The sequence below is a fragment of the Rhizocola hellebori genome (genome assembly GCF_016862955.1).
Lineage (GTDB): Bacteria > Actinomycetota > Actinomycetes > Mycobacteriales > Micromonosporaceae > Rhizocola > Rhizocola hellebori.
Map to the genome: position 1 here is coordinate 1 of NZ_BONY01000035.1, position 55,428 is coordinate 55,428.

A 55,428-nucleotide genomic window follows, 5' to 3' on the forward strand; every position below is an offset into this window, starting at 1 on the left:
GACACCGGCGCGGCGCTGCGATATTGGCGCGTGCGAAGCAAACGCGCGGCAGCGCGCGGGCGATTGCTACCACGGGGTAAGTAGGACGGCTTCGATGATGACGGCCGTCAATGCGCCGATTCCGGCTAGTAACAGGGGTGCGGGCGGTGTTGGGCCGCCGCGCTCTTCGGGTGCCACCGCGGCGACCACGAGCCATGGGAAAAATGGCAGCCACGCGTGCTCTATGCCGCCCCGGGCGAGGCCCGCGCCGATGGAGAAAAGCACCGCGGCCGCGGCCCCGAGCATGAATGGCCAGCCAGGTGTGTTGCGCAGCTTGCGAATGCTGGCATAGAGGACCGGGCCCGTGGCCAGCAGCAACGCACAGACGCTGATCAATCCCCACCAGAGTGCCGACCGTTCCGGTTCTATACGCTGCCCGAAATCCGCGTAAGCGGCGGCGAGCCCGTCGGTCCACGCGAATCCGCACAGCGAGGCGAGCAGCACCGGTATTAACACGCTCAATCCGCTGAAGAGGTTCAGTGCCGGGCGACGGCGCGCGAAGTAGATGCCCACTATGGACAGACCAAGCCAGCCCGCGGAATAGGAGAACAGCGCGGCGACACCGAGCAACAGTCCGGCCAGGACGGCCCAGGCCGCCGCTGTCCAGCCACTGTGCCTGGTGGCTCGCAAGCCGGCCACCGTCATCGCGGCGGCGATGGTGAGCACGACGGCGTCCATCGAGACGGCAAGCCATACGGCGTAAGGGGCGAGCACCATCACCGGAAAGAAATGACGAGCGGCGATTTCACCACTTACATCTCGTACCGCCGACAGGACAAGGGGTGCGGCAAGTGCCCCGATAGCGGTCACCAAAATGGCCAGACCGAAGTGACCGGTTATGCCAATACGCTGCAACGCCCACAGGACAAGCACCGGTCCCGGCGGGTGGCCGCGCGTGGCAATGGTGTGCTCGGCGTTGCGGCTGGTGAAGGTGCGCAGGTAACCGAGTGGGTCGTCGCCCACGTCCTGCACATCGCCGAGATAGCTGTCCGGCGTGAGCGAACGGGTCAGCCCGTCCAGGCCGTCCACCAGTGCCAGGGAAACGGCCCAGGCGAACAAACCGGCCGCGGATCCCAGCCGTATCACCCACCACCGCACCGAATCCAGGTAGCCGCGTCGCGAGACGAGCAACACCGCGCCGGCGACCGCCGGTGCCGCAAGCGACAGCGGCGAGATTTCGAACCGGTAGCGGCCTAGGAAAGGCGCGCTCGCTGTGCCAAGTCGTGCGCCGCTGCGCACCGCCAGCCAGGTGAGCAAGACGCCGATAGCGACCAGCATCAACCACCCTGCCAGGTCTCTTTGCTCGCGTGTCCCCACGGCGGACCACGCTATCGGGTACCCGACAGGAGTGCGCGTGTCGGTTGGCAAGAAATTGATATCTAGCGCATGATCGTCCGAGGCGGTCTAATAGATGAGACCGCAAAGTCCGTATCGTCACTAGGACGTGAGGGAATCACATGGCAGCCACAGGCACAGCTAGCACGACGGAGAAGGGTCGCCGAATCGTCGGGACCGAACGTCAAACGCTCGCCAAAGACCTCGTGAAGCGCTACACAGGCGGCGAGAGCATTCGGGCGCTGGCCGCTTCGACCGGCCGCTCGTATGGATTCATCCACCGGGTACTCACCGAGTCGGGTGTCCAGCTTCGCCAGCGCGGCGGCGCCCGTCGGCGCAAAAAGGCATGAAAATGCTGGCTGGCGATGGCGGTGCTGTCGCCAGCGAAGAAAACCCCCTGGAAGCCGGGCGGGGATGACCACGACCGGCTTCCGCGCAACGCAGGACGGTCCAGTTGCGACGGTCACTTTGGACCGCCCGCAGGCGCGCAACGCACAGACCCCGGCTATGTGGCTCGCTCTAGCGGATTTCGCTAGAAGCTTGAGCGGTGACACCAGAATTGTTGTCCTGAAGGGCGAGGGCCCTTCCTTTTCGGCTGGCCTCGATCGCAGCATCATGGGTGAGGAGCTCGGCTCGGTAGCCGCGTTGACCCCCGAAGCCGCCGCCGACCGGATCGCTTCGTATCAGGCCGGCTTCTCCTGGCTGCGCCGGCCCGACCTGATCTCCATCGCCGCCGTGCAGGGCCACGCCATCGGCGCGGGGTTCCAGCTAGCCCTCGCCTGCGACCTGCGCGTGGTGGCCGAAGACGTTTCGTTCTCCATGGCCGAGGTCACTTTGGGTTTGGTACCGGATCTGACCGGCTCCAAACGCCTGGTCGAACTCGTCGGCTACGCCCGGGCGCTAGAGCTGTGCGCCACCGGCCGCCGCGTCGGCGCGGCCGAAGCTGACCGGATCGGCCTGGCGAACCTGGTGGTCCCCGGCGCCGAGCTCGAGTCGGCCACGAGTGACCTCGTGGCGGCGTTGCTCGCCGGCAACCTGCACGCCGTCCGGGAGATAAAGGCGCTGCTGCTGGCCGCAATGGGCCGGGGATTCCCGGAGCAGGAGCGCGCCGAGCGGGAGGCGCAGACCCGCCGCATCCGGGATCTAGCCGGGATCGGCGAATAGCCAAGCCGTTATGTCTCGGCCGCGCCCAAGTGGCGAGTCGCGTCGGCCTGCCTACACCGCAGAGCCTCCAAGCGACTCACCACCAGGGCGAGCTAGGTTATGGGTGTGAGCTATGGTCATGGCGGTGGCATGGAGGTGCTGCTTCGTTCGATGCGGCGGGGTCAGCGCGTCGACAAGCGGAAGATCGGCCGCGCCACCGCCCGGCGCATTCTGGCTTTCGCCAAGCCCTATAAGCGAGAGATAACCGTCTTTCTCCTGGTCATCATCCTGGCCGCGATCATCGGTGTGGTGACCCCGGTGCTGGCCGGTCAGGTGGTGAACACCATCACCCAGGGCGGCCCCGAGGCGGGCCGCGACGTGATGCGCATCGCGCTCATCATTGCCGCGCTGGCGGTGTTCAGTGCCGGGCTTTCGCTGGCGGAGCGATGGTTCTCCGCGCGCATCGGAGAAGGTCTAATTTTCGATTTAAGGACGAAGGTCTACGACCACGTCCAGCAACAGCCGGTCCAGTTCTTCACCCGCGCCCAGACCGGCGCGCTGGTGAGCCGGCTCAACAACGACGTGATGGGTGCCCAGCGGGCCTTCACCTCCACCCTGTCCGGGGTGGTCAGCAACATCATCCGGCTGGTCCTCACGGCCGCGGTGATGCTGACGCTGTCCTGGCAGATCACCCTCATCTCGCTGACGCTTCTTCCGGTCTTCATCCTCCCGGCCCGCCGGGTGGGGCACCGCCTTGCCGCCATCACCAAGGAGTCCTACGACCTCGACGCCAAGATGAACGCCACCATGACCGAGCGGTTCGGCGTCGCGGGGGCCCTGCTGGTAAAGCTTTTTGGCCATCCCGAGACCGAGTCGGTGCGGTTCTCGACGCGGGCAGCCCGGGTGCGCGACATCGGCGTGCAGTCCGCGATGTATTCACGCACCTTCTTCATGGCCATGATGCTCGTCGCCTCGCTCGCGCAAGCGCTCGTCTACGGCCTCGGCGGGTGGTACGCGGTGAACGGTCAGCTCAACGCCGGTCAGGTGGTGTCCCTGGCGATGCTGCTGACCAGCCTCTACGGCCCGATCACCGCGTTGTCGAACGTGCGTGTCGATGTGATGGGGGCGCTGGTCTCCTTCGACCGCGTCTTCGAGGTGCTCGACCTGCCGCCGGGAATCGCCGAGAAGCCCGACGCGGTGGCGGTGCCCAAGGGATCGTCCACTGTGGAGTTTCGCGACGTCCACTTCCGCTATCCCACCGCGGCCGAGATTTCGCTGGCCTCGCTGGAGGACGTCTCGACGCTGGAGCGCACGGCCACCGAGCCGGTGCTGCGCGGGGTTTCCTTCACGGTGGAGCCCGGCCAGCTCGTGGCGCTGGTAGGCACCTCCGGCGCGGGGAAGACCACCACCTCGATGCTGGTCAGCCGGGTTTACGACGTGACCGAAGGCGCTGTCCTGGTGGGCGGTGTCGACGTGCGCGACGCCACCCTGGCCTCGATTCGCGAGACCATCGGGGTGGTGACACAGGACGCTCACCTGTTCCACGAGACGATCGCGGAGAACCTGCGCTACGCCAAGCCCGACGCCACCGACGAGGAGCTGTGGGAGGCGCTGCGCGGCGCGCAGATCTCTTCGGTGGTCAAGGCCATGCCCGACGGCCTCGACACGATCGTGGGCGAGCGGGGCTACCGGTTCTCCGGCGGCGAGAAGCAGCGCATCGCGATCGCGCGCCTGCTGCTCAAGGCGCCGTCGATCGTGATCCTCGACGAGGCGACCGCTCACCTCGACTCGGAAAGCGAGGCGGCCGTTCAGGAAGCGCTGACAACGGCTTTGGTCGGGCGCACCGCGCTGGTGATCGCCCACCGCCTGTCCACCGTGCGGGAAGCCGACCAGATCCTGGTCCTCGACCAAGGCCGCATCGTGCAGCGCGGCACCCACGAGCAGCTGCTCGTCTCGGGTGGCCTCTATGCTGATCTCTATCGGACGCAGTTCGCTGTCGTGGACTCGCCACGTCCGCTGTCCGTTGCGCTTGCCGAACCTGCGTAAGCTGCCTGGGTGACCCCTTATGTGCGCCGTTTCCTTGCCATCGCCGCCGTTGGCGCGGCTTTGTTCACTGTCAGCGCGTGTGCCGATGTTCCGCAGGACGAGCCGGGCGCCAGCGTGAAGCCCAGCATCACCAAGGCGGCATTGGCAGATAAGAAGACCAGCTGTGACGCCTACAAGGCGCTTGACTCCGAGACGCAGGCCAAGCTGGAGCCGCTCGCCGCGGACCTGTCCGCGGCTCAGTCCGACCCGGTGAAGGCGCTTGGCGCCCTGTCGCAGGTGAAGACGCTGATTGCCCAGCAGGAGACCAAGCTTTCCGCGATCACCGACCAGGCCGGCGACGCCGAGGTCAAAGTGGCGCTGCAGACCAGGCTCACCGAGGTCCGCAAGCTCAAGACCGACCTCGACGCGGCCGGCACCGATCCGGCGAAGCTTCAAGCCGTCTTCGAGACCGTCGACGACAAGAAGAGCGACCCGGTGAAGGTCGCCTGCCTCTGATCAGATGACCCGCAGCGCGCCGCCATCGATCGGGATGGTCAACCCGGTGAGGTAGCTCGCGGCGGGCGAGAGCACGAAAGCGGCGACCCGTCCGAACTCGGCCGGGTCGCCGAGCCGTCCCAGGGGGATGCTCGCCTCGGCTTGCGCCCGCGCGGCGGCGGCGTCACCGGTCGCCGCGAACAGCTCCCGGTTGCGATCGGTGAGAATGCGGTGGGGGAGCAGGCTCACCACGCGCACATTGTGGGCGGCGAATTCGTCGGCCATATCTTTGGCCGCACCGGCCAGCCCGGGCCTTAGCCCGTTGGAGAGGCCCAGCCCCGGCACCGGGCTGCGGCTGGAACTGGAGAGCACCAAGGCGATGGCCCCACCGTGTTCCATTGCCCCGGCCACCGTGCGGGCCATCCGTACCGTACCTAGGAAAACGGTTTCGAAGGCCTCTTGCCATTGCTGATCGGTCACCGTGGCGGCGGTGCCGCGGGCCGGGCCGCCCACCGAGACCAGCGCGCCGTCGAGCCGCCCGAAATTCTCTTTGGCCGCGCTCACCAGGCGGCCGGGGGTGGCCGGGTCGGTCAGGTCGGCGGCGATGCCCACCGCCGCGCCCGGGCCGCCGAGTTCTTTGACCGCGGTGGCCAGCCGGTTCTCATCGCGCGCCGACACGACCACCTTCGCGCCGTCGTCGACCAGGCACCGCGCTGTGGCGAAGCCCAGCCCGCGCGAGGCGCCCGTGGCGATGAAAACCCGGCCGGACAGTCCCAAATCCATGAGGGGAATCCTATGTCAACTCCTCAGCGGCGCTGGAATCCTTGCGTGTCACCACTGCCATGCCGTGAACGGAGATCTCCATCCACGACTCACCTACGTCGCGATGGTCGAAGCGCACTGAGAGCACGGCATTCGCGCCCCTTCCCTGTGCCGCTTCCACCATGTTTCGCACCGCATCGCTGCGCCATGCCGTCAGCAGATCGCGCAGGCGCGGGCCTGTCATTGCCGGTGAGCGCCGTCGTGTGATCACAGCCAGCACCCGCCCCAGCACCCTTGTCACCGTTTGACCGGGGATGTGTTCGGTGGTCACCACCATCATTTCCTCACCCCCAAAGTACGTCTCGAATAGCGCTACCCCCGCATGCTCGTGGGAAAACAGGTGTGAGCGCGCCACGACCCGGGTACTGACCGTTCATGACGGATCTTTGTGAGGAGCTGTTGCTCACCATGAAGCGCGCCGGTGCCGTGCTCAGACGCAACGACATCCCCTTCGCGCTGATGGGCGGTTTCGCCGTCTACGCGCGCGGTGGCACCTCCAGCGACCACGATGTGGACTTCCTGATCCGGCCCGGTGACGCAGCCCGGGTCCTCGCCGTCTTCGCCGAGGCCGGATTCTCCACGGAGCGTCCTCCGGAGGACTGGCTCGTCAAGGCCTACGACGAGGGTCGGCTGATCGACTTCATCTTCCGTCCGGTGGAGCGCCCGGTCACCGACGACACCCTGGCCGAGGCGGAGACCGTTCAGGTCGGTGGCATGCATCTGCCCGTGGTGACCGCCAGCACCCTCATGGTGCACAAGCTGCTGGCATTCAATCAGCACAACTGCGACTTCGCTCGGGCGATGCCGTTGGCCCGTTCGCTGCGCGAGCAGATCGACTGGGATCTGGTGCGCCGCGAAACCAAGCAATCTCCTTACGCACAAGCGTTTCTGGTCCTTCTGGAGATCCTGCAGGTGATGCCGGACGAGGTGATGGCATGAAGCACGCCGAGCACGATGAGTACGCGGAAGCCTCGGCGCAGCGCGAGCTGGCCGAGGACGGCGGGATAGCCGAACAGGGAATGGAAATCGTCCGGCGCGACGGCTGTGTGGTGATCCGTGGTGAGGTGGAAAGCGAGCATCGCCGGGATCTGATCGCGCAGCGGGTGGCGGCCCACTTCCCGCACTGCGAGGTCCGCAACGACATCGTGGTGGTAAGGGTGGGGCGTCCCATGGAAGCCGAGGAGCTGGCATGATCCGCATCGCGGCGGTCGGTGACGTCCATATGGACGTCGACCTGCTCGGCCGCTACCGCCCCGCGCTGCTGGAGCTGCCCGAGTGCGCCGATGTGCTGCTGCTCGCCGGTGACCTGACCCGGCACGGCAGCAGGCGCGAAGCGCAGTGCGTGGCGCAGGAGTTCGGCGGGCTGCAGGTACCGGTGATCGCCGTGCTGGGCAACCACGACCATCATGGCGACGAGCCCGATCAGGTGGTCGAGGTCCTTGCCGCCAGCGGGATCCAGGTCCTCGAAGGCAGCGGCGTCGTGATCGGCACCCCCGGCGGCAGGCTGGGCGTGGCCGGGGTCAAGGGCTTTGGCGGCGGCTTCGCCGGCCGGTGCGCCAGCGCGTTCGGCGAGCCGGAGATGAAATCCTTCGTGCGCACCACCGAACACAGCGCCGAGCGGTTGAGCAAATCGTTGCAGGAGCTGGAGTGTGACCTGCGGGTGGCGTTGACCCACTACGCCCCGGTGCCCGACACCCTCGTCGGCGAACCGCTGGAGATCTACCCTTTCCTCGGCTCGTACCTGCTCGGCGAGGCCATCGACTCGGCGCCGGCCGATCTGGCCATCCACGGTCACGCGCATGCCGGAAGCGAGCGCGGTGTCACTCCCGGCGGGGTGCGGGTCCGCAATGTGGCCCATCCGGTCATCAAGCACGCATACAGTATTTTCAATCTTGATCACGGTGCTGGATAATGACGACGTGACTGATGACGGCATTGACTGGATCGCACGGGTTCGCCGTCTGGAGGAGGAGGTCAGCGGCCTGCGCCGCGCCCTGCGCACCAGGGGAACCATCGAACAGGCCAAGGGGATGCTGGCCGAGCGCCTGCAGACCGACCCCGAACGCGCCTTCAAGCACCTGTCCCAGCAGTCGCAGAAGCGCAACATCTCTGTGGTCGACCTCGCCGCGGACATAGTCGCCGGCAAGGGGGAGAAGGCGGTCAAGACGCCCCCGTCGGGTTTCGGCCGGCACATCCTGCGGGCGGCCGGGGCGGCATCGGCCGCGGCAAGCCTGCCCGAGCTGGCCGAGTTCCTGCTCAACGATGGTTTGGCTCAGGTCGGCGTGGAGTCGGTGGCGTTTTTGGCCGATGGCGACCCGACCCGGATCCTGGCCATGGCCGGGCCCGCCGGGAAGGGGACGAAGACCAGCTATCCGGTGCAGACGGCCAACGCGGCGACGACGCTTGTGCTCACCTGGGCGGAGCCGCCCGGCCTCGCCCCGGCCGACAAGCGGGCGCTGGATGCGCTGGCTGAGGTGGTGGCCGGGGTGGGCCGGCGCCTGTGGTGCCCGGTGTCGACGCCGTGGGACCAGCTGCACTGGCTGCACACCGTGCTGGCGGCGGTTTTCGGTCAGGGCAAGGTGCTCTCACCGGTCTACGACAGCTCCGGCCAGGTGGTCGATTTCGTGGTGGATTTCGCCACCCGGGAGCTGTCCGACCTGTTCGGGCGGTCATCGGCCGACCTGATCGGCAGCCGCTTGCTCGACCTGGAGCCGCACCTGGCCGGCCTCGGCATCTTCGACGCGTATGTCAAGGCGTACAACGAATCCGAGCCCTACGAAAGGCCGGCTTCCTACGAGACTGTGCTCTATCGGGGCCGCCCGCGCCGCTTGCTGCTGCGACGCCGCGCGGTGCGCGTGGGCGACCAGTTGCTCGTGTCGCAGCAGCATCTCGACCACGCGCAGCGCCAGAACGAGCAGGTGCTGCAGATGGAGATCATCGGCGGGCTCGGCTTCGGTGAGTGGGACCTTGCGACCGGGGAAATCCTGTGGTCGCCCGGTTTCTACGAGCTGTTCGGGCGCGAGGCGTCGGCCGGGCCGTCCGCTTTGGACAGACTGTCCAAGCTGGTCTACCCGGAGGACATCGGTGCCGTGCAAGGATTGCTGACCAGCCTGCTGGAGCTCAAGGTGCCCGCCGATGTCGAGTTCCGGGTGCCGCATCCCAATGGCAAGCTGCGCACGATCCGGCTGGTGGCCGAGTCCAAGACCACACCGCAGGGCGACGTGCATCTGGTGCAGGCGGTGGCCTCCGATATCACCGAGGGACGCACGGCCGAGGATGTGTTGCGGCGCACCGAGGCTCAGCTCGGCGAGCAGCGGATGCGGGCCGCGGCGGAGCGCGAGATGACCCGGCAGATGCGGGAGATCTGGTACCCAGCAACGGCTCTGGACATCGATGCGCCGGGCCTGCGGGTGCGCGGCCAGCATTGGGTGCCGCAGGAGGACCGCCGGTTCCAAGCCGACTTCCTGGACGCCACCACCGCCGCGGACGGAGACATGCTGCTCGCGATCGGCGACATCGTCGGCAGCGGGCTGGCCGCGGCGGCCACCATGACCCGGCTCATGTACCCGGCCCGGGTCATGGGCCACGCCGGGTCTCCGCCCGCGGAAATCCTTGAGGCGCTTAACACGGAGCTGCACCGCGGTGATCAGGCTCACATGGCCGGCATGGTGCTGGCGCGTTTCCTCACCAGCGAGCGCACGCTGATCTGGTCTCAGGCGGGGCATCTGGCCCCGGTGTTGCTGCGCAACGGGACGGCGCGACAGCTGCCCGCCCCGCCCGGGGTGCTGCTGGGTCTGATGGCGCATGGCGGCTACGGCCAGGCGGTGGCGAAACTGGAGCCGAAGGATCTGATCATCTTCTTCACCGATGGGGTGGCCTTTGGACGCCGGGCGGTGGCCGACCCGTTGCCGTTGCTCATGCGCGAGTTCGAGCGGTTGGCGGGCATCGGCGGGCCGCGGGCGGTGCTGGAGACAGCGATGGAGTTCAGTGACGGCGAGTCATGTCTGCTGATCGTGGAGGCCAAATAGCTCGGGTTTGCCTAGCCCAGGGCGCTGGGGTAGTGTCATTCCAGCGCGGTCACCCAAGGGTGGTCGCGGTGGCTCTCAAGAAACGGGTGCCACAGCACTGCAGATAGGACCCGCGACAAAGCACCCGAATCGGTGCCAGTGGTCCCTTGCGGTTGGGAGCGGCTATGGCTTCCGCAACTTTGACTATCCATCCCCGACGCCCGGTCACCGATGAAACGACCGTGGCAGACCACGCCCTGTCGAGCCTGCACGAGCTGGCTCAGCAAGACCAGGAGCGCGCGCGGCTGCGCGAAACGGCTATCCAGACCTACATGCCGTTGGCCTCACGTTTGGCGCGCTCGTTCCACGGGCGGGGTGAAGACCTCGACGATCTGATGCAGGTCGCGATGCTTGGCCTGATCAAGGCTGTGGATCGCTTCGATCCGGAGCGTGGTGTCGCGTTCAGCAAGTTCGCGGTGCCCACCATTCTCGGCGAGCTGAAGAAGCATTTCCGTGACTCTGCCTGGAGTCTGCACGTCACCAGGCGGATGCAGGAGCTGCATCTGCAGATCAGCCGGGCGCAGCCGACGCTGACCCAGGAGTTGGGCAGATCGCCGTCGGTGGCGGACATCGCCAAGCACCTCGAGCTCAGCGAGGCAGAAGTGCTCGCCGGCATGGAATGCGGCGGCGCCTACAACACCCGGTCGCTGAACAGCCCCGTGACGGTGGACGATGGCGCCATCGAGCTCGGTCAGCTGATCGGTGCCCCCGATGACCGGATGGAGTCGGTGCCGGACCGGCAGGCGTTGCGTCAGCACGTCTCCGAGCTTCCGGCACGGGAGCAACGGATCCTCTATCTGAGGTTCTTCGAAGACCTGACCCAGAGCCAGATCGCGAAGAAGCTTGGAATCTCCCAGATGCATGTGTCGAGACTCCTGTCGCAGTCCCTCAGCGCGCTGCGCGGAAGGCTGCTGGCCGAAGTCTGATCGTGTCCACGGGGGCGCGCGGCACACACCCCTCGCGCCCCCGGTTTGATCACCGTCCCACTAGGGCAGCAGGTAAATCCGCCCGGCCAGCTGGAGAGCGATCCGGTGGCGGCTGGTTTCGCTGGCGCACCAGCGAATCATCGGCAGCCGCCGCCTTCGCAGGGGGCCTGAGCGTGGGCGCACCCACGTCGCCTGCCTGATCCGCAGCTCCACCATGCCCCCGGCGGTGGGCGGATGGTCGAGGGCGAAGTCCCAGCCGTCGCGCAGCGCACCCTGTGGCGGGCGGGAATCGGCCCAGCGCGCGAAAACCCCGGCCCATTGCGGCCCATAGGCGGCGCAGAGCGCGGGCCATACCTGCCTGACCTCTTCGGCCCGTTTGGCCAACAGCGCGGCTCTCGCGGCGGCCAAATGGCGAGTGTCAAAACCCTCCGGCGCGTCCGCTCCGGCTACCAGCGCTGCGACCAAGGCCGCTTGGCGTTCAGCGAGATTCACGTCACCCTCGGATATCCGCACGCTTCGGCGATGGCATCCAGCTCTGAACGAAGCTGGATCGCGGCGGGGTAGTGGCCGTCGCGCTCGAGCAGGAAAGCAGGTGGGCGCCGGCCCGTGTCCCGCAGCTCTGCGATCATTTCCAGCACATCGACCGGTACCGGGTCGGTGTGCGTGTCGTGGTAGAGCCCGTCATGGCGGCTGCCCCCGGCCACATGGGCGTAGGCGACGCGATCGAGGGGGAGTCTCTCCAATGCCGACAGTGGGTCGATGTCGCGGTTGACCGCGTTGGCGTAGACGTTGGCGACGTCGAGCAGAAGCATCGCCCCCGTGCGGTCAAGGATCTCGGTGAGGAAGTCGGCTTCGCTCAGCTCGTTGTCGGGCCACTCGAACAGGGCCGCGATCGGTTCCAGGGCAAGGGGAACGGTGACCTCGGCCTGGGTACGGCGCACGTTGGCCACGATGGCGTCGACGGCCTCCCGCGAGCGCGGAACGGGAAGCAGGTGCCCCGCTTCCAAACCCCCCGCCCGCACGAAGGCGATGTGTTCGCTCACCAGTGGCGCGCCAGTCAGCTCGGCGCACCGCGCCAGGTGCTGCACCCGTTGCGGGGCGACCGGTTCAGCACCACCGAGGGAGAGTCTCACGCCGTGCGGCACGATCGCGATGCCGCGCGCCGCGAGCGTTTGCAGCGCGGGTGGCAGATCACCTTTGGCGGGCAGCGATTCGGCGATCACCTCGACGAACCGCAGGCTCGGCAGCCCGGCGACGAAGCCGGCAATCTCCGGCCGCCACCCGATGCCTATGCCCCTACCCGAAAGGGGACTCACCCGCCGCATCCTCCGCCGCCTCCGCAACCGCCGCCCCCGCCGCAACTGCTGCCCCCGCCGCCGTCACTGCCCCCGCCGCTATCGCTGCCACCGTAGTAACCTCCGGTGGTACCGGTCCCGTAATAACTGCTCATGCCGGTGGCCTGATCGCGGATGCCGGCCGCCTCAGCCATCTGCGGGTTGGCATCCCAGAGCAGCGCCGTGCCGAACAGCCCCACCGCCATGCCTGTCATCACCGGGTCGTAGGTCTGCCAGGCGGGGCGGTTTGAGGTACCCAAATAGTGATGGGTGCGGCGAAGGGAAGCCAAGGCCTGGCGGGCAGCCCGGCTCAACCTTGGCACGATCCGCAACACGATGATGGTCACTATCATCGCGACGAGGGTGAGCGCGAGGTATCCCACCGGCTTGCCGTCGCTGGCCCCGCGGAAGAACCTGAGCGCGCCGAAGATGAACAGCCCCAACAGAATCCAGGAACCGAGGCGCGCGGACTTGCGGGCGTCGGAGGTGATCAGCAAACCGCGCCGCTGGAGATCGGTCTCTATGTCGCGCAGGGCCGACGCGACCGCGGGGTCGGCGGCCAGCTGTGAAGCGCGCGTGTTCTGGCCCGCCGCCTGCAGCACCGCCGAGTCGAGCGCGGTGGACCCGGCGGGAATGCCGCCGGTGCGGCGCAGCCGTCCGTTTTCCTCGAAGTCGACGACGCCGGCCTTGTTCAGCGTGGTCAGCGAGGCGTAGGCGGCACGTCCCGGTCCTTCACCGAGGTAAGCCACCTCGGCGGGCGTCAGGCGGTCGATGCGAACGTCGTCCGGGCCGGCGAGAACCCGGCGCCGGTGCGCCACTGCGCCGATCACGATGATCGCCGCGATGCCAATGAAGGCCCAGAGGAACAGTGGGCCGGGGATTCCCCACGTGTCGGTCATGCACACATCATGGACTCTGCGCGCCACCTGTGGGAATCAGCACGGACAGGCAGGTGACGCAGCCTTCGAGCTTCTCAAATTCCCCGATCGGCACGACCACCGGCTGGAAGCCCAGGTCGGCGAGGAAGTCGGCGGTGCGCGGCGCCGACGCCGAGATCAGGACGCGGTCGCCGCCGATCGGCACCACGTGGCATCCGGCCTCCTCGGTCACCTCCCTTACCCCCACAAACAACCCAGCGGGCACGGCATCGGCCAGGGCGAGGAAAGTGCCGTCAGGCAATGCGGTTACGGCCGATTTCAAGTGCAAAACCTTTGATATGGGTACAGGAACCACTCGCGCTCCGGTCAGGGCGCGCATCTGGCGGATGCCCTCGCCGTTGGTCCGCCCACCGCGTCCGATGTAGACGGTCCCCGCGACCTGAAGCACGTCGCCACCGTCAAGCACACCCGGTTCGGTGATCGAGGCGACGCGCAGGCCCAGCTGCGCCGCCGCCGCTTGCGCTCCGGCCACCTCGGCCCTGCGCTGCGGCGCGCCCGGCCGGGTGGCGATCGCCAGGTCGCCGTGCACCACCAAGGTGTCCTCGATGAACACCGCGTCCGGGCTGTCCGGCGCCGGCGTCACCTCATGGATCTGCCACCCGTGCCCGCGCAGCGCCGCCACGTAGCCGGCGTGCTGCTCGAGCGCCAGGTCGAGGTCGACCGGCTGCCGTTCGATGTGGGTGACGATGCCCTCGGCCAGCCGCGGACCGGGCCTGCGCACCAGCGCCCTGCCTTGTTTGATCACGCCCATGACGGGGAGAGTAGTGGTATGTCCAGCGGTGAAAAGCCGCAGAGCGCGCTGAACCTGCGCCTGACGCTTGCCGTGTTCGGTTTGCTGTGCACGATCACGCTCATCGTGCTCGCCTTCCTGTACGGCAACCTCGCGCTCGCGGTGGTCGGCTGTGTCCTGCTCGCGGTCACGATCACGGATCTGGTGGCGATCCAGATCCGGCGGCGGCGTCGCCGCAAGCGCGAGCCGGGCGTCAGCCATTCCATTTTTGAGTGACGAGCATCACTTCCGAGGGCGGCGGACGGTCTCCTCGATGAGGTCGAGGACCGGGCCGAAGTCGCCGGCTGATCCCCCCATGGCCAGGCGCTTGACCATCCCGTCGTAGGCCAGCTCGAGGAAGTGGGTGAGCACCTCCAGCGGCACGTCCTCGCGCAGCGTGCCGGCCGCCGCGTGCCGCTCCAGGCGCTGCCGGGTGGCTTTGGCGATGGCCTCGTCGTGCTCGGCCCAGCGTTTGGCAAAATCGGGATCTGTGCGTAACCGCCGCGCTACCTCAAGTTGGGTGCCCAGCCATCCAGCCGCGTCAGGATCGGCGGCGCGCGCCAGCAGATCCCGCATGACCTGCACCAACCCGTGCTGAGCCACGGTCGCCGCCATCTCCACGGCGTCATCCTCGGCCACGGCCAGAAAAAGTGAATCCTTGTCCCGAAAATGGTGGAAGATCGCTCCCCGAGACAGGCCGGTCGCCTCTTCCAATCGGCGCACGGTTGCGCCTTCATATCCGAACTTGGCGAAGCAGGCTCTGGCGGCGGCCAGAATTTCCTGGCGGCGCGCGTCTAACTGATCCTGACTCACCCTGGGCACATGTCCGATCTTCCCAGGTCGGCGTGGGTGGTGCAATCCGTACGTACGTTTTGGACGGTAAAGGATTGGCACAACTGTTCGCGTATGGCGAACGCGGCAATGTCATCGCGGCATGGAAGAATCCCTCCCCGACCCACGAAGGAGGGACGCACAGTGGACCTGTTAACCCAGTTGACCGACACTCAGGTACCTACTTGGGTGATGGTTCTGGTGGTGTCGGTGTTGACCGTCTCGCTGCTCATCGGGGTGCCCCTGGCCCGAGCCGCTGGAAGGCGGCGCGGCCGCCGGCTGGCACACCCCGAGGCCTACAACAACCGTCTCGACAAGGCAAAGGACACCGCGCTTTTCCTAGCTGCACTACTTCCATCGCTTCTGGTCTGGCTGGCCGTGATGGGCGTGTCGTTCATCGGCCTCACCGGTTTCGCCAGCGACGTGATGGGTTGGAACCACTGGACGAACATGTTGGTGCCACTGAGCCTTGACGGCATCAGTGTCTCCTTTGGAGCCTGGGCATTCGTCGCGGTCAAACGCGGCCGTCACCCCGGGCGCGCATACAAGATCGTTCTCGCGGCGGCGACCATGTCGGCCGCGCTCAACTTCGTGCACGGCCGGGAAAAGTGGTCCCTGTGGGCCGGTCTTTACCTGGCTTTCCTCTCCATGGCCGGCATGGCCATGTTCCATGAGCTGCTCGACCAGTTCATGGCCAACATCGACGACGAGGTGGCGCTCAAGACCCGCTACCCGCGATTCGGGCAGCGCTGGCTCTACGCGCCGCTGTCGACCTTCGCGGCGCGGCGGGCGTGGATCGTTCACCCACCCGCGGAGGGCATCCGGCCCAGTGTCCGCAACGCCCTAGATCATCTTATGGATGTGCGCGAGTCCAAGCGACAGCGACGGCTCGACGGCGCGCTGCGGGTCCGCGAGGAGCAGCAGGCCAAGCTCGTCGAGGTGCACGCCAGAGCCGAAGTCAAGCGGGCGAAGGCCACCGCTGGCCGTCAGCCGCTGGCCCACCGGCCGGCCGTGGTGCCTCAACAGCACAACGCGCAGTTCTCCCACGTCCAGCCCAATGGCCACGGCAGCAACGGGCACTACCAGGTGCCACAGCAGCCACCCCTACCCCAGGCGCCAGTTTCGGCACAGCCTTCCCCGATGCGGGCGCCCGAGCCCGTGCTCGATCCCGCGCAGCGGGCCGAGCTGGAGTCGATCTTCCCCGTTTCCAGTGGGCGTGAGCCGATGGGCCGTCATCCGCTGTGGGACGAGCGCAAGGACGAGACGCAGCGTTTCATCGCCGAGGCCTTGGCCATGGGCGAGGTGCCGCTTCCGGGGCAGGTACGCGATTGGGCGTCTCAGCAATACGGCTTCCGGCCGTCGGAGTCGTGGGCGCGCGATCAGATACGCGCAGCCCGCAACCGAGACGTGGTGGGTGCCGACGCCGAAATCGTGTGAGATGAGGTGCTTTTCACTTCATACCCGGTGGGGGCTTCACCGGCGTGTCGTGAGTCACGTATCGTGCCCGCGTGCCCTTGTTGCTGCTGGATCTCGACAACACCCTCGTGGACCGGGACGGCGCGTTCCGGGCCTGGGGTGCTCGGTTCCTTGCGGGAGTGGGCGCACCGCCCTACGACCTGGACTGGCTGGTAGACGCGGACGCCGATGGTCTCACCTCACGGTGGGACCTGGCGGACGCGATCCGCGAGCGCTACCGGCTCCGCGATTCGGTGGTTGACCTCGTAGACGAGCTGCACGAAGGGCAGATTGAGTCAACTAAGTTCGACCCGATGGTAGGGGCCGCACTGCGCATCGCGGCCGACGCCGGCTGGGTGCCAGTGATCGTCACCAATGGGGAGACCCGCCAGCAGGAGGCCAAAATCAGGCACACCGGTCTCGACCGGTTCGTGGCTGACTGGGTCATCTCGCAGGAGGTCGACTGCCGTAAGCCGAATCCGCGGATCTTCGAGATCGCGGCCGAGCGGGTGCGGATGCGCCTGCGCGGAGCATGGATGATCGGTGATGGCCCCGAGGCCGATATCGGCGGGGCCACCACCGTCGGCATTCCCAGCGTCTGGATCCACCGCGGCCGCCGCTGGACAGAGCCGCGCTTCGGCCCGACCAGGATCGCCGAGGGCGTCATCCAGGCCGTGGCCGAGGTCCTGGCCGCCGACCCGCAATACCGGATGAGATAAATCAGTTGACAGCCTTCCGGTGGCGCCGGTTAGGCTTCTGCGCGTTGCTATGCACCATTGCTCTGAGTGGAGAGGAGATGAGCCTCGTGATGACTGTCGTTGTTGTGCCCTGCACCCCGGTCGTTCCCTCGTTCTCTCTCCGTTCTCAAGGAGCTTTGCGTTGCGTAAGCAAAAACGTCGTTTCGACGATGATGATCTAGATCTAACTTTCGAGAAGTCCTACTCCGAAGAAGAGGAATGGGACGAAACCTCCGACAAACCCGAAACCGGTGACCGCTGGTCTACCTGGGATCTGTCCACGCCCTTGGAACGCGGCCCGCGGCCGTATCCCGAGTGGCTCGTCACCGAGCTGGCTGCCGTCGACTTCGAACACGGTGTGCTCAAGACGGGCAAGGAGGCCGACGCCTGCCTCATCACGCGGGCAGTGCCGGGGACCGATCGGTCCTGCATGCTGGTCGCCAAGCGCTACCGCAGCCACGACCACCGCATGTTCCACCGCGACTCCGGATACCTGGAAGGGCGGAAGGACAGGGCGTCCCGGGTCAACCGGGCCATGGAGAAACGCACCGAGTTCGGCAAGGAGGCCATCGCGGGCAGGTGGGCGATGGCGGAGTTCAACTCGCTGATCCTGCTCTGGCAGACCTGCCAGCAGCTGGGGATAGAGCCGTTCGTGCCCTACCCGGTGCAGATCCTCGGGACTGAAGTCCTCATGCAGTACGTCGGCTCGCCCGACGGGGTGGCCGCGGAGCGGCTCGCGACTGTCCGCGGCGACGACGCCGACATAGCCGACCTGTGGCAGCAGATGCTGCTGGCGTTGCGGGTGATGTCGCGGGCCGGTTACACCCACGGCGACCTTTCGCCTTACAACATCCTTGTCCACGAAGGGCGGCTGGTCGTCATCGACCTGCCACAGATTGTGGACCTGGTGGCCAACCCGCAGGGCCGGCGTTTCCTGGAGCGCGACGTGCACAACGTCGTCACCTGGTTCGCTGCTCGCGGAGTGGCGGACCTCGACGAGGCGGCGCTCGTTGGCGAGCTGCTGGCCGAAGCCGGAGTCCGGTGAAAGCCGTAGCATCTCGGCATGACCGCCATCGATCAGCCGGCCCGGGTCGCGTCAAGGCGGCCCGGTGTCCGGCTCCTCATCGGAGTCCAGCTGCTCGTGTTGGCCCTGTACGGCGTTGCGGTGGCCGCGTTGATGTTCCTGGCCATCAAGGCTCCGGGTGGCTGGGCTGAAACCACGCCGGATAGGCTGCTCCGCTACGGCTATCCCGGCTATGTGCTCTACGCGCCACTGTGGTTCCTCTCGTCCATCGGTTTCGCTCTCGCGGTGGCGCTCGTGGTAGCGGGAATCTGGTCGCTGTCAAGGATATGGCGCTCTGGCGGTCCAAAGTGGACATTGGCCGGCTGCACCGCGGCCACCGCGCTGACCGGTCTGTTCCACGTCACACCGGTGGCGGAATTGGTAAGGGTGTGGCTGCTCCGCTAGAGCACCCACACCCTTAAATCCCGCCTTGACTAGCCTTCGATCATCTTGCGCAGCACGTATTGCAGGATGCCGCCGTGCCGGTAGTAGTCGGCCTCACCCGGTGTGTCGATGCGCACCAGCGCGTCGAACTCCACATCGCCGGCCTTGACCTTTACCGTCTTCGGGGTCACGCCGTCGTTGAGCGCGGTGACGCCGGTGATGGTGAACGACTCGGAACCGGTCAGCCCCAGCGAATCGGCGGTGTGTCCGGGCGGGAACTGCAGCGGCAGCACGCCCATGCCGATCAGGTTGGAGCGGTGGATGCGTTCGTAGGACTCGGCGATGACCGCCTTCACACCGAGCAGAGCGGTGCCCTTGGCGGCCCAGTCCCGCGAGGAACCGGAGCCGTATTCCTTGCCGGACAGGATGACCAGCGGTACCCCGGCGGCTTGATAGGCCTGCGAGGCGTCGTAAATGGACTCCTGGCCGCCGGTGAGGTGGTTGACCGTGAAGCCACCCTCCACGCCCGGCACCAGCTGGTTGCGCAGCCGGATGTTGGCGAAGGTGCCGCGGATCATCACCTCGTGGTTGCCGCGCCGGGAGCCGTAGGAGTTGAAGTCCTTGCGCTCCACGCCATGCTCGGTCAGGTACCGGCCGGCCGGCGAGTCGGGCTTGATGGAGCCGGCGGGCGAGATGTGGTCGGTGGTCACCGAGTCGCCCAGCTTGGCCAGCACCCGGGCTTCGCTGATGTCGCTGACCGGGGTGGTCTGCATCGACATGCCGTCGAAATAGGGAGGCTTTCGCACGTAGGTCGACGCGCCGTCCCAGGCGAAGGTGTCGCCGGTCGGGGTCGACAGGTTGCGCCAGCGGTCGTCACCGGCGAACACGTCGACGTAGCCGTCGGCGAACATCTGCGAGTTGACCGCCATGTTGATGGTCTCCTGGACCTCCAGCGGCGACGGCCAGATGTCGGCAAGGTAGACCGGCTGGCCGGCTTCGTCCACGCCCAGCGGATCGCGCACAAGGTCGACATCCATCGATCCGGCGATCGCGTAGGCGACCACGAGCGGCGGCGACGCGAGGTAGTTCATCTTCACGTCCGGCTGGATGCGGCCCTCGAAGTTGCGGTTGCCCGACAGCACCGACACCACCGCGAGGTCGCTGTGGTTGACCGCAGCGCTGACCTCGTCGGGCAGCGGACCGGAGTTGCCGATGCACGTCGTGCAGCCATAGCCAACAAGATGAAAACCCAGTTTTTCCAGGTACGGAGTAAGCCCGGCCCTGGCGTAGTAGTCCATGACCACCTTCGACCCCGGCGCGAGCGTGGTCTTCACCCAAGGCTTGGCGCGCAGCCCCTTCTCGACCGCCTTCTTGGCGAGCATCGCGGCGCCGATCATCACCTGCGGGTTGGAGGTGTTGGTGCACGAGGTGATCGAAGCGATCACGACCGCGCCGTGGTCGAGCTGGTAAACCGTGCCGTCAGGCGCGGTGACCGCGGTCGGGTTGCTGGCGCGGCCCGAGGTGGCGGCCGGTGGATCCGAAGCGGGGAAGCTCTCCTTGCCCGCCTCGTCGATGTTGTCGTCGTCCACATAGTCCGGAAGCGCGGCCCGGAACGCGGTCTTCGCTTCGGTGAGCGAAACGCGATCCTGCGGGCGCTTCGGCCCGGCGATGCTCGGCACCACGGTGGACAGGTCGAGCTCGAGACGCTCCGAATAGGACGGCTCGGCCGACGGGTCGTGCCACAGGCCCTGCTTGCGGGCGTAGGCCTCGACGAGCGCCAGCTGCTGCTCGGTGCGCCCGGTCAGGCGCATGTAGGTGATGGTCTCGCCGTCGATCGGGAAGATGGCGCAGGTGGAGCCGAACTCGGGGCTCATGTTGCCGATCGTCGCGCGATTGGCCAACGGCACCGCGGTCACGCCGGTGCCGTAGAACTCGACGAACTTGCCGACCACCCCGTGCTTGCGCAGGATCTCGGTGATGGTGAGCACCAGGTCGGTCGCAGTCGCGCCCGAGGGCAGCTCGCCGTGCAGCTTGAAGCCGATCACCTTCGGGATGAGCATGCTCACCGGCTGGCCGAGCATCGCGGCCTCGGCCTCGATGCCGCCCACGCCCCAGCCCAGCACGCCCAGGCCATTGACCATCGTGGTGTGCGAGTCGGTGCCCACCACGGTGTCCGGGTAGGCCTGGCCGTTGCGCGACATGATGACGCGGGCCAGGTGCTCGATGTTCACCTGGTGCACGATGCCGGTACCCGGCGGAACCACCTTGAACTCGTTGAACGCGGTCTGGCCCCAGCGCAGGAACTGGTAGCGCTCCTGGTTACGGCCGTACTCGATTTCGACGTTGCGCTCGAACGCGTCCGGGCGGCCGAAGATGTCGGCGATGACGGAGTGGTCGATGACCAGCTCGGCCGGCGCGAGCGGGTTCACCTTGCTGGCGTCGCCGCCCAGCTCCCGCACCGCTTCCCGCATCGTGGCCAGATCGACGACACACGGCACCCCGGTGAAGTCCTGCATCAGCACCCGGGCGGGGGTGAACTGAATCTCCACACTGGGCTCCGCCGTGGGCTCCCAGCCACCCAGGGCGCGGATGTGGTCCGCGGTTATGTTGGCACCGTCCTCGGTGCGCAGCAGGTTCTCCAGCAGGATCTTCAGGCTGAAGGGCAGCCGCTCGTGGCCTTCCACCTTGCTGATCTCAAAAATCTCGTAGCTCGCGTCACCGACGCTCAGCTGGCTCTTCGCACCAAAGGTGTCGAGGCTGGCCACAGCGGTACTCCTTAGGGTTCTACCCGGTCCGACGTCGTAAACCGTACGTCCGTCTTGTTAAAGATGCAACTCCCATGGTTCACTTCCCACATGTTGCACCACGTACAGCTTGCCTGCCCGGCGGGGAGTGAAGACGCGCTTCGTGAGTTCTATGTCGGCGTGCTCGGCATGACCGAAAAGCCCAAGCCCCCAGCGCTCGCCGTGCGCGGCGGGTGCTGGTTCGCCGATGAGTACGGCTCGGAGCTCCACCTCGGCGTCGAGGAGGACTTCCGCCCGGCCCGCAAGGCACATCCCGCACTGAGCCGCCCCGACCTGGATGCTCTAGCCGAACGCATCGTGGCTGCCGGTTACCCCGCGATCTGGGCCAACGATGAGATCCCCGGCGTGCGCCGCTTCCACACCGAGGATTGTCACGGCAACCGCATCGAGTTCGTCGCCGTCCCCTAACGAAAAGCCTTGGTATCAATGGCCGTGCTGGCGCCGGGCCGGGCGGATCCGTCGGGCCCGGCCTTGCGTCTGAGGATGGGTGTTGTCATTGAGGCGATTGCCTGTCCTGCTCGCGGCCGTGTTGCTCGCCGCCGCCTGTGAATCCGGCCCGAAGGTTATCGCCGACCCGCCCACCGGCGCCCGGGATCTGGTGCTGCGCATGGTGGAACTGCCCGGGATGCTGCCGCCCGGGGGAGGGCTGACGACACCGGTGGTGTCCGTCTACGGCGGCGGGATCGCGGTCGTCAAAACCGCCGGCGGTCTGGTGCAGCGCCAGCTCACCGAAGCGGGAGTCAAGAAGGTCAGCCAGGCGGCCGCAGACGCGGGCCTCGCCGGCAAGGCCGCGCCGGGCGCCCCAGCCGGGCCCGACGCGCCCTCGGTCACCTTCGTGGTGGTCTCCGGGGGCAAGCGCCACGTCAATCTCGTCGTGTCGCCGGAGGGCAAGATCGCCGCGCTGCGGGATCGGCTCAAGGATCTGGACGGTTTTCTGGGGCCCGACATCGGCCCGGAGAAATCACCGTATAAGCCCTCTAGGCTGGCGGTGTGGGCGCAGCCCCAGGAGACCTCGGCCAGCCCGCGCAAGTGGGAGCTCAACGATCTGGCCACCGCCGGGGAAGGCTATGAGGTCGGCCGCTGCCAGGTGCTGACCGCAGACGCGGCGGAGCCGTTCGCGGGGGCAAAGACCGGCGAATTCTGGCGAAGTGGAGACGCCACCTATTACGTCATCTTCCGCCCAATGCTCCCCGACGAGGAGAAATGCCCACGGGTGGAGTCACTTGCAGTTAGTTGAATGCTCAACTATAGTGAGGGCATGCCAGCTGTAACTGTGGAGAACCCGCTAGTCCTTCCGCGTGTCCCAGTGCCAGGCGAAGCCGCCCGCGACCGTGCCGTCGTTTCCCTGACCACGGCGCCCACCGGCTTCGAAGGCGAGGGATTCCCGGTGCGCCGGGCATTCGCTGGAGTGGATCTGCGAGACCTCGACCCGTTCATCCACATGGATCAGATGGGTGAGGTCGACTACGCGCCGGGCGAGCCGAAAGGCACGCCGTGGCACCCGCATCGGGGCTTCGAAACGGTCACCTATCTCATCGATGGCACCTTCCGGCACCAGGACTCCAATGGTGGCGGCGGTCTGATCACCAACGGTGACACGCAGTGGATGACCGCCGGAAGCGGGCTGCTGCACATCGAGGCTCCGCCCGAGGATCTGGTGATATCCGGTGGACTGTTCCACGGCTTCCAGATCTGGGTGAACCTGCCCGCCAAGATGAAGATGACCGACCCGCGCTATCAGGACATTCGGGCCGGCCAGGTTTCACTGCTCAGCTCGCCCGATGGCGGCGCGCTGCTGCGCGTGATCGCCGGCGACGTGGCCGGCAATCCCGGGCCGGGCATCACCCACACCCCGATCGCGCTGGTCCACGCGACCCTTTCGGCCGGGGCTCAGCTACGCCTGCCGTGGCGTCCCGACTTCAACGCGCTCGTCTACACCTTGGCGGGCAAGGGAACCGTCGGCGACAAGCGCCGTCCGGCCCGGCTCGGCCAGCTCGCGGTCTTCGGCAGCGGTGACGTGATCACCGTCCAGGCCGATGAGAAGGAGAGCATGGACGTGCTGATCATGGGCGGGCAACCGATCAAGGAGCCAGTCGCGGCTTACGGCCCCTTCGTCATGAACACGCGCGAAGAGCTGGTGCAGGCCTTCGACGACTTCAAGGCCGGCCGGCTGGGAGTGATCCCGGCGGAGCCGCACCCGGGTCACGACGTTCTTTAAGTTCCTTTCCGCGGGGTATGACGGGGCTATGAAACCCGTGCGCACCACCGCCCGTGTGTTACTCAGTGGCATCTTCCTGGCCAGCGGGATCAAAGCGCTCGCTGGCCCGGGAGGCCTTGTGCCCAGGGCCAAGCGGGTGACCGACCCGATGGCCACGATGCTGGAAAAGATCGATCCGAGGTTGCCGACGGACCCCGAGACCCTGGTGCAGATCAATGGCGTGGTCCAGGTCGGCGGGGCGCTGCTGCTTGCGCTCGGCCACTTCACGCGCCCGGCCGCGACCATGCTGGCCGCTTCGCTGATCCCGACCACCATTGCCGGGCACCCGTTCTGGACCATCAAGGATCCCGAGGAACGGCAACGCCAGCAGGTGCAGTTCTTGAAAAACCTTGGCCTGCTTGGAGGTTTGCTGCTGGCGGCCGCCGACACCCAGGGCCGGCCCGGCCTCAGGTGGCGCACCGAACATCTTGCCGACTCCGTGGCCGGCAGCGTCCGGCGAGGTACCAAGACCGCCAAACGTGAGGCGAAAATCGCGATGTTGACCGCCAGGGATCGTTTACCCGGGTGATTGATCCTGCCCGGTAGCGGGTACCTGCGAGGCGACACCGTTCACTGTCCAAGGAGGACATAGATGTTCGCCATCATCGCCGCTATCCTGTTTGGCCTCGCGCTGCTGCTCCAGCTCGTCGGCGAGAGCATGGGCGAGGTCATCACGCCGGCCACCCTGACCACGGCCGGTTTGCTTTGCGTAGCACTACACCTGGCGGGCGCGGCTACGGCGCTTTCCGGCTACCGCCGCCGCAGATAGATCCTCACCTGTCCGCTGGCATCCCGGTTGAGATTCCAGCGGACGGGGAATAACTCACGGCATGCGAATTGGTGCTGTCATCGTCGTTATCTGGATCGTGATTGGACTTCTGGCCGCCGGACAGCGCGGCTACTTCAGCGGTACTGAAAAGGACTGTTCCACGGCGGGAAGCACCTTGGTCACCGTCATCGCCGGGCCGCTGAACTACGTCGGGGTCAACCCGAAGGTCACCTGCGAGCCGCCGCCCCAGCCGTCGAAGTAACAGATCAGGGGCGCTTACGAGTTTTGAGGTACAGGAATGCGGCGGTCGCCACGGCGGTCGCCACCAGCACCGCCAGCAGAGCCAGCGCGGGCGCCGGGCCCGGCTCCGGCGCCATGTCAAAAGCGATCATGATTGTTGCCCCTTCCGGAGGGTGAAGACGAGCGCGAGCAGCACCGGGAACTCCAGGTAGGCATGATAGGTCGCCAGCGACGCGTAGACGCCGCGCCCGGTGCTGTAATCGGCAAGCAGGATCAGAGCCAGCGCGCAGGCTGCTATCGCGCCCAAGGCCCAGGCTCGCCAACCCGTCAAGGCGGGCACCCGCTCTTCGAACCGGCGGGTCGCCGACGGGGCGTAACGCGGCAGCAGCCACACCCACACCACGTAGTGCATGGTCTGCAGGAAAGCAAAGACGGCAAGCAGCCTGGCCGCCATCTGCCCATCGAGCAACGGGGTGGCCGCGGGCGAGAACTTCACCGGCCCGTCCACTCGGATCAGTGAGTCGGCCGCGCCCGCCAGCAGCGCGGCCGGAATGACGAGCACCCAGCCGACGCAAACCGCTCTCACCGCGGGGCTGCGGCTCCACTCCCAGACGAAGAAGAGCGGCACGATGTTGTGCAGGTGGGTGAAGACCACGAAGTGGTGCGCCGGCCAGGCCAAGGAACCGGCCGCCGCCACGGCGAGCAACACGATCGCGGCGGCCAGCAGGAGCGGCCTGTGCTTCAGGCACCATAGCGAGGCGGCGGCCAGCAGCGCGTACCCCACGAGAATCTCTGTTCTGGGCAAGGCAAGCAGGCGGCACAACGCGATGATCGTCACCAGCCCGACGAGCACACCCAGGAAGCGGCCGGTGAGCACCTGCGCGAAACGGCCCAGGACGTAGCGCAGCTCGAGCACGTTGTGCAGCGCGCCGAACACCACAAACCCGGCGACGGTGGCGGCCAGCGGCGCGCGCAAGGCCGCTGCCAGAGCCACCGTCGCGGCAGCCGCCATGCCCAGCGCGGGCAGGTTCACGGCTGTGCGGGTCAAGGCGGGGGCGGTCGCGGTCATCGGCGGCAGCATACTGGCCCGGTGCCCTACGTCGTTGCCCTCGCGCTGACGCTTGCCATCGAGGTGCCTGTTTACGTTGTGGCGCTACGCTTCCGCTCCGCCTGGGCGCTCGCCGTGGCGGTCAACCTCGTCACCCATCCGGCGGTGTGGCTGCTGCTGGCAGGCGGAGCTTCCATCGGCTATTTCATGCTCGTCGAGCTGGCGGCGTGGATGGTCGAGTTTGGACTCCTGTGGGCGGTTCTTCGCCGTTCCTCCTCAATCCTTTTCGCCGCGGCTGTCCTCGCCAACTCGCTGTCCTGCCTGGCCGGACTGCTGCTCGCCTGACCCTCGCAGCGCGGCCACCAAACCATCCGGCGCCAAACCACCCAGTTCCACCCAACCTGGCTGTCAAACGGCCTGGCACCAAACAACTTGGTGCCACGCCAACCTGGCGGCAAATCGCGCCGCCGCGAATCAGCTTGCCCGCCTGGCCGCAAATACTTGGCGGCGTGGCAACGCTTGGTGTCAGGCGGCAGGGGGTGGCACCGGCACGCCGGGCAGCGGGAGATCGGGGACGGGAAGGCCGGGGCCGACCGGGGGCAGACCCGGGGCGGGCAGCGCTGGGTCGAGCGGAGGCAGGGGCACGCCGGGGTCGAGCGGGGGCAGGCCGGGCAGGGCTGGGTCAAGGGGAGGCAGGCCCGGCAGCGCGGGATCGAGCGGAGGCAGGCCGGGTAGGGCTGGGTCGATTGGGGGCAGCACGGGGGCTACGGGGTCGATGGGGGGCAGCGGCACGCCGGGGTCGATCGGCAGAGGTGGCAGGCCGGGCAGGCTGGGGTCGATCGGCAGGCCCGGAAGCTCGGGCAGGCCGGGTAGGCCAGGAAGTTCGGGCAGGCCGGGAAGGCTTGGCAGGGCACCGAGAATGATGCCGAGCACGGCCGCTAGCAGGTCGCCAATGGCCGAGAGCAGGCCACCGAGAAGGTCCACGGATATCACCTCCGGGAAAATCGGGCCGCGGGGATGACAGCCCATAAAGGAATGCTATTGAGTATTTATCCTTTTTGTCCATAGCAAGAGCGCGTCATATCTTGCTGACTCTTGCGGAAACATTTCAGTAATCGTAAGGTGCGCCCATGAGCCCCCATCGATTGCGCATGGTCCTTATTGGACTGTTATCAATAGCTTTGCTCGGTACGCCCACGCCCGCGGCGGGCCGGGCGGACGAGCCCACCGATGCCGCGCTGGCAGCCGTTGCCGCGCAAGGGAATGCGCGCCCAGCCGATCAGTTCTACTTTGTGCTTCCGGACCGGTTCGCCAACGGTGACCCCGGCAATGACAAGGGCGGTTACCCGGGCGACCGGATGAGCACCGGCTACGATCCCACCGACAAGGGGTTCTACCACGGCGGCGACCTGTTGGGCCTGATCAATCGGCTGGACTACATCCAGGGGCTCGGCACCACGGCGATCTGGCTGGCGCCGGTGTTCAAGAACCGGCCGGTGCAGGCGGATTCGGCCGGCTACCACGGATATTGGATCACCGACTTCACCCAGGTGGACCCGCATTTCGGGACCAATGCCGACCTGAAGCGGCTGGTGCGGCTGGCGCACGAGCGGGGCATGAAGATCTTCCTGGACGTCATCGTGAACCACACCGCGGACGTCATCTCCTATCAGGAGAACCAGTACTCGTACGTGGACAAGAAGACGTCGCCCTACGTGGACGCGCAGGGGCGAAAGTTCGAAGACGTCAACTATGCCGACGGCTCGCAAGGGTTTCCAGCCGTCGACAGGAATTCCGGGCCGTATACGCCGGTGGTGAACGGCAACGTCAAAGTGCCGGCGTGGCTTAACGATCCGACGATGTACCACAACCGGGGCGACTCCACCTTCTCCGGCGAAAACAGCACCTACGGCGACTTTTTCGGCCTCGACGATCTGTGGACCGAGCGGCCCGAGGTGGTACGCGGCATGACGAAGATCTACAAGGATTGGGTCCGCGAAACGGGCGTCGACGGCTTCCGCCTCGACACCGCCAAGCACGTCAACATGGACTTCTGGCCCCAGTTCGTCGACGGCGTGGGCCGCGACTTCTTCATGTTCGGCGAGGTCTTCTCGGCCGATCCGGCGATCATGTCGAGCTACGTGCGGCAGGGTCAGCTTCCGGCCACGCTCGACTTCGGGTTCCAGGCGGCGGCGACCGGATTCGTCAACGGCGGGTCGGGTCAGGGCCTGGCCGATCTCTACGCCGCGGACAGCCTTTACACCGCAAGGAATACCAATGCCGCAGCGCTGCCGACCTTCCTCGGCAACCACGACATGGGCCGGATCGGGAACTTCACCGGCACCCTGGAGAAGGATCGCCTGGCGCACGAGCTGATGTTCCTGACCCGTGGTCAGCCGGTAATCTACTCGGGCGACGAGCAGGGCTTCACAGGCAATGGTGGTGACAAGGATGCGCGACAGGACATGTTCGCGTCCAAGACCGCCGACTATCTCGACGATGATCTTCTGGGTACAGATTCCACCCACGCCCAGGACAACTACAACACCGCGCACCCGCTCTATCGAGCCATCGCCGAGCTGGGCAAGCTACGCAAGGAGCATGCGGCTCTGCGTGACGGCACCCAGACGACAAGGCACGCCGGCGACGGCGTATTCGCGTTCTCGCGGATCAAGGGAACCGAATACGTGGTGGCGGTCAACAGCGCGACCACCGCAAAGACGGTGGCCGTGAGCACCTCAACGCCGGGCGCTTCGTGGTCGAGCGTCTACGGCGGCGGGAGCTTCGATGGCGGGTCGCTGACCGTCCCGGCCCAGTCGAGCGTGGTGTTCCGGGCTGACCGTCCAATCCCGACAGCGGCGGCGCCCACGATCGAGCTCGATCTGGCGGCGCAGTCTGCCACCCAGGCCGTGGTGACCGCTAACGTCACCGGCGATCCCACCGCCACGGTGAGCTTCGCCGCGCAGGTGGGAGACGGGCCGTGGCGGACGCTCGGAACAGCGACGAGCGCGCCCTACCGGATCCACCACGATCTGACCGACCTGGCCGGCCGCACGAAGGTGACCTACAAGGCGGTCGTACGCGATCGACAGGGCAGAACGGCTTCGGCTAAGCGTGGCACAGAGGTGGCGACGCCGCCGCAGGCGGCACAGCGCGAATACGTTCTGGTGCACTATCAGCGCCCCGACGGGGACTACGCCAACTGGCGGCTCTACACGTGGGGTGACATCGACCCGAGCCAGAACCTGCCATGGCCGCAGGGCCAGCCGTTCGCCGGCCGCGATGCCTATGGCGCTTTCGCCTGGGTGAAGGTGAAGCCGGGCGCCACCAGCGTCGGCTATCTCGTCATCGACGCCGACGGAAACAAAGATGTTCCGGTGGATCGGTTCATCGATCCGAGTCAGACCTTCGAGGTGTGGGTCAAGCAGGGCGAGACCGCGTCGCAGCCCCCACCGGCCGCCACCCAGCCGCCCGCGGGCACCGCGGTCCTGCACTATCGCCGCGCCGACGGTAACTACACTGGATGGGGACTGCACCTGTGGGATGGGGCGGCGAACCCGACCGAATGGACCTCGCCGATGCCACCGACCGGCGTCGACTCCTACGGCGCCTTCTGGAATGTGCCGCTGAGCGCGGGTGCGGCAGGGCTGAGCTACATCGCGCACAAGGGCGATGAGAAGGACCTGCCCAACGACCAGCGGCTCGATTTCGGCGCCTTCGGGCGCGAGGCGTGGCTGCTTTCCGGCCGCGCGGCCTATCTGCGGCCCGAGGTCAAGGCGGAGTCCAGCGACATCGATCTGACGAAGTCCTACGCGCAGTGGATCGACCGGGGCACCATCGCCTGGGAGAAACTGAACCCGGACGGCAAGGTTTACGAGCTGGCTGTCTTCCCCAACGGCGGAGCATCCATTGTGGACGGAAAGCTGACTGGAACGTTCTCGCGGATTCCGCTGACCGCGAAGGGCGGCATCGCCGAGGCGCAACGGGTGCGCTTCCCGCACCTGTGGCACTACTACGCCTACGGCGTGTCGGCCGACGCGAAGAACGCTCTACGCGGCCAGCTGGTGGTCACCGAAAGCGACCACACCGGCAAGCTGCTCTCCGCGACCGGGGTGCAGATCCCGGGTGTGCTCGACGACGTCTACTCCCGTGCCGCGCAAGCCCAGCTCGGGCCGACCGTCAAGGGCGGCAAGCCCACCCTCGCGCTGTGGGCGCCCACCGCGCAGCGGGTGGACCTCGAGCTGGAGGATCAGGTCATCGCCATGAAACGTGATGACGCGACCGGTGTGTGGAGCGTGTCGGGCAACTCCTCGTGGCTGGGCAAGAGGTATCGGTACCGCGTAAAAACTTGGCAGCAAACAAAATCGGTGACCGATCCCTACTCGGTGGCGCTGACCACCAACTCCACGCATAGCGTTATAGCCGAGCTGCCGTCGGCCCCGATCGCGAAGTTCGAAGGGCGGCCGCAGATCCAGGAGCTGTCGGTCCGCGACTTCTCGATAGCCGACACCACCGTTCCAGCCAACCTGCGCGGCACCTACAGCGCCTTCACCGTCGCCGACAGCGCGGGCATGAAACACCTCAAGGCGCTTGCGCAAGCGGGCGTGACCCACCTTCACCTCCTGCCCACGTTCGACTTCGCGACGATCCCCGAGGTGCGCTCGGACCAGGCGACGCCGGCCTGCGATCTGGCCGCGATGCCCCCGGATTCCGAGCAGCAGCAAGCATGTGTGGCCGCGGTGCGGGCCAGCGACGGATACAACTGGGGATACGACCCGTTGCACTACACCACTCCGGAGGGTGGCTACGCGGTCAACCCATCCGGCGCGGCGCGCAACGCCGAGTTCAAAGCGATGGTGGACGCGCTGCACCGGATAGGCCTCAAGGTGGTGCTGGACGTGGTCTACAACCACACCTCCTCGCCGTCGCCGCTGGACCCGATCGTGCCTGGCTACTACCACCGGCTGTCCGCCGACGGCAGCGTCGAAACCTCGACCTGCTGCCTGAACACGGCCACCGAACACACGATGATGGGCAAGCTGGTGGTGGATTCGGTGGTCACCTGGGCCTCGGCTTACGGTGTCGACGGTTTCCGCTTCGACCTGATGGGCCACCACCCCAAGGCGAATCTGCTCGATGTCCGGTCCGCTTTGGACAGACTGCCGCACGGGAAGTCGGTGCTGCTCTACGGCGAGGGGTGGAACTTCGGCGAGGTGGCCGACAACGCCAGGTTCGTTCAGGCGACCCAGCTCAACATGGCTGGGACGGGAATCGGCACGTTCAACGACCGGCTCCGGGACGCGGTCAAGGGCGGCGGTCCCTTCGACGTCAACCCGCACCTGCAAGGGTTCGCCTCGGGCCTGTTCACCGCGCCCAATGGCGACGCCATCAACGGCACGGCCGCGGAGCAACGCTCACGTCTGCTCCACCAGCAGGACCAGATCAAGGTGGGCCTGACCGGAAACCTTGCCGGATATGAGTTTGTGGACTCGTCCGGGCGGCGCGTGACCGGGGCTCAGGTGGACTACAACGGGGCTCCGGCCGGGTACACGAAGTCGCCGTCGGAAGCGGTGACCTACGTCGACGCGCATGACAACGAAATCCTCTTCGACTCACTGGCCTACAAGCTGCCACCGGGCACGTCGGCGGCGGATCGGGCGCGTATGCAGGTGCTCGCCCTGTCCACGGTGGTGCTCAGCCAGGGCACCGGCTTCGTCACCGGCGGCTCGGATCGCCTGCGCTCCAAGTCTTTGGACAAGAACTCCTATGACTCGGGCGACTGGTTCAACGCGATCGAGTGGGACTGCGCGGCCGGCAACGGATTCGGCCGGGGCCTTCCACCCGCGTGGGACAACGCTTCGCGATGGGAGTTCGCCAAACCGTTGCTGGCCAACCCGGCCGTCAAACCCACCTGCGACTCGACGGCGCTGGCCGCGGCCAGATTCCAAGAGCTGCTGCGGATCCGCAAGAGCGAACCGTTGTTCAGCCTCGACAGCGCCGAGGATGTGCAGCGGTCGGTCTCCTTCCCACTGTCCGGAGTGGACGAAACGCCCGGCGTCATCACCATGGTGTTGCGCGGGCGCGGATCCACGGTCGTGGTGGTCTTCAACGCCACCCCGGCCACGGTCACCCAGCGGGTACCGGGCCTGGGCTCGCTGACGGCAGTGCCGTCGGTCGACCCGGCCATGGCGGGTGCCACCTACAACGGGACCACCTTCTCGGTTCCGGCCCGGACGGTCGCCGTCTTCCGCTGACGTACCAAACAAAGAGGGGCTCTTGTCAAAGAGCCCCTCTTTCGTGTCCGGAGCTAGCCGGGCAGGCGCGGGCCCGCTTCGCGCTGGGCGGCGAGCCAGGTTTCCACCTCGTCGGCGGTGCGGGGCAGCCCGTCGGAGAGGATCTTGCAGCCGGTGGCGGTGACGAGCACGTCGTCTTCGATGCGGATGCCGATGCCGCGCAGCTCCTCGGGCACCAGCTCGTCCTCGGGCTGGAAGTAGAGCCCCGGCTCGTTGGTGAGCACGTAGCCCTCGGCGAGCTCGCCGTCGCGGTACTTCTCCATACGCGCGTTGGAGCAGTCGTGGACATCGATGCCGAGCATGTGCCCGAAGCCGTGCAGCGTCCACCGGCGGTAGATCATCGAGTCCTTGTCCATCGCCTCGTCGACGCTGCCGGGCAGGATGCCCAGGTCTTTGAGGCCCTCGGCGAGCACGCGCATGCACGTCTGGTGCACGTCGGTGAACTTCACGCCCGGTTTGATGAACTCCATGCCGGCCTGTTGGGAGGCGTGGACAATGTCGTAGACCTGCCGCTGCAGCGGGGTGAACCGCCCGGAGATGGGCAGCGTGCGGGTGACGTCGGCGGTGTAGAGGTTGCGGTTCTCCACGCCCATGTCGGCCAGCAGCAACTCGCCCGGGGTGGTGACGCCGTCGTTGCGGATCCAGTGCAGGATCGCCGCGTGCGCGCCGACGCCGACGATCGAGCTGTAGCCCACGCCGTTGCCGTCATGCCGGGCCCGCAGGCCGAAGATCCCCTCGACCAGGCGCTCGGACACCGCGCGGTCGGCGGGCAGCACGCGGGCCACGTCCTCGAAGCCGCGTACGGTGGCGTCGATGGCGTCCTGCAGCTGCGCGATCTCCCACTCGTCCTTGACGAGCTTCAACTCGGAGATCACCCAGGCCAGCTCGGCGTCGCGCTCCGGGTTGGTCTGGCGGATCGCTTTGTCGACACGTGGGTCCAGGCCGCGCAGGACGCGGGTGCGGCCGGGCGCGAAGTCATCCAGCGGCAGGTCATCGAGATGGGCTGCCTCGACACCAAGCTCGGCGCTCTTCTCGCGCAGCGTGTGCCGGCGGCCGATCCACAGCTCGCCGTAGAAGCGGTCCTTGAAGAACTCGTCGGTGTCGCGCGGCGAACGCGGCCGGACATAGAGCAGCGCGTCATGTCCCGAGCCGTTCGGGCGCAGCACCAGCACGCTCTCCGGCTCGTGCTCGCCGGTCAGGTAGACAAAGTCGCTGCCGGGCCGGAACGGGAAGCTGGTGTCGTTCGCGCGGACCATCTCGCGACCGCTCGGGATCACGATGGTCTCGCCGGGGAAGGCGGCGCTAACCGCTGAGCGCCGCTTCGAGTAGTTGGGCGCTTCTGTCACAAGGGCGACTGGCAGCTCCGTGTCGCGCCAGCCCTTGCGCATGAACTCCAGGAACTTCGGCGGGTAAGCCGGATCGTGCGACTCGGTTCCTTCCGGGACCGAATCTTTTCCTGGGTTTTCTGCAACCGCCATGTCTCCTCCACCGTTTTATGTTCGAGCTTAACGCGGCCAGGAATATGGGAGGATGTCATCGTGTGCGGTATCTTAGCCTTCTTTAGTAGTCATGGCATGGTTCGTGGCTTTCAGCCGCGTCTCGCGGATGCGCTTGAGCTCCTCCATCACCGGGGCCCCGATGACACCGGCCTGGAGGTGGTGGACGATGATGCGATTTTTGCCCATAAAAGGCTCGCCATCATCGATGTTGAACTATCGAAGGAGCCGCTGCCGTACCTCGATCGCTACCTGCTCACCTTTAACGGCGAGATTTACAACTACTTGGAGCTGCGCGAGGAGCTGATACGCGAGCACGGCGCGCAGTTCGCCACCAACGGCGACGGCGAGGTGGTGGTCGCCGGATTCCACTACTGGGGCGAGGCGGTTCTCGACCGGCTGCGCGGCATGTTCGCCTTCGTGATCTGGGACCGAGAGCAGCGGAGGGCTTTCGGGGCGCGGGATCCCTTTGGCATCAAGCCGATGCACTACCTGCAGACCGACGACGGGCTGTTCCTGGCCAGCGAGAAGAAAGCGCTGCTGCCCTTCGCCGACGGCGAGGTGGACCCCGAGCAGCTCTCGCATTTGCTGACCTTCCAATACGTGCCCGAGCCGTCGACGCTGCACCACGGCATCAAACGCATTGGCGCAGGGGAATGTCTTACCTGGGCGCCCGACGAGCAGATGGTGATGCGGCGCTATTTCCGGCCGGTGTTTCATCCGATCCCGGTGTCGGACAACGCCAAAATCTTCCATGACATCCAGGACGCGCTGCGTGAGAGCGTGCGCCTGCACATGCGCTCCGATGTTCCGGTGGGCGCCTTCCTTTCCAGCGGCATCGACTCGACGTCGGTCGTCGCGCTGGCCCGGGAGTTCAATCCGGACATCCTCACCTTCACGGTCGGGTTCGACGTCGCCGGGTACTCGGAAATCGACATCGCTCAAGAGTCGGCCCGGGCGCTGGGGGTGACCACGATCCCCACCAAGATCAATGCCTACGACATGATGGAGGCGCTGCCGCGCATCGTGTGGCACCTCGACGATCCGGTGGCCGATCCGTCGCTGGTTCCGCTTTACTACGTCGCCAAGACCGCCGCGGAGCATGTCACCGTAGTCCTTTCAGGTGAGGGCGCCGATGAATTCTTTGGCGGGTACCTGATCTACCGCGAGCCGCTTTCGCTGGCGATGCTGACCCGCCTGCCCGACCCGATGCGCCGCGGGCTCAAAGCCGTGTCGCGGGCGATTCCCAACGGCATCAGGGGAAAGAGCTTCCTGGAGCGGGGCACGACCCCGCTGGAGGAGCGTTTCAGCGGCAACGCCCGCATCTTCAGCGCCGACGACGAGATCCGCCGGGTGCTCAAACGCAACGCGGGCGGGGCCCGCTACACCGACATCACGAAGCCTTACTACGCCGAGGCTTGCGCCGATGGCCTGGACGACGTGACCAAGATGCAGTACGTCGACATGAGCACGTGGCTGCGCGGCGACATCCTCGTCAAGGCCGACCGGATGTCCATGGCGCACTCGCTGGAGTTGCGGGTGCCCTTCCTCGACCGGGATGTGTGGGCGGTGGCCTCCAAACTGCCGCAGGCGCTCAAGGTCCCGGCTGGGTCGCGTACCACGAAATGGGCCATGCGCCAGGCGATGGCGCAGGTGGTGCCGCCCTCCATCGTCAACCGGCCCAAGCTCGGCTTCCCTGTGCCGACAAGGGTTTGGCTGGCGAACGAGATGTACGAGTGGGCGCGCGACATTCTGCACAACTCAGGAGCGGGCGACCTCATCAATCTGTCCTATGTGGAGGAATTGCTCCGCGACCACAAGGCGGGCCGGGCCGACAACTCACGCAAAATCTGGACCATTCTCGTCTTCTGCGTCTGGCACGCCATCTTCGTCACCAAGACACTCGACCCGGGAATCGGGCGCAACGAGTCGGCTCTGCTGACCAAGCCGCCTACAGCTGCCCACTCAGTTGAGCAAACCCTCGCTTGACGGCGATGCGGGACTGGGCCAGACCGTCCTGGCCCCACTGATTCAGGGGACTCGCCGCGACCACCCGCTCCTGCGGGGCGGCGTCGGCGTGCCCCTCGCGGATGAGCCAGTCCAGGCGGGTCAGCAGGTCGTGCTGGGCGTCGAGGAAGTCGCGGCCGACCGGCTCGCCGTGGCCGGGCACGATGACCGTCTGCGGGCCGCACAGGGTTTGCAGCTGCGCCAGCGCTTCGGGCCATTCCAGCGGGTAGGCGTCCTCGAAGGCGGGCGGCGCTCCCTGCTCCACCAGGTCGCCCGCGACCAGCACGCCATCGACCCGTGCCACTATGTCGCCGGCGGTGTGGCCGCGGCCGTGGTGGCTCAGCACCACTTCGCGCCCGCCGAGCTGGATGGTGGCTTCGCGCCCGACCAGCTGGTTCGGCGGGACTATCCGCACCTGGCTCAGATCCAAGCCGTATTCCGCCTCCCACTCCAGCCGCCAGTGTTCGCCGCGCTCGGCCAGCTCCTTCGCGGTGTCGGGATGCCCCCAGATCGGCGCGCCTTCGGGCGCGAGCACGGCATTGCCAAAGCAGTGGTCGAAATGGAAATGCGTGTTGACCAACGCGAACTCAAGCGGTGTCACCTGCCGCACCGCCTCGCCCAGCTCGCCGCCCTGGGCGTGATCGGAGAGCGTGTCGATCAGCAGAGCCCGCTCGTCTCCCACGATGAGCGTGCAGTTCACGTTGAACGCGGGATAAGGCAGCAGATAGACCCGGTCAGCGATCTCGGTGAACCTCATAGCCGCTCCAAGAATCGTTGCCTGTCTACGGCTACCCGGTGCACGGTGCCCTTCGCGGCCACCGTTTCGCCGTCGAGCAGGACCACGTCGAAAGTGAGCTTCCTGCCCTCGACCGCGGTCAGGGTCGCCTGGGCGGTCACCGCCCGCCCGACCGGGGTGGCCGACAGATGGTCCAGCTCTATCCTTACGCCCACGGTGCTCTGACCGGGCTCAAGCGCTTTGGCCACAGCGGCCACGGTGGCCTCCTCGACCAGCGCCACCACCCGCGGCGTGCCCAGCACGGGGACGTCGCCGGAACCGAGCGCCACCGCGGTGTCCGCGCCGGAAACGGTCAACGCGACGGAAGCGGTCAGGCCGGGGGACAGCTGATGTTCCATGCGGTTCAGCCTAATGTCCGCCGGTGGTTGGCGGGGTGAGTGCGGCCGCGCGGGCGGCGTGGGAACGGGCGGCGAGGTCGCGGGCCCAGGCGCGGGCTTCCTCGACGGGACGATGCGCCGCGCTGACCGGGGTGCTGCCGGCGACGTCGGCGTGGACGGTGGCCACGCCCAGGCGGCGCTGCCACGGCCCCTGGGTGAGCCGGACACTCTGGATCCGTCCATACGGGACGATGGTCAGCGTGCGCGTGGCGAAGCCGTCGACGGCGCCGAAGACCTCGTCGTGCAGGCCCGCGGCGAGCACGCGGGCGCGAAGCGGGGCGAGCCAGCGGACCCTGCGCGGCACCGGGGTCATCGGCAGGTTCGCCGGGTCCACGCCCGGCATGACGTAGGGCATGACCGCGCGGGCTTCCTCGAGCGTGGCCACCGGAAGCAGCCGGTCGGTCTCGGCTTTGCCGCCCTCGGAGGCGACGCTGGTCTGTCCGGCGACCGCCAGCGTGACACGCAGCCAGGCCTTGGCCCGCCACAGCAGCGGCCAGGTCAGGGTCAGCGATTGGATGCGGTGCACCGGTACCACCTGGCTGCGCGAGTTCAGCAGGCCGTGGCGGATGCGCAGCTTGCCGTCGGCGCTGCGGGCCAGGCGGAAGTCCCAGAAGTTCAGCGTGCGCATGACGGGGGCGCCGATGGTCGCGACGAAGGCGCTGATCATGGCGGCGATGGTGAAGAAACCGCGATCCTCGTTGAAGACCAGCTGCGAGGCGATGTAGAGCACCGCGATGGGCGTGAACATCACCGGCGGGGTGAGGAGCTGGCTGAACACCACGGCGTTGTTGTCGACCCGGCGCAGCTCGTGCTCGGTTTCCTCTTCGACGACCGCCGTGCTGTGGCCCCCGCTGAGGGCGAGCAGCTGGCTTCGCAGCGCCAGCGCCTCCGGCATGGGCAGGAAGGCGAGCGGCGCTTCGGAGCGCTGCGCCCCGGCCACGTCGAGCTTCAGCTCGGCCAGGCCGAATGGCTTGGCCTGGAACGGCTGCATCACCTCGATGGCCTGCAGGCGCTCCAGCGGTACGGTGCGTACCCGGCGCGAAATCAGGCCTTCGTAAATGCGCAGCTCCCGCCCGATCACCTCATATCCGGTGAAGCGCCAGGCGATGGTGGAGTAGATGAGCAGGATGACGAACAGGCCGGCGACCACGGCCAGCCAGGTCCAGAAGTGGAGCTGCTGAAGGCTTCGCCATGACATCGCCACCACCGCGAGCACGAACAGCCGCAAGCCTTTGAGCACCGGGCTGAGCGGATGCAGCCGTTGCCGGGTGATCAGCGCATGGCCGTTTTCCTGGGTCACAGGCCCTCGCCGCGGTCTTCGCCGAGGGCGGCGAGACGGTCGCGCAGCCGGGTCGCCTCGTCGGGGCGCAGGCCCGGGATGAACGCGTCGCTCGCCGCGGCGGCGGTGTGCAGGCGGACCGTGGCAATGTTGAACATTCGTTCCAGCGGCCCGGCCGTGACGTCGACGAACTGCATCCGCGCGTAGGGGACGATCGACAGCCGCCGGATCATCCGGCCGTGCCGCACCAGCAGGTCGCGGTCGCGCTCGGCGTATCCGTAGGAGCGCACCGCCAGCGTGCCGAAGATGGCGCCGATGATGTTGAGGACCAGAACCGCGGCGCCGACTGCCACCGCCCACCACGACTGCGTGAACAACCAGGCGATGGCGCTGCCGCCGAGCAGGACCACCAGCCAGATGGCGCGTTCGGTGAGCTCGGCGGCGATGAGCCGGGAGGAGACCGGACGCCACTGGAAGGAGTCGGGCCATGGGTCGAGAGCGCTGAGCGACTGCACGTATCGAGACTAGAGGATCAGCTCAACGACGCCCGCTCGCGCAGGAACCCGCGAGCGTCCAGGAAGGCTGAGAGTTTTTCCAGGTGATCATCGCAGGCGAGCCAGGTCTTGCGGCGCTGCGGCGTGTGCAGCTTCGGATTGTTCCAGTGCAGTTGCCAGGTCGCGGGCGCGCGGCAGCCCTTGCTGGAGCAGATCGGGGGTTCATCGTCGGCCACAGATCAAGCCTAGTAAAAGAAAAAAACCGAGCTGTAAATCGCTCGGTTTTATGTGGCGTGCCGGGCGGCCACGGGGGAAGCCGCCCGGCAACGCGCAAATATTAACCAGGCCGTGAGCGCTAGGGGAAGAGGGGCCACCCCGTCCGTTTGGTTGATTTTCTGCGACCGAGTCGTTGCTCCCAGTAACCGCTCGGGCGAAACGCCTGAATCGGCCCATTTAGGGATGCTCTGTGCGACGCTTGAGAGCGACATCGCCCACCCCTGTCCGCTGTGGAGGACCTAAGAAATGACGGCCGAGCTCGCCGAGATCGCTACGCCCGAACCGGATCAGCCTTCCCCGGCCATCGATGCGTCGCTGCTGGAACGGGCGATGTTCGAGGTCAAGAAGGTGATCGTCGGGCAGGACCTGCTGGTCGAGCGGATGTTCGTGGCGCTGCTGGGCAAGGGGCACTGCCTGCTCGAGGGGGTGCCCGGAGTGGCCAAGACCCTTGCCGTGCAAACAGTGGCGACGGTGGTGGGGGGCAGCTTCGCCCGCATCCAGTTCACTCCCGATCTCGTTCCGGCCGACATCGTGGGCACCCGGATCTACCGCACCGGCTCGGAACGCTTCGACGTGGAGCTCGGGCCGATCTTCGTCAACTTCCTGCTCGCCGACGAAATCAACCGGGCGCCGGCCAAGGTGCAGTCGGCACTGCTGGAGGTGATGGCGGAAAGGCAGGTCTCGCTGGGGGGCAAGACCCATACCGTGCCCGACCCGTTCCTGGTCATGGCCACCCAGAACCCGATCGAGCAGGAGGGCGTCTACCCGCTGCCGGAAGCCCAGCGCGATCGCTTCTTGCTCAAGATTCTCGTCGGGTACCCGACCGACAGCGAAGAACGCGAAATCGTTTACCGGATGGGGGCCACCACGCCGCGGGCAAGCCGGATCCTCGACCCCAGCCAGCTGATCGAGCTGCAGGAGCGGGCGGACCGGGTCTTCGTGCACAACGCGCTGGTCGACTATGCCGTCCGGCTGGTCCTCGCGACGCGTACTCCCGCCGACTTCGGGATGCCCGATGTGGCGCAGCTGATTCAATACGGCGCGAGCCCGCGGGCGTCGCTGGGCCTGGTGCGGGCCACCCGCGCCCTCGCGCTGTTGCGGGGTCGCGACTATGCCCTGCCGCAGGATCTGCAGGACATCGCGCCGGACGTGTTACGCCACCGGCTTGTGCTCAGTTACGACGCGCTGGCCGACGAGATCGCCCCGGACACGATCGTCGAGCGGGTGCTGGAAACGGTGCCGCTGCCGACGGTGGCGCCAAGGCAATCAGCGTGACCGGCGGGCCGCCGGGACGATCGGCGGTGCTCAACCGGCTGCAGCTGTTGGTGAGCCGCCGCCTGGACGGCCTGCTGCAGGGGGACTATCTCGGGCTGCTGCCCGGTCCGGGCAGCGAGGCGGGCGAGTCCCGCGAGTACGTGACCGGGGACGATGTGCGCCGCATGGACTGGCCGGTGACCGCCCGCACCGCCGTGCCCCACGTGCGGCTCACCGTCGCCGACCGGGAACTGGAGACCTGGCTGGCCATAGACATGTCGGCGAGCCAGAGCTTCGGCACGGCGGCCATGCTCAAACGCGATCTCGCTGTCGCCGCGGCCGCCGCGATGACCCACCTCACCGTCCGCGGCGGCAACCGGGTCGGTGCCGTAATCGCTTGCGGGACAGGTGGGTTGCTGCGCCGTCCGGCGCGTGGGGGGCGACTGGCCGCGCAGGGTCTGATCAGGACGATCGCCAACACCACCGCCGCGCCCGGGGCGTGCCTGCCCCAACTGATCGAGGCGCTGAGCCGGCCACCCCGGCGTCGGGGCGTGGCCGTGGTCATCTCGGATTTCCTTGAACCGCCGCAGGGTTGGCAGCGTCAGCTGCGCAAGGTGGCGGTGCGCCATGACGTGCTCGCCATCGAGCTGCTCGATCCTCGTGAGCTGGAGTTGCCCGATGTCGGGGTGCTCGACCTGATCGACCCCGAAACCGGTGCGGTGCATTCGGTGCAGACCTCGGACCGGGCTCTGCGCGAGCGTTACGCGCAGGCCGCGGCGCAGCAGCGGGCCGACGTCGAGGCGGCGCTGAGGGCCGCGGGCGCACGGCACCTGCGCCTTCGTACTGACTCGGATTGGCTGACCGATGTGGTCAAGTTCGTGGTGTCGCAACGCTTCCGGCGAGGTCGATGATCATGATGTTGCTATCGCCCGGCTGGCTGATCGCGCTGGTTCCGGTGCTCGCCCTGGCCGCCGGTTACCTGTGGCGGCAGCGCAAGCGGTCCGAGACCGCACTGCGCTTCAGCAATCTGGAGCTGCTTAAGTCGTTGGCCCCCAAGGGAATCGGCTGGAGACGCTATCTCGCCGCCGGTTCCTTCCTGACCGGGTTGCTGGCGCTGGTGGTGAGCCTCGCCCAGCCCGCGATCGAGATGGAGGTGCCGCTGGAGCGGGCGACGGTGGTACTGGCTATCGACGTGTCTCTGTCGATGCAGTCCGACGACGTCGAGCCGACCCGGCTACAGGCCGCGCAGGAGGCGGCCAAACAATTTGTCCGGGACCTGCCCGTGGCCTACAACCTGGGCCTGGTCTCATTCGCCCGTTCCGCACAGGTTCTGGTGCCACCGTCCAAAGACCACCAGGCGGTCATCGAGGCGATCGACGCGCTGCAGCTGGCCGAGGCGACCGCGACCGGTGAGGCGGTTTTCACCGCCCTCGACGCGATCCGCAACGTCCCCGCGAACGGCACGGAAGAGGCGGCCCCGGCCCGCATACTTCTGCTCTCAGACGGGTACCGGACCTATGGCCGCCCCATCGAGGAGGCGGCCGACGCGGCGGTCGAGGCGCAGGTGCCCGTCTCCACGGTCGCCTTCGGCACCGACGACGGGACGGTCGACATCGCGGGACAGCTGCAGCGGGTCCCAGTGGATCGGGTGGCTCTGGCCGAGCTGGCCGAGACCACGGGAGGCTTCTTCTACGAAGCGGCCTCGGCAAGCGAGCTGAAACAGGTCTACGACGACATGGGTTCGTCACTGGGCCGGCGGGTCGAACCGGTGGAACTCACCCGATGGTTCGCCGGAGCCGGCCTAATCCTGTCCCTGCTAGCGGGAATGTTCAGTCTCTTGTGGACACCGCGATTGATCTGAGTCACCTAGCGGTGACCAGGACGAAGATGGTGGCGACCCAGGTGGCCGCGAGGGTAAAGCCCAGCGGGGCAAGGTAACGGCTCATGGCAAGACTCCAGTGGCGTCTGTCGGTGCTCAGGACAGGGTTGGTCGCTCACATGAAGGTCATGACCGGGCTGAAGTGACGAGGAAAGGAAGGTCACTTCGCGTGAAGATCTGGCGCCCGGCCATGACTGGGAGGATCGCTATCTCGCATAGCGACTCACCTCCTTGGGCCATGGTTCACAGGCAGGATCGCGGGCTCCCCGCAAACGCTGCCATCTTACATCCAGGTAAGGACCGGCCCGCCTCATCCTTCCCGGCAGTGTGTCGTGGCCACCCGGCGATGTGGACATGATCGTGTTTTGGAGGATCTCTACAACATCTTTAGGTGGTTTTCGTCATGGGTCGGCGGCGATCGTCATCGGCCCGCGCCATAGGGTGTGGCGAGTAGACATCCCACCTGACAGGAGCGCAACGTGGCTCGAACCGTGCTTGTGACCGGCGGCAACAGGGGCATCGGCCTGGCCATCGCGCAGGCTTTCGCCAAGCAGGGCGACCGGGTGGCGATCACCCATCGCGGCACCTTCGATGCCGCGAGCGCGCCCGATCTTCTCGGCGTCACCTGCGACATCACGGACTCGGCGGCGGTCGACGCCGCCTTCACCACGGTCGAGAACGAGCTCGGGCCGGTCGAGGTGCTCGTGGCCAACGCGGGCATCACCGATGACACGCTGCTGATGCGCATGTCCGAGGAGCAGTTCACCCGGGTGATCGACACCAATCTCACCGGCGCGTTCCGCTGCGCCAAGCGCGCGAGCACCAAGATGCTGCGCAACCGGTGGGGCCGCATGATCTTCATCAGCTCGGTCGTCGGCCTCTACGGCGGACCGGGTCAGGTCAACTACGCCGCGAGCAAGGCCGGCCTCGTCGGCGTGGCCCGCTCGATCACGCGCGAGCTCGGTACCCGAAACATCACCGCCAATGTGGTGGCGCCCGGCTTCATCGAGACGGACATGACCGCAGTCCTGCCGGAGGACCGCAAAGCGGAAATCCTCAAGGCGATTCCGGCTGGGCGTCTGGCCCATGTCGACGAGGTGGCCGCGACGGTCACCTGGCTGGCCGGCGACGCGGCCGGATATATCACTGGCGCTGTCATCCCGGTGGATGGCGGCTTGGGCATGGGTCACTGAGGGAGACAACCGTGTTGCTTGAGGGTAAGAGCGTCCTGGTCACCGGGGTGCTCACGGAGGCGTCGATCGCGTTCAACATCGCGAAGATCGCCCAGGAGCAGGGCGCGAAGCTGGTGCTCACCGGGTTCGGGCGGATGTCCCTGGTGGAGCGGATAGCCAAGCGGCTGCCGCAGGAAGTGCCCGTCATCGAGCTCGACGTGACCAATGCCGAGCATCTGGGCAGCCTGGCGGAAAGGGTCGGCGCCCTCGGCTTCGACAGCCTCGACGGCGTTGTCCATTCGATCGGTTTCGCGCCCCAGACCGCCCTTGGCGGCAACTTCCTGGACGCCGGCTGGGAGGACGTCGCGACCGCGGTGCACGTCTCCGCCTATTCCTACAAGGCGCTCGCGATGGCGACGCTGCCGTTGATGGAGAAGGGCGGCTCGGTGGTCGGGCTCACCTTCGACGCCACGCTGGCCTGGCCGGTCTACGACTGGATGGGGGTGGCCAAGGCCGGGCTGGAGTCCACCTCCCGTTACCTGGCCAAGTATCTGGGCGCCAAGGGCATTCGCAGCAACCTGGTCTCGGCCGGTCCACTTAGGACGATGGCGGCCAAGTCGATCCCCGGTTTCGAGAAGTTCGAGGAGTCGTGGTCCGATCGGGCCCCGCTGGGCTGGGCCCTGACCGACACCGCGCCGACGGCCAAGGCCGTGGTGGCACTCCTGTCGGATTGGTTCCCGGCCACCACCGGAGAGATCATCCACGTCGACGGTGGGTACCACGCGACAGCCGCATAGGCGCGACCACCGCGCTGATTTAGTCTTTACGGTATGTATGACGCGTTTCTGCTGCTGTCATTTGGCGGCCCGGAGCACCCCGATGATGTGCTTCCGTTCCTGCAGAACGTGACCCGAGGCAGAGGGGTGCCGCCGGAGCGGCTGGCCGAGGTGGCCGCTCACTATCAGCGCTTCGGCGGCGTTTCCCCGATCAACCAGCAGTGCCGGGAGTTGGTGGCCGCCATCAGGGCCGACTTCTCGGTACACGGGATCGACCTGCCGGTCTACTGGGGCAACCGCAACTGGCGTCCCATGCTCGCCGACACCATGGCGCAGATGCGCGACCACGGGGTGCAGCGGGCGATCACGTTCGCGACCAGTGCTTACGGGTCCTATTCCTCGTGCCGGCAGTACCTTCAGGATCTCGCCGCCGCGCGCGCCGCCGTCGGGCCGCGGGCACCCGTGGTCGACAAGCTGCGCCACTTCCATGACCACCCCGGTTTCGTCGAGCCGCTCGCCGACTCCGTGGTCACCGCGTTCGGCGAGCTGGACCCGGCGGCCCGGGAGACGACGCGCCTCGTCTTCACCGCGCACTCGATTCCCGCCTCCATGAACGCCAGCAGCGGCCCGGAGAGCAACGGCCTCTACGAGGCGCAGCTGCTGGAAACCGCCCGGCTGGTCGCCGCCCGTTCCCTGCCGGGGGTGGGCTGGGATCTGGTGTGGCAGAGCCGTTCCGGCCCGCCGCAGGTGCCGTGGCTGGAGCCGGACATCAACGAGCATCTGCGAGTGCTGGCCAAGGACTTCACCACACAGGTGGTGGTGAGCCCGATCGGGTTCGTCTCGGATCATCTGGAGGTGATCTGGGACCTGGACGAGGAGGCCGCCGCCACAGCACGCCAGCTGGGGCTGGGCTTCGCGCGCGCCAAGACCCCGGGCACCGATTCCCGGTTCGTGGCGATGATCCGCGATCTGGTCCAGGAACGGATGCGGACGTCCGATGACGGGAGTCGAGCCGGGCTCGGTAGGCTCGATCACTGGGACTTCTGCGCCAGCCACTGCTGCCCGGCGCCTGCTAGTTCCGCCCGGCGGTGAATGGAGACGGTGGCATGGAACGGCACATCGAGGCATGGCTGACCGATATGGACGGTGTGCTGGTGCACGAGGGGGTGCCCATCCCCGGTGCGACCGAGTTCATCAGCCGCCTGCGCGCCTCCGGCAAGCCGTTCCTGGTGCTGACCAACAACTCCATCTACACCCCACGCGATCTGCATGCCCGCCTGACCCGCCTCGGCTTCGACCTGCCCGAGGAAGCCATCTGGACCTCGGCGCTGGCGACCGCGCAGTTCCTGGCCGACCAGCGGCCGGGCGGAAGCGCCTTCGTGATCGGCGAGGCCGGCCTGACCACGGCTTTGCACGCGGCGGGCTACATCATGACCGACTTCGACCCCGACTACGTCGTGCTGGGGGAGACCCGTAACTACAGCTTCGAGGCGATCACGACCGCGGTGCGCCTGATCACCAAGGGGGCGCGTTTCATCTGTACCAACCCCGATGTGACCGGCCCGTCCAACGAGGGGCTGATGCCCGCCTGCGGGTCGGTCGCCGCGATGATTACCAAAGCCACCGGGGTGGATCCATACTTCGTGGGCAAGCCGAATCCGATGATGATGCGCTCCGCGCTCAACCGCATCGGCGCGCATTCGCTGGAAGCCGCGATGATCGGTGACCGGATGGACACCGACATGCTGTGCGGGCTGGAGGCGGGCCTGAACACCATCCTGGTGCTCACCGGGATCTCGACCAAAGCCGATGTGGAACGCTTCCCCTACCGGCCCTCGCGGGTGGTCGCCTCGGTCGCCGACCTCATCGAGGAGGTTTAGGCGGATTCGAGCCGGGCGTGCCAGCGTGCCGCCCATGAAGTGGCTTGCCTCGCTAGTCCTGACCGCGGCGCTGATTGTCGTGCCGCAGTCGCCAGCCTCCGCCGCGTGCGCCTCGACGCGGCTCAACGCGCCCGCGGGCATGACGATCACCTACTCCACCAACCATGCCGGCACGGGCTACATCGTCGGCTCCGGCTGGGTGTCCAACCATTGGGAGGGCATCCTCTGGACCAACGGTGTGCCGCAACGCCTGCCCAATCCCGCGGCGGGCGACGGCTCCAACTATCCGCGTGCGGTCAACGGTTCCGGAGTGGTCGCCGGATACTGGGTCGGTTCGACCGGGGTCTCCTTCGGCTGGCGCTACACCAATGGCAGTTACCAACAGCTTCCCCCGTTGGGAACACGCAAATCGCTGCCCACCGACATGAATTCGGCCGGCGACATCGTGGGGTTCGCCAGCTACCTCACCGCCGGTGACTTCTCCCACGTCATGCTGTGGAAAGCAAGCACCCCAAGCCAATTCACCGATTTCGGGCTGGGTACAGCGGCCGGGATCGACGACACCGGACGGGTCGTGGTCAGCTGGGGAGTCCTGTTCAACCCCGATGGAACGAGCCTGTCCCTGGACAATCCGGGCGCCACCTTCTCGGTCCGGGACTTCGCCGGTGGCCGCATCGTGGGATTCAAAGGCGTCGACGCGCCTTACACCGTCGTGGAGTGGAACCTCAGCGGCCATGTGGTGCGCGAGATCGCCGACGGTGTGCCCCAGGCCATCAACGCTTCGGGCTCGATCACCGCGACCCGGCAGAGCGGTGCCAAGGTGCTTTTCAAGGGTGCGACGGTGGAAACCCTCACCTCGCCAGTTCCCGCTCCGCGAATCACCATCGGGGTCACCAGTGACAACGTGGTAATCAGCGATGCCAACAACAGCGCCTACCGCTGGAACTGCTGACTATCCAATCACGACTGTCTTAGCACAACGGGGAGTTGCAGGCCGCTACCAGTGCTTCACGGCACGCCGTGGCCAGCGGCCGCAACGCCTCTTCCCGCTGGCGCATTTCCACCGTGTTAAGCGCGCCGCCCGGGGCGGCCTGGCCGGCCAGGGTCAGCACCCGGTCGAGCACGCACGCCCGCGCGTAGAGGCGCCTGGCCCGCTGGTCATAGCCGGCGGGCAAATCCGACTCGCCAGTAGGTTTGCGAAGCGCCGCAAGCTCACCGGCGAGCTCCGGCCGCCACTGCGCCACGTCCAGCTTCACCAGCTGCGTGGTGGCTTCGGCCAGTGCCAGGCTCAAGGTGGCTTCGGCTTCTCTTAACTCTATTTGGTACCCAGAAAAGGCTTCGGGAAGTTCGAAAGCGTGCCATTGCACGGTCGTGAACGTCACCCCTGAGCCCGAGGTGTGCTGGCGCGCTTCGGGAACCAGGCCCAGCCGGCTGGCCAGCACTCCCTCACCGGCCAGCAGCGCGCGATCGGTGAACGGGCCCGGCCCGGGAAGCCCGCGCGGATCGCCCGGCACCGGCAGCACCAACCTGATCTCGTCGGGGTGCAGCTTGGCCAGCTGAGGCAAGGCTTCGCGCAGCTCGACCTCGCGCCAGGTGCCCGGCAGACCCTCGACGTGTTGCTCTTCTTCGACCGCGGTCATCACATCGACGATCTCGTCGAACGAGACCAGCCCCGCGCGCCAGGCCCTAGCCCAGCTCACCAACCGGGCCGACCTGCGCGCGGTCAGGGTAACCGCGTGCGCTGTGGGGGACATGCCAGCCAGAGTACGTGCTCCGCATACATCTTGTCCCGTACCCTGTCCCGATGCGTCGCGTAATTCCTGTGGTGGAAGCCGAACATGGGCTGGTCGTGGAGTGTGCGGACAGCGGATTTTGTGGTGCCGTGGTTGGCTTTTCGCACGGAGCGGTGACATTGGAGGACAGGCACGGTAAACTGCGCCACTTTCCCCTCGAACCGGCGGCGTTTCTGGTAGATGGCGAGATCGCCACCCTGGTTCGCCCCGCTGTCAAGCGCACCCGCGCCGTCACCGCATCCGGTTCGGTGGCGGCCGGTCCGCAGCGCGCCAAAGTGGCCAAAGCAAGCAGGATTTGGGTGGAAGGCCTGCACGACGCCACGTTGATCGAAAAGATCTGGGGCGACGATCTTCGTGGGGAGGCGATCGTCGTGGAGCCCATGCACGGCGCGGATGACCTGGCCGCGTTGGTGCAAGGCTTCGAGCCAGGCCCGCAGCGCCGCCTCGGGGTGCTTCTCGATCATCTAGTGGCGGGCAGTAAAGAAACCCGCTTGGCCTCCACAGTAGACAGTGCCCACGTGCTCATCGCGGGACACCCATACATCGATGTGTGGCAGGCTGTCAAGCCCCAACGGCTCGGCATCGCGGCCTGGCCGGTCGTTCCACCCGGCCAGCCCTGGAAACAGGGAATCTGTGCCGCCCTAGGGGTGAGCGACACAGACTCGTTCTGGCCACGCCTGCTGTCGCGAGTGGACAGTTATCGCGACCTGGAAACACCTTTGGTGAACTCGGTGGAGCGGCTCATCGATTTTGTGACCACTTCCTGAGCTCTTCGAGCACGGCCTCCTCGGCGTTCTCGTGCGTCACGCCGAGGTCGTTGAGCGCTTGGGTGGCCGCTTCCTCTTGCGCCGCAAGCAGTCCCAACAGGATGTGTTCGGTGCCGACATAGTTGTGCCCGAGCCGTTGCGCTTCGGTGACAATCAGCTCACGGACCCGTTTCAAACCTGGGCTGAACGGCACGTGATAGTTGAGCTGCTTGGTGTTCGGCGGCATTATCTCCGTGAGCACATGTTCCACCGCGTCTTTGGACACGCCCCTGGCCTCGATAGCCTTGCCGGCAAGCCCTTCCCACTCCGCGAGCAAGCCGTAGAGCAGGTGCGCGCTGCCGACTTGCTCGTGCCCCCGATCGCGAGCGGAGTTCTGGGCCTTGAGGACAACCACTTTGGCGCGATCGGTGAAGCGGTCCAATCCGGTGTCGCTGAAACGCTTCTGGGCCGCTTGCTTGCTAACGCCCATGCTTTGGCCGATTCCGGTCCAGGAGGCCCCCGAGCGCCGCGCCTGGTCCACGAAATGGCCGATGAGATGGTCGGCCATGTCGTCGATTTGCTCGGCGACGACGATCGCGTCGCTGAGATGTTCGAGCGCGGACCCGTCGGGACGGCGCTCTTTGACGTACGAGATTAGGTCATCGAGTCGCATCATCATGAGTCAACCATAGGTTGACGGTTGGCGGGTGTCAACCTACGGTTGACGAGTGTGCAGGAAGGTGGCGATGTCCAGCTCCACCGGGGTTCCTTGACCGTCCCGGCGCACTCGCAACAGCTCGCCATCGTTGGAACCGGAATGACAGCGCCACACGTCCGCGCTCTCCTGCGCGAAGCGCCACGGGGCGGCGGCCGGGCTGACCGGTTCCATGACCAGCTCCTCGCCGTCGTGGCGGGCGAGCAGCTGCCTGCCCATCCACCACCACACCCCGGCCAGCTCGTGCGGCTGGGCGGCCGGGGCCGGGCGCCACGGCTTGACCCGCGGCGGCTCCGCCTCCAGTACCAGATCCAGCAGGCTCGTGTTGAGCGCGGCGATCCGCAGCTCGTGCAGGGTGTAGGCGTTGGCGAACAGGATCGCCGCGGTCCGGCTCGGCCGGTGGACCAGCAGGTGGGCCAGGTAGCCCGGCATCGAACCACCGTGGCCGACGTAAATGCGCTCGCCCGACCTATACAGCTCCAGGCCCAGGCCATGCCCACCCGTCCACGACTCCAGGTCGCTGATGACCATCGGCGCGCACATCTCGGTGAGCGTGGCCGGATCGAGCAAACCCGGGTCCGGGTCGGCCAGGAACGCCGCCCACCTGGCCAGATCGGCGGCCGTTGACCAGAGCTGGCCGGCGGGCGCCATCGCGGCCGTGTCGGTGCGCGGCTCCTCCCGCAGCGTGGCGTCCCACGGGTGCACGACGAAACCCCGGGCGAAAGGCTCCATCTCCATATGGCTGGTCCGGCTCATACCCAGCGGTTCGAGCAGGCGCTTGGAAAGCAGGTCGGTCCAGTCCAGCCCGGTCAGCCGGTTGGCCACCGCACCGAGCAGGCCATACGCCAGATTGGAGTAGTGATAGGTGCGCAGGGGAGGGTAGGCGATCTTGTCGGGGGTGAGCGCCCCCAGGAACGTCTCCAGATCGGTGCCCTCGGCCCGTTCCCACCACTGCCCGTCCGGCTCGCGCTGCAGACCCGAGATGTGACCGAGCATCTGGCGCAGGGTGATGGCGCTGCCCACCGGCGTCCCCGGCAGGTGGCGATAAAGCAGATCCTCCAGGCTGAGCCGGCCCTCGTCACGCAACTGCATGATCATAACCGCGGTCAGCGTCTTGGTGATCGAGCCGATGCGGAACTGGGTATCGGCGGTCGGGACAGCGCCCGTCGCGGGGTCGCAGCCGTTGGCGCTGAAGTGGACCAGCGCGCCATCGCGGACGACCGCCGCCGCCAAGGCCGGGGCGCGGCCCCGCTCCTGGGCGCGGGCCACCAGGTCGTCCACCTTGCGTGCGGTCTGCGGGTTCAGCGTCATCAGATCTCCTTTCCCCACGACCAACGGCTGTTCGGCCGTCGACGTTATCGAACGAACGGCTGACTCTGCTTCCGGGCCCCAATTAGTGGCGCGAGCATGACACGATCGACACGTGGCAGACGTGGCAGATTGGATTTGGTGGCTCATAGCGGCGGTAATCCTCGTCCTCGCAGAGCTGTTCACCGGCACCTTCGTGCTGTTGATGCTGGGCACCGGCGCGCTCGCCGCATCGATCGCGGGCCTGGCCGGCGCGCCCGGATGGGTCATGGTGCTGGTCTTCGCCGCGGTGTCGGCGCTCTCGCTCTGGCTGCTCCGCCCCTGGATCAACCGGCGCTTCTCCAAAGGCAAAGAGATGGGTTTGTCGGTCATTGAAGGAGCCGACGTGCTTGTCGTCGAGAGAGTCGACCGCGAGCACGGTATGGTCAAGATCGAGGGAGAGCTCTGGCGCGCGCGACCCTACGATGTGGGGCAAACTTATGAGCCCGGTGAGCGGGTCCGTGTGGTCAAAGTGGACGGCGCAACCGCGCTCGTATGGAGGGATTGATGAACGAACTCCTGCTGATCGTGGTCGGGGCGATAGCCCTGATCATTGTGATCACGCTGGTCAAGATGGTCAAAATCGTGCCGCAGCAACGCAATGACGTTGTCGAGCGGCTCGGTAAGTACAACCGCACGCTGACACCCGGCCTGAACATCCTGGTGCCATTCATCGACCAGGTGCGCACGAAGGTGGACCTGCGCGAGCAGGTGCAAAGCTTCCCCCCGCAACCGGTGATCACCTCCGACAACCTCGTGGTCTCCATCGACACGGTGCTGTATTACAAGGTGGTCGAGCCGGTGCGGGCCACGTACGAAATCGCCAACTTCATTCAGGCGATCGAACAGCTCACGGTCACCACCCTGCGTAACGTCATCGGCTCGATGGACCTGGAGCGCTCGCTCACCAGCCGTGACGTGGTCAACAGCCAGCTCGCCTCGGTGCTCGACGAGAACACCGGCCGCTGGGGCATCAAGGTGACCCGGGTGGAAATCAAGGCGATCGAGCCGCCGCCGAGCATCCGCGACGCGATGGAAAAGCAGATGCGGGCCGAGCGGGACAGGCGCGCCGCGATCCTCAACGCCGAAGGTGTGAAGCAGTCGCAGATCCTCACCGCCGAAGGTGAGAAGCAGGCCGCCGTGCTGCGCGCCGACGGTGACCGGCAGGCTCGCATCCTGCAAGCCGAAGGTCAGGCCAAGGCGATCAAGCTCGTGGTCGATGCCATCCACGTGTCCGAGCCGGACAACAAGGTCATGGCTTGGCAGTACCTGCAAGCGCTGCCGCAGATCGCGGCGGGCGCCTCGAACAAGCTGTGGATCATCCCGGCTGAGGTGACCAAGCTGCTGGAAGGCATCTCCAACCGGTTCGGCGATCTAAGTGAGTCACCGGAAGCCGTCGCAAAGGCGAAGGTGGCCGGAGACGAAGCCGAGCGCGAGGTGGCCCGGATGTCCGAGGCCGCCGCCAAAGCGGTACGCGAGATCGAATCAGAGGCCGAGCGGACACCGCCTCCGGCGGCCGCGCCGTAATTCGCTTTAAGTCGCGGGCCGGTGGCATGTTGCCGCCGGCCCGCTTCGCGTCCTGGCAAGATGCTCGCGTGGAGCTGATCACCGACCCGGCCGACGAGCGGATCGCCGACTATCGCGCCCTGACCGACGTCGAGTTGCGCACCCGATGGGAGCCACCGCACGGCCTGTTCATCGCCGAGGGCGAGCTCGTTTTGCGGCGGGCTCTTCGCGCTGGGTACCGGCCGCGGTCCTTTCTCGTTGAGGCGAAACGGGCCGGGCAGATCGCCGACCTGTCCGGGGCGCCGACCTACGGTGCTTCGGCGCAGGTGCTGCAGGAGATCACCGGCTTCAATGTGCACCGTGGGGTGCTTGCCAGCTTCCACCGCCAGCCACTGCCCCCGGCCTCGGAAGTGCTCGCCGCCGCCCGCCGCGTGGTGATCCTCGAAGACGTGAACAACCACACCAATCTCGGCGCCATCTTCCGGGGCGTGGCGGCGCTTGGCGTCGACGCCGTGCTGCTCTCCCCGACCTGCGCCGACCCGCTCTACCGGCGCAGTGTGCGGGTCAGCATGGGCGAGGTCTTCGCCATCCCCTACGTCCCGCTAGCCGAGTGGCCCCAGGGTCTCCAGCTCGTCCGCGACGCGGGCTACACGGTCCTCGCCATGACGCCGGGCCCGCAAAGCGTGCCCCTACAGGAACTCACCGCCGCGCAGCGGCTGCGGCCCGCGCTGCTCCTGGGCGCGGAAGGCCCCGGCCTGACCCCAGCCGCCCTCGCCGCCGCCGACGTCCACGTGCGCATCCCCATGCGCCGCGGCGTCGACTCCCTCAACGTCGCCGCCGCCACCGCCGTCGCCTGCTGGGAACTCACCCGCACCGATCCGCTCTAGCCGCTGGCTCCGGCGTGCGTCAGCTTCCTGCTAGCGCGAGCTGGTAGGGCGTCTTGGTGGGTAAAGTGCGATCATGTTCCCGACCGTGCGTGAGGTGATGGCGCTGGACTCCATGCGAGTCGGCGAACCTCGGCTGGTGGCGGGGGAGCGCGGGCTCGATCGGCCGGTGCGCTGGGTGCACTCGGCAGAGGTACCAGACATAGCAAGCTTGTTAAAGGGCCGGGAGCTGGTCTTGACCACGGGTGTGGCGCTGCCCGCGGAAGACGCGGGGATCCGAGCGTTCATCCAGGATCTCGTTGATGTCGGGGTTTCGGGGCTGGTCGTCGAATTGGGGCGGCGATATTCGGCCTCGGTCCCGCGGGTGATGGTGGCGGCCGCGGAGAAGCTGGGGCTGCCGCTGATCGAGCTGCGCCGGCCGACGCCGTTCGTGCCGATCACCGAGGCGGTGCATGCGCTCATCGTCGACTCCCAGCTGACCGAGCTGCGTGCCACCGAGGAGATCCACCAGCGGTTCACCGAGCTGAGCGTCGAAGGCGCGGAACCGACCGAGGTCGTGCACCAAGCCGCCCAGCTGAGCGGATGCCCGGTGGTGCTGGAAAACCTGGCCCGCCAGGTGCTCGCCTTCGACACCGCAGGCGACCGGGCCGCGCTGCTGCTGGACAACTGGGAGCAGCACTCCCGTCGCATTCAAACCAAGGGCCGCACCGGGTACGACCCGGATGCCGGCTGGCTCGGCACCATGGTTGGCGCGCGCGGGCACGACTGGGGCCGCCTGCTGCTGCGCTTCGACGGCGCTCAGCCGCCGACCCGGCTCGTCATCGTGCTTGAACGCGCCGCCTCCACCCTCGCGCTGGGCCGGCTCATCCAGCGCGATGCGGAAGGCCTGGAACGCCAACTGCACGGCACCCTGCTTTCGGCCCTGCTCGAGCACACCCTGCCCGTCGACGAGGTGGCTCTGCGCGCACGAGCCCTCGGCATCACCCTGGAACGGCGCCGCCTGGTCGGTGTCGCGTTCCGGCTGCGCGGCGACGAACCCATGGAACCCGACAGGCTGCGCGACCTTTCCGAGGCGGTCAGCCATGCCGTCCGCGAGTCCGCACTGGATGGTTTGACCAGTCCCCTCAACGGTTCCGCCGTCGGCGCTCTGGTGGCGGTCAAACCCGGCTTGGACGAATCCGCCGCGCTGGGGGAGCTGGCCGCATCCCTGCGCCGCCATACAAAACTAGCCCTCATCGTGGCCGCCGGGTCCGGAGTGGACAGTCTGCGCGAGGCGCGCCGCTCCCTCATCGAAGCCCGCCAGGTCGCCGAAGCCGCCCGCCACGACCCCGCCTCCGCCATCTCTGTGCACCGCCTGCCCAACGTCGGGCTGGCCGGCCTGCTCTACCTCCTGCGCGACGAACCGCGACTGCAAACCTTCGTCGAACGCCAACTCGGGCCTCTGCTCCAACACGACGCCCAGCACCCGCGCGAGCCGCTGCTGCCCACTTTGCGCGTCTATCTGGATTCCGGGCGAAACAAGTCCACCGCCGCGATGTCCGCGCACATGTCCCGGCCGGCCTTCTATGATCGGCTCGCTCGTATCAACAGAATCCTGGGCGTCGACCTGGAATCGGTGCAGGTGTGCCTTTCGTTGCATGTGGCTTTGGTGGCGCTAGACGCGATGCGCAACGCCTAACTCCTTCACCAACTCGAGAACCGTTGCCGCACAACCCCAGGAGAGCGTCACGCCAGCGCCGCCGTGACCGTAGTTGTGGATGATGTTGCCTTCTTCTTCAAGGCGCACTTCCTTTCTTGAAGGTCGGACGCCGACCCGATTCTCGATCACCTTGGCTTCGGCCAGGCGGGGTTCGATCCGGGCGCAGCGTTTGACAATCTCGCGGGCTACCTCAGGGTCAGGCTCCAGACTGCCGCTGTCCCTCGAGGTACAACCTCCGAGTACGACATGGTCGCCCTGCGGTAGCCAATAGAGAAGGTCCTCTTCACGTTCCTCGCAATCCTGGAAGAAAGTCGTGAGACCGGGATTATTGACCACCACGAGCTGTCCCCTGGCGGGCATGATGAGATCATCGCCGCACAGTTCGCGGGCACCCACTCCTGTGCAATTGATCACGATGCGATCCCTCGCCAGGTCATGCAGCGAATCAATCTTCCGTAGCTGAACTTCCACTCCTACGCGGGCCAAACGAGCGGCCAGGTAGTCGAGATACACCGGCATGTCCAAGATGGGCATCTCATACCACCAGCCCACGAGATATCCTCCTGGAAGCTCGTTTTGGTGACATAGCCGAAATGAGTTGAGCTTTTCTGTCCAATTCGGAGCGGCCGTTGGCACACGCGAAGCGTCAATGCCCCCGACGATTCGCACGCCGGTGTGGTCCTGGTTTGCCAACTCCGCGAGGATCGCAAGAGTGACCTCGCTCCACTCAGTTGCTCGCTCATGATTGACGAGATAGGGGGACCAGCACGCCCCCGCCGCTGCTGAGGTGGTTTGTCTTGGCGGCATCGCGGAGGAGATCTCCACCTCGATTCCCGCCTCGGCGAGGACGACGGCGGTGGTCATGCCGGAGACGCCGGCGCCAACTACTGACACTGGCTGGTCACTGTTGCCCATCTGTCTAGGCTAACGTCAAGGTCGATCTGACGGAGGAACGTCACTCGGATGGTTGCGCAGGTGCTTGTAGCACCAAGCCATCATTGGTAGACCTATACGATATTCATTCGTCTGGAGTACGCGAATGATACTGATCGGCGAGGTCCACACCGGATTGCTACGCAACTCGACGGCCCTGACCGCGGGTGCCTCAGCGACGTTGCTCGGGTTCAAGCCTGGGTCGCCTGCGCAATATGGCGAGCGGCCGGTGCGCTTCGCGCGGTCACCGGAGCTGCTGACCGGGGTGGACTGTGCCCTCGCCAGCATAGGGGCCGTCCCGCGCGGGATTGGCACGGTCGGGTCCCGAGCATCCGTTATAGGTGG

General features: G+C 66.9%; 59 protein-coding genes (1 of these 59 only partly in view). 37 read left to right on the forward strand and 22 right to left on the reverse strand.

What is annotated here, in order from left to right:
- Positions 1-66: 66 nt before the first annotated feature.
- Positions 67-1,317, reverse strand: coding sequence for a glycosyltransferase family protein (locus tag Rhe02_RS26225; RefSeq protein ID WP_239124064.1), 1,251 nt, complete (start codon positions 1,315-1,317; stop codon positions 67-69).
- Positions 1,318-1,496: 179 nt separating this feature from the next.
- Between Rhe02_RS26225 and Rhe02_RS26230 the strand changes: the two genes are divergently transcribed.
- From Rhe02_RS26230 to Rhe02_RS26245, 4 genes are all read left to right on the forward strand, one after another.
- The gene (locus Rhe02_RS26230; RefSeq protein WP_203911023.1) at positions 1,497-1,724 is read left to right on the forward strand and encodes a helix-turn-helix domain-containing protein; all 228 of its coding nucleotides are present in this window, start codon (positions 1,497-1,499) and stop codon (positions 1,722-1,724) included.
- Between the two features lie 64 nt (positions 1,725-1,788).
- The gene (locus tag Rhe02_RS26235; protein ID WP_203911024.1) at positions 1,789-2,538 is read left to right on the forward strand and encodes an enoyl-CoA hydratase/isomerase family protein; all 750 of its coding nucleotides are present in this window, start codon (positions 1,789-1,791) and stop codon (positions 2,536-2,538) included.
- Between the two features lie 129 nt (positions 2,539-2,667).
- A complete protein-coding gene (locus Rhe02_RS26240; protein WP_373320705.1) occupies positions 2,668-4,563 on the forward strand; it encodes an ABC transporter ATP-binding protein in 1,896 nt (631 codons plus the stop codon).
- Positions 4,564-4,572: 9 nt separating this feature from the next.
- Complete coding sequence (locus tag Rhe02_RS26245) at positions 4,573-5,058, forward strand: hypothetical protein (RefSeq protein ID WP_203911026.1); 486 nt, start codon at positions 4,573-4,575, stop codon at positions 5,056-5,058.
- On the opposite strand, the gene Rhe02_RS26250 is transcribed toward Rhe02_RS26245, so the two are convergent.
- Positions 5,059-5,820, reverse strand: a complete 762-nt coding sequence (locus Rhe02_RS26250; protein ID WP_203911027.1) for an SDR family oxidoreductase — start codon at positions 5,818-5,820, stop codon at positions 5,059-5,061.
- 10 nt (positions 5,821-5,830) lie between these two features.
- The gene (locus Rhe02_RS26255; RefSeq protein WP_203911028.1) at positions 5,831-6,139 is read right to left on the reverse strand and encodes a heavy metal-binding domain-containing protein; all 309 of its coding nucleotides are present in this window, start codon (positions 6,137-6,139) and stop codon (positions 5,831-5,833) included.
- A gap of 95 nt (positions 6,140-6,234) precedes the next feature.
- On the opposite strand from Rhe02_RS26255, the gene Rhe02_RS26260 reads away from it, so the two are divergent.
- The 5 genes from Rhe02_RS26260 to Rhe02_RS26280 all read left to right on the forward strand — a co-directional run bounded on the left by Rhe02_RS26260 (position 6,235) and on the right by Rhe02_RS26280 (position 10,852).
- The gene (locus Rhe02_RS26260) at positions 6,235-6,798 is read left to right on the forward strand and encodes a nucleotidyltransferase family protein (protein WP_203911029.1); all 564 of its coding nucleotides are present in this window, start codon (positions 6,235-6,237) and stop codon (positions 6,796-6,798) included.
- The gene (locus Rhe02_RS26265) at positions 6,795-7,052 is read left to right on the forward strand and encodes a BON domain-containing protein (RefSeq protein WP_203911030.1); all 258 of its coding nucleotides are present in this window, start codon (positions 6,795-6,797) and stop codon (positions 7,050-7,052) included. The genes Rhe02_RS26260 and Rhe02_RS26265 overlap by 4 nt, the downstream gene beginning before the upstream one ends.
- Positions 7,049-7,771, forward strand: coding sequence for a metallophosphoesterase family protein (locus Rhe02_RS26270; protein WP_203911031.1), 723 nt, complete (start codon positions 7,049-7,051; stop codon positions 7,769-7,771). The genes Rhe02_RS26265 and Rhe02_RS26270 overlap by 4 nt, the downstream gene beginning before the upstream one ends.
- Before the next feature lie 7 nt (positions 7,772-7,778).
- Positions 7,779-9,887 (forward strand): SpoIIE family protein phosphatase, encoded by a 2,109-nt coding sequence (locus Rhe02_RS26275; RefSeq protein ID WP_203911032.1) that lies wholly within the window; start codon positions 7,779-7,781, stop codon positions 9,885-9,887.
- Between the two features lie 164 nt (positions 9,888-10,051).
- Positions 10,052-10,852 carry a SigB/SigF/SigG family RNA polymerase sigma factor gene (locus tag Rhe02_RS26280; protein ID WP_203911033.1) on the forward strand — a complete coding sequence of 267 codons (801 nt, stop codon included), beginning with the start codon at positions 10,052-10,054 and terminating at the stop codon, positions 10,850-10,852.
- 60 nt (positions 10,853-10,912) lie between these two features.
- On the opposite strand, the gene Rhe02_RS26285 is transcribed toward Rhe02_RS26280, so the two are convergent.
- From Rhe02_RS26285 to ddaH, 4 genes are read right to left on the reverse strand one after another with little or no spacing between them, the layout of a single operon-like run.
- On the reverse strand, positions 10,913-11,344 hold the full coding sequence (locus tag Rhe02_RS26285) for an SCO6045 C-terminal-like domain-containing protein (protein ID WP_203911034.1): 432 nt from the start codon (positions 11,342-11,344) through the stop codon (positions 10,913-10,915).
- Positions 11,341-12,168 (reverse strand): MbnB/TglH/ChrH family RiPP precursor modification enzyme, encoded by an 828-nt coding sequence (locus Rhe02_RS26290; RefSeq protein ID WP_444544528.1) that lies wholly within the window; start codon positions 12,166-12,168, stop codon positions 11,341-11,343. The genes Rhe02_RS26285 and Rhe02_RS26290 overlap by 4 nt, the downstream gene beginning before the upstream one ends.
- Positions 12,165-13,085 (reverse strand): TIGR04222 domain-containing membrane protein, encoded by a 921-nt coding sequence (locus Rhe02_RS26295; RefSeq protein ID WP_203911036.1) that lies wholly within the window; start codon positions 13,083-13,085, stop codon positions 12,165-12,167. Before Rhe02_RS26295 ends, Rhe02_RS26290 begins: the two co-directional genes overlap by 4 nt.
- Positions 13,086-13,092: 7 nt before the next feature.
- On the reverse strand, positions 13,093-13,875 hold the full coding sequence (gene ddaH / locus Rhe02_RS26300; protein WP_275412646.1) for a dimethylargininase: 783 nt from the start codon (positions 13,873-13,875) through the stop codon (positions 13,093-13,095).
- 18 nt (positions 13,876-13,893) lie between these two features.
- Between ddaH and Rhe02_RS26305 the strand changes: the two genes are divergently transcribed.
- Positions 13,894-14,130: a DUF6343 family protein gene (locus Rhe02_RS26305; protein ID WP_203911037.1), complete on the forward strand. Its 237-nt coding sequence runs from the start codon at positions 13,894-13,896 to the stop codon at positions 14,128-14,130.
- Positions 14,131-14,136: 6 nt separating this feature from the next.
- Here the strand turns inward: Rhe02_RS26305 and Rhe02_RS26310 are convergent, their stop codons facing one another.
- On the reverse strand, positions 14,137-14,715 hold the full coding sequence (locus Rhe02_RS26310; RefSeq protein WP_203911038.1) for a TetR/AcrR family transcriptional regulator: 579 nt from the start codon (positions 14,713-14,715) through the stop codon (positions 14,137-14,139).
- A 153-nt stretch (positions 14,716-14,868) separates the two neighbouring features.
- On the opposite strand from Rhe02_RS26310, the gene Rhe02_RS26315 reads away from it, so the two are divergent.
- From Rhe02_RS26315 to Rhe02_RS26330, 4 genes are all read left to right on the forward strand, one after another.
- On the forward strand, positions 14,869-16,161 hold the full coding sequence (locus tag Rhe02_RS26315) for a DUF2637 domain-containing protein (RefSeq protein WP_203911039.1): 1,293 nt from the start codon (positions 14,869-14,871) through the stop codon (positions 16,159-16,161).
- Between the two features lie 71 nt (positions 16,162-16,232).
- On the forward strand, positions 16,233-16,898 hold the full coding sequence (locus Rhe02_RS26320; protein ID WP_203911040.1) for an HAD family hydrolase: 666 nt from the start codon (positions 16,233-16,235) through the stop codon (positions 16,896-16,898).
- Positions 16,899-17,058: 160 nt separating this feature from the next.
- Entirely contained in the window at positions 17,059-17,961 is a 903-nt protein-coding gene (locus Rhe02_RS26325; RefSeq protein ID WP_203911041.1) for an RIO1 family regulatory kinase/ATPase domain-containing protein, read from the forward strand.
- Between the two features lie 18 nt (positions 17,962-17,979).
- Positions 17,980-18,384, forward strand: coding sequence for a hypothetical protein (locus Rhe02_RS26330; RefSeq protein WP_203911042.1), 405 nt, complete (start codon positions 17,980-17,982; stop codon positions 18,382-18,384).
- 29 nt (positions 18,385-18,413) lie between these two features.
- On the opposite strand, the gene acnA is transcribed toward Rhe02_RS26330, so the two are convergent.
- Positions 18,414-21,128 (reverse strand): aconitate hydratase AcnA, encoded by a 2,715-nt coding sequence (gene acnA / locus Rhe02_RS26335; RefSeq protein ID WP_203911043.1) that lies wholly within the window; start codon positions 21,126-21,128, stop codon positions 18,414-18,416.
- Positions 21,129-21,218: 90 nt separating this feature from the next.
- Here acnA and Rhe02_RS26340 point away from each other — a divergent pair, with 90 nt between their 5' ends.
- From Rhe02_RS26340 to Rhe02_RS26365, 6 genes are all read left to right on the forward strand, one after another.
- Complete coding sequence (locus Rhe02_RS26340; protein WP_203911044.1) at positions 21,219-21,575, forward strand: VOC family protein; 357 nt, start codon at positions 21,219-21,221, stop codon at positions 21,573-21,575.
- An 88-nt stretch (positions 21,576-21,663) separates the two neighbouring features.
- Positions 21,664-22,404 (forward strand): hypothetical protein, encoded by a 741-nt coding sequence (locus tag Rhe02_RS26345; RefSeq protein ID WP_203911045.1) that lies wholly within the window; start codon positions 21,664-21,666, stop codon positions 22,402-22,404.
- 21 nt (positions 22,405-22,425) lie between these two features.
- Positions 22,426-23,385 (forward strand): pirin family protein, encoded by a 960-nt coding sequence (locus tag Rhe02_RS26350; RefSeq protein ID WP_203911046.1) that lies wholly within the window; start codon positions 22,426-22,428, stop codon positions 23,383-23,385.
- A gap of 28 nt (positions 23,386-23,413) precedes the next feature.
- Positions 23,414-23,953, forward strand: coding sequence for a DoxX family protein (locus Rhe02_RS26355; protein WP_203911047.1), 540 nt, complete (start codon positions 23,414-23,416; stop codon positions 23,951-23,953).
- 63 nt (positions 23,954-24,016) lie between these two features.
- Positions 24,017-24,193 (forward strand): hypothetical protein, encoded by a 177-nt coding sequence (locus Rhe02_RS26360; protein WP_203911048.1) that lies wholly within the window; start codon positions 24,017-24,019, stop codon positions 24,191-24,193.
- Positions 24,194-24,254: 61 nt separating this feature from the next.
- Positions 24,255-24,455 carry a hypothetical protein gene (locus Rhe02_RS26365; RefSeq protein WP_203911049.1) on the forward strand — a complete coding sequence of 67 codons (201 nt, stop codon included), beginning with the start codon at positions 24,255-24,257 and terminating at the stop codon, positions 24,453-24,455.
- A 4-nt stretch (positions 24,456-24,459) separates the two neighbouring features.
- Here Rhe02_RS26365 and Rhe02_RS50600 read toward each other — a convergent pair whose 3' ends face one another.
- Both Rhe02_RS50600 and Rhe02_RS26370 read right to left on the reverse strand, forming a co-directional pair.
- Positions 24,460-24,585, reverse strand: coding sequence for a hypothetical protein (locus Rhe02_RS50600; RefSeq protein WP_275412647.1), 126 nt, complete (start codon positions 24,583-24,585; stop codon positions 24,460-24,462).
- Positions 24,582-25,502 carry a hypothetical protein gene (locus tag Rhe02_RS26370; RefSeq protein WP_203911050.1) on the reverse strand — a complete coding sequence of 307 codons (921 nt, stop codon included), beginning with the start codon at positions 25,500-25,502 and terminating at the stop codon, positions 24,582-24,584. Before Rhe02_RS26370 ends, Rhe02_RS50600 begins: the two co-directional genes overlap by 4 nt.
- Positions 25,503-25,523: 21 nt before the next feature.
- On the opposite strand from Rhe02_RS26370, the gene Rhe02_RS26375 reads away from it, so the two are divergent.
- Positions 25,524-25,826 carry a hypothetical protein gene (locus tag Rhe02_RS26375; RefSeq protein WP_203911051.1) on the forward strand — a complete coding sequence of 101 codons (303 nt, stop codon included), beginning with the start codon at positions 25,524-25,526 and terminating at the stop codon, positions 25,824-25,826.
- Positions 25,827-26,006: 180 nt separating this feature from the next.
- Here Rhe02_RS26375 and Rhe02_RS26380 read toward each other — a convergent pair whose 3' ends face one another.
- Positions 26,007-26,465 (reverse strand): hypothetical protein, encoded by a 459-nt coding sequence (locus Rhe02_RS26380; RefSeq protein ID WP_203911052.1) that lies wholly within the window; start codon positions 26,463-26,465, stop codon positions 26,007-26,009.
- Positions 26,466-26,611: 146 nt separating this feature from the next.
- Here Rhe02_RS26380 and pulA point away from each other — a divergent pair, with 146 nt between their 5' ends.
- Positions 26,612-31,735, forward strand: coding sequence for a pullulanase-type alpha-1,6-glucosidase (pulA, locus tag Rhe02_RS26385; RefSeq protein WP_239124065.1), 5,124 nt, complete (start codon positions 26,612-26,614; stop codon positions 31,733-31,735).
- Between the two features lie 53 nt (positions 31,736-31,788).
- Here the strand turns inward: pulA and Rhe02_RS26390 are convergent, their stop codons facing one another.
- Positions 31,789-33,252: an aminopeptidase P family protein gene (locus Rhe02_RS26390; protein WP_203911053.1), complete on the reverse strand. Its 1,464-nt coding sequence runs from the start codon at positions 33,250-33,252 to the stop codon at positions 31,789-31,791.
- A gap of 60 nt (positions 33,253-33,312) precedes the next feature.
- Here Rhe02_RS26390 and asnB point away from each other — a divergent pair, with 60 nt between their 5' ends.
- The gene (gene asnB, locus Rhe02_RS26395; RefSeq protein ID WP_203911054.1) at positions 33,313-35,259 is read left to right on the forward strand and encodes an asparagine synthase (glutamine-hydrolyzing); all 1,947 of its coding nucleotides are present in this window, start codon (positions 33,313-33,315) and stop codon (positions 35,257-35,259) included.
- On the opposite strand, the gene Rhe02_RS26400 is transcribed toward asnB, so the two are convergent.
- From Rhe02_RS26400 to Rhe02_RS26420, 5 genes are read right to left on the reverse strand one after another with little or no spacing between them, the layout of a single operon-like run.
- Entirely contained in the window at positions 35,222-36,034 is an 813-nt protein-coding gene (locus tag Rhe02_RS26400) for an MBL fold metallo-hydrolase (RefSeq protein ID WP_203911055.1), read from the reverse strand. The genes asnB and Rhe02_RS26400 overlap by 38 nt on opposite strands.
- Positions 36,031-36,411 carry a thioesterase family protein gene (locus Rhe02_RS26405; RefSeq protein WP_203911056.1) on the reverse strand — a complete coding sequence of 127 codons (381 nt, stop codon included), beginning with the start codon at positions 36,409-36,411 and terminating at the stop codon, positions 36,031-36,033. Before Rhe02_RS26405 ends, Rhe02_RS26400 begins: the two co-directional genes overlap by 4 nt.
- Before the next feature lie 10 nt (positions 36,412-36,421).
- The gene (locus Rhe02_RS26410; RefSeq protein ID WP_203911057.1) at positions 36,422-37,750 is read right to left on the reverse strand and encodes a PH domain-containing protein; all 1,329 of its coding nucleotides are present in this window, start codon (positions 37,748-37,750) and stop codon (positions 36,422-36,424) included.
- Positions 37,747-38,244, reverse strand: coding sequence for a PH domain-containing protein (locus Rhe02_RS26415; protein ID WP_203911058.1), 498 nt, complete (start codon positions 38,242-38,244; stop codon positions 37,747-37,749). The genes Rhe02_RS26410 and Rhe02_RS26415 overlap by 4 nt, the downstream gene beginning before the upstream one ends.
- A 17-nt stretch (positions 38,245-38,261) precedes the next feature.
- Positions 38,262-38,459: an acetone carboxylase gene (locus tag Rhe02_RS26420; RefSeq protein ID WP_203911059.1), complete on the reverse strand. Its 198-nt coding sequence runs from the start codon at positions 38,457-38,459 to the stop codon at positions 38,262-38,264.
- A 286-nt stretch (positions 38,460-38,745) separates the two neighbouring features.
- Here Rhe02_RS26420 and Rhe02_RS26425 point away from each other — a divergent pair, with 286 nt between their 5' ends.
- The 8 genes from Rhe02_RS26425 (at position 38,746) to Rhe02_RS26460 (ending at position 46,412) form a co-directional block, all read left to right on the forward strand.
- Positions 38,746-39,774, forward strand: coding sequence for an AAA family ATPase (locus Rhe02_RS26425; protein WP_203911060.1), 1,029 nt, complete (start codon positions 38,746-38,748; stop codon positions 39,772-39,774).
- Positions 39,765-40,664, forward strand: a complete 900-nt coding sequence (locus Rhe02_RS26430; protein ID WP_203911111.1) for a DUF58 domain-containing protein — start codon at positions 39,765-39,767, stop codon at positions 40,662-40,664. The genes Rhe02_RS26425 and Rhe02_RS26430 overlap by 10 nt, the downstream gene beginning before the upstream one ends.
- 2 nt (positions 40,665-40,666) lie before the next feature.
- The gene (locus Rhe02_RS26435; protein WP_373320701.1) at positions 40,667-41,614 is read left to right on the forward strand and encodes a VWA domain-containing protein; all 948 of its coding nucleotides are present in this window, start codon (positions 40,667-40,669) and stop codon (positions 41,612-41,614) included.
- Positions 41,615-42,111: 497 nt separating this feature from the next.
- Positions 42,112-42,825, forward strand: coding sequence for a 3-oxoacyl-ACP reductase FabG (fabG, locus tag Rhe02_RS26440; RefSeq protein ID WP_203911061.1), 714 nt, complete (start codon positions 42,112-42,114; stop codon positions 42,823-42,825).
- An 11-nt stretch (positions 42,826-42,836) separates the two neighbouring features.
- Positions 42,837-43,601 carry an enoyl-ACP reductase FabI gene (gene fabI / locus Rhe02_RS26445; RefSeq protein ID WP_203911062.1) on the forward strand — a complete coding sequence of 255 codons (765 nt, stop codon included), beginning with the start codon at positions 42,837-42,839 and terminating at the stop codon, positions 43,599-43,601.
- A gap of 33 nt (positions 43,602-43,634) precedes the next feature.
- A complete protein-coding gene (locus Rhe02_RS26450) occupies positions 43,635-44,672 on the forward strand; it encodes a ferrochelatase (protein WP_203911063.1) in 1,038 nt (345 codons plus the stop codon).
- Between the two features lie 14 nt (positions 44,673-44,686).
- Positions 44,687-45,460 (forward strand): HAD-IIA family hydrolase, encoded by a 774-nt coding sequence (locus Rhe02_RS26455; protein ID WP_203911064.1) that lies wholly within the window; start codon positions 44,687-44,689, stop codon positions 45,458-45,460.
- Positions 45,461-45,494: 34 nt separating this feature from the next.
- Positions 45,495-46,412 carry a hypothetical protein gene (locus Rhe02_RS26460; RefSeq protein ID WP_203911065.1) on the forward strand — a complete coding sequence of 306 codons (918 nt, stop codon included), beginning with the start codon at positions 45,495-45,497 and terminating at the stop codon, positions 46,410-46,412.
- Between the two features lie 19 nt (positions 46,413-46,431).
- On the opposite strand, the gene Rhe02_RS26465 is transcribed toward Rhe02_RS26460, so the two are convergent.
- On the reverse strand, positions 46,432-47,214 hold the full coding sequence (locus tag Rhe02_RS26465) for an Rv1486c family protein (protein ID WP_203911066.1): 783 nt from the start codon (positions 47,212-47,214) through the stop codon (positions 46,432-46,434).
- 50 nt (positions 47,215-47,264) lie between these two features.
- Here Rhe02_RS26465 and Rhe02_RS26470 point away from each other — a divergent pair, with 50 nt between their 5' ends.
- Positions 47,265-48,020, forward strand: a complete 756-nt coding sequence (locus Rhe02_RS26470) for a DUF3097 family protein (protein WP_203911067.1) — start codon at positions 47,265-47,267, stop codon at positions 48,018-48,020.
- Here Rhe02_RS26470 and Rhe02_RS26475 read toward each other — a convergent pair.
- Both Rhe02_RS26475 and Rhe02_RS26480 read right to left on the reverse strand, forming a co-directional pair.
- On the reverse strand, positions 47,995-48,678 hold the full coding sequence (locus Rhe02_RS26475; protein WP_203911068.1) for a Clp protease N-terminal domain-containing protein: 684 nt from the start codon (positions 48,676-48,678) through the stop codon (positions 47,995-47,997). The two genes, Rhe02_RS26470 and Rhe02_RS26475, sit on opposite strands and share 26 nt — an antisense overlap.
- A 36-nt stretch (positions 48,679-48,714) precedes the next feature.
- Positions 48,715-50,025 carry a serine hydrolase domain-containing protein gene (locus Rhe02_RS26480; protein ID WP_203911069.1) on the reverse strand — a complete coding sequence of 437 codons (1,311 nt, stop codon included), beginning with the start codon at positions 50,023-50,025 and terminating at the stop codon, positions 48,715-48,717.
- Between the two features lie 112 nt (positions 50,026-50,137).
- Here Rhe02_RS26480 and Rhe02_RS26485 point away from each other — a divergent pair, with 112 nt between their 5' ends.
- From Rhe02_RS26485 to Rhe02_RS26500, 4 genes are all read left to right on the forward strand, one after another.
- A complete protein-coding gene (locus tag Rhe02_RS26485; protein WP_239124068.1) occupies positions 50,138-50,569 on the forward strand; it encodes an NfeD family protein in 432 nt (143 codons plus the stop codon).
- Entirely contained in the window at positions 50,569-51,588 is a 1,020-nt protein-coding gene (locus Rhe02_RS26490) for an SPFH domain-containing protein (protein WP_203911070.1), read from the forward strand. Before Rhe02_RS26485 ends, Rhe02_RS26490 begins: the two co-directional genes overlap by 1 nt.
- 26 nt (positions 51,589-51,614) lie before the next feature.
- Entirely contained in the window at positions 51,615-52,454 is an 840-nt protein-coding gene (locus tag Rhe02_RS26495) for a TrmH family RNA methyltransferase (RefSeq protein WP_203911071.1), read from the forward strand.
- Positions 52,455-52,527: 73 nt separating this feature from the next.
- Positions 52,528-54,129, forward strand: coding sequence for a PucR family transcriptional regulator (locus tag Rhe02_RS26500; RefSeq protein WP_203911072.1), 1,602 nt, complete (start codon positions 52,528-52,530; stop codon positions 54,127-54,129).
- Here the strand turns inward: Rhe02_RS26500 and Rhe02_RS26505 are convergent.
- Positions 54,106-55,065 carry an FAD-dependent oxidoreductase gene (locus tag Rhe02_RS26505; RefSeq protein WP_203911073.1) on the reverse strand — a complete coding sequence of 320 codons (960 nt, stop codon included), beginning with the start codon at positions 55,063-55,065 and terminating at the stop codon, positions 54,106-54,108. The genes Rhe02_RS26500 and Rhe02_RS26505 overlap by 24 nt on opposite strands.
- A gap of 124 nt (positions 55,066-55,189) precedes the next feature.
- Here Rhe02_RS26505 and Rhe02_RS50030 point away from each other — a divergent pair, with 124 nt between their 5' ends.
- On the forward strand, positions 55,190-55,428 hold the 5' end (the start) of the coding sequence (locus Rhe02_RS50030) for an SCO2521 family protein (protein WP_239124069.1). 697 nt of this gene lie beyond the right edge of the window; only the first 239 of its 936 coding nucleotides appear in the window; it begins with the start codon at positions 55,190-55,192; its stop codon lies beyond the right edge, outside the window.

Excerpts from the sequence above, each read along its gene's own strand:
- Rhe02_RS26500 (WP_203911072.1), top strand. The coding sequence starts at position 52,528 with ATGTTCCCGACCGTGCGTGAGGTGATGGCGCTGGACTCCATGCGAGTC.
- Rhe02_RS26370 (WP_203911050.1), bottom strand. The coding sequence starts at position 25,502 with ATGACCGCGACCGCCCCCGCCTTGACCCGCACAGCCGTGAACCTGCCC.
- Rhe02_RS26455 (WP_203911064.1), top strand. The coding sequence starts at position 44,687 with ATGGAACGGCACATCGAGGCATGGCTGACCGATATGGACGGTGTGCTG.
- Rhe02_RS26505 (WP_203911073.1), bottom strand. The coding sequence starts at position 55,065 with ATGGGCAACAGTGACCAGCCAGTGTCAGTAGTTGGCGCCGGCGTCTCC.
- Rhe02_RS26305 (WP_203911037.1), top strand. The coding sequence starts at position 13,894 with ATGTCCAGCGGTGAAAAGCCGCAGAGCGCGCTGAACCTGCGCCTGACG.
- Rhe02_RS26280 (WP_203911033.1), top strand. The coding sequence starts at position 10,052 with ATGGCTTCCGCAACTTTGACTATCCATCCCCGACGCCCGGTCACCGAT.
- Rhe02_RS26470 (WP_203911067.1), top strand. The coding sequence starts at position 47,265 with ATGCGTCGCGTAATTCCTGTGGTGGAAGCCGAACATGGGCTGGTCGTG.
- Rhe02_RS50600 (WP_275412647.1), bottom strand. The coding sequence starts at position 24,585 with ATGATCGCTTTTGACATGGCGCCGGAGCCGGGCCCGGCGCCCGCGCTG.
- Rhe02_RS26355 (WP_203911047.1), top strand. The coding sequence starts at position 23,414 with ATGAAACCCGTGCGCACCACCGCCCGTGTGTTACTCAGTGGCATCTTC.
- Rhe02_RS26490 (WP_203911070.1), top strand. The coding sequence starts at position 50,569 with ATGAACGAACTCCTGCTGATCGTGGTCGGGGCGATAGCCCTGATCATT.
- Rhe02_RS26250 (WP_203911027.1), bottom strand. The coding sequence starts at position 5,820 with ATGGATTTGGGACTGTCCGGCCGGGTTTTCATCGCCACGGGCGCCTCG.
- Rhe02_RS26465 (WP_203911066.1), bottom strand. The coding sequence starts at position 47,214 with ATGTCCCCCACAGCGCACGCGGTTACCCTGACCGCGCGCAGGTCGGCC.
- Rhe02_RS26330 (WP_203911042.1), top strand. The coding sequence starts at position 17,980 with ATGACCGCCATCGATCAGCCGGCCCGGGTCGCGTCAAGGCGGCCCGGT.
- Rhe02_RS26365 (WP_203911049.1), top strand. The coding sequence starts at position 24,255 with ATGCGAATTGGTGCTGTCATCGTCGTTATCTGGATCGTGATTGGACTT.
- ddaH (WP_275412646.1), bottom strand. The coding sequence starts at position 13,875 with ATGGGCGTGATCAAACAAGGCAGGGCGCTGGTGCGCAGGCCCGGTCCG.
- Rhe02_RS26230 (WP_203911023.1), top strand. The coding sequence starts at position 1,497 with ATGGCAGCCACAGGCACAGCTAGCACGACGGAGAAGGGTCGCCGAATC.
- Rhe02_RS26240 (WP_373320705.1), top strand. The coding sequence starts at position 2,668 with ATGGAGGTGCTGCTTCGTTCGATGCGGCGGGGTCAGCGCGTCGACAAG.
- Rhe02_RS26360 (WP_203911048.1), top strand. The coding sequence starts at position 24,017 with ATGTTCGCCATCATCGCCGCTATCCTGTTTGGCCTCGCGCTGCTGCTC.
- Rhe02_RS26460 (WP_203911065.1), top strand. The coding sequence starts at position 45,495 with ATGAAGTGGCTTGCCTCGCTAGTCCTGACCGCGGCGCTGATTGTCGTG.
- Rhe02_RS26435 (WP_373320701.1), top strand. The coding sequence starts at position 40,667 with ATGATGTTGCTATCGCCCGGCTGGCTGATCGCGCTGGTTCCGGTGCTC.
- Rhe02_RS26425 (WP_203911060.1), top strand. The coding sequence starts at position 38,746 with ATGACGGCCGAGCTCGCCGAGATCGCTACGCCCGAACCGGATCAGCCT.
- Rhe02_RS26495 (WP_203911071.1), top strand. The coding sequence starts at position 51,615 with ATGTTGCCGCCGGCCCGCTTCGCGTCCTGGCAAGATGCTCGCGTGGAG.
- Rhe02_RS26350 (WP_203911046.1), top strand. The coding sequence starts at position 22,426 with ATGCCAGCTGTAACTGTGGAGAACCCGCTAGTCCTTCCGCGTGTCCCA.
- Rhe02_RS26475 (WP_203911068.1), bottom strand. The coding sequence starts at position 48,678 with ATGATGATGCGACTCGATGACCTAATCTCGTACGTCAAAGAGCGCCGT.
- Rhe02_RS26480 (WP_203911069.1), bottom strand. The coding sequence starts at position 50,025 with ATGACGCTGAACCCGCAGACCGCACGCAAGGTGGACGACCTGGTGGCC.
- Rhe02_RS26450 (WP_203911063.1), top strand. The coding sequence starts at position 43,635 with ATGTATGACGCGTTTCTGCTGCTGTCATTTGGCGGCCCGGAGCACCCC.
- Rhe02_RS26340 (WP_203911044.1), top strand. The coding sequence starts at position 21,219 with ATGTTGCACCACGTACAGCTTGCCTGCCCGGCGGGGAGTGAAGACGCG.
- Rhe02_RS26265 (WP_203911030.1), top strand. The coding sequence starts at position 6,795 with ATGAAGCACGCCGAGCACGATGAGTACGCGGAAGCCTCGGCGCAGCGC.
- Rhe02_RS26270 (WP_203911031.1), top strand. The coding sequence starts at position 7,049 with ATGATCCGCATCGCGGCGGTCGGTGACGTCCATATGGACGTCGACCTG.
- pulA (WP_239124065.1), top strand. The coding sequence starts at position 26,612 with ATGAGCCCCCATCGATTGCGCATGGTCCTTATTGGACTGTTATCAATA.
- Rhe02_RS26255 (WP_203911028.1), bottom strand. The coding sequence starts at position 6,139 with ATGATGGTGGTGACCACCGAACACATCCCCGGTCAAACGGTGACAAGG.
- Rhe02_RS26225 (WP_239124064.1), bottom strand. The coding sequence starts at position 1,317 with ATGCTGGTCGCTATCGGCGTCTTGCTCACCTGGCTGGCGGTGCGCAGC.
- Rhe02_RS26405 (WP_203911056.1), bottom strand. The coding sequence starts at position 36,411 with ATGGAACATCAGCTGTCCCCCGGCCTGACCGCTTCCGTCGCGTTGACC.
- Rhe02_RS26400 (WP_203911055.1), bottom strand. The coding sequence starts at position 36,034 with ATGAGGTTCACCGAGATCGCTGACCGGGTCTATCTGCTGCCTTATCCC.
- Rhe02_RS26390 (WP_203911053.1), bottom strand. The coding sequence starts at position 33,252 with ATGGCGGTTGCAGAAAACCCAGGAAAAGATTCGGTCCCGGAAGGAACC.
- Rhe02_RS26260 (WP_203911029.1), top strand. The coding sequence starts at position 6,235 with ATGACGGATCTTTGTGAGGAGCTGTTGCTCACCATGAAGCGCGCCGGT.
- Rhe02_RS26235 (WP_203911024.1), top strand. The coding sequence starts at position 1,789 with ATGACCACGACCGGCTTCCGCGCAACGCAGGACGGTCCAGTTGCGACG.
- Rhe02_RS26295 (WP_203911036.1), bottom strand. The coding sequence starts at position 13,085 with ATGACCGACACGTGGGGAATCCCCGGCCCACTGTTCCTCTGGGCCTTC.